The organism is Dehalococcoidia bacterium, from assembly GCA_035310145.1.
Classification (GTDB): Bacteria; Chloroflexota; Dehalococcoidia; order CAUJGQ01; family CAUJGQ01; genus CALFMN01.
Map to the genome: position 1 here is coordinate 1 of DATGEL010000031.1, position 53,062 is coordinate 53,062.

Below are 53,062 nucleotides of genomic sequence, written 5' to 3' on the forward strand. Positions count from 1 at the left end.
ATTGCCTGGCAGGAGCGGCGCAAGCACCGCCCACGCTGCGTCCGTCAGTTCTCCCCGCCCGACCATGCCCAGCTCCTGTGGTGTGCACACCCTCCTGCACAGGATACCGGGCAACGGGTCCATTCATCAGACAGACCCTAACCGGGGTGAGATGACTCGTCTGCGGCGCCGATGGCCGCCTCATTGTCTGATTCCTCGTTCGCCCACGCGAATCGGCACCTCCTGAATCTGGTTGGTCGCATAGCCGAGTCGATTCCACTCGGGTTGCTCGGGCTGGACGCGACCGGCCAGATCTGTTGCCCGAGCGCGGATTCCGATCAACCCGCACTGCTCGACGCGGGTAAGCAACTCCCACCATTGCCAGCCGTGGCGCTGCCGCTCGCCGATCAAGCGAGCCGCTTGCCACACGCCGCCGCCAACGCTGAGCTCGACGTGCGCGATCGGCGCCGCTCCGGACCAGGCGACGCCGCGGATGGTCAACGTGCCGCGTGCGACCCGTGCGCCCGGCTCGGGCTCCGTAATCAAGGCGCGGACCCGCTGGAGCGTTACTGGCTCGCTCACCGCCCGGCCGCACTGCTCGCGCTCAACGATGTACCGCTCCGTTTGGAAATGGCCTCGGAACGCCCGGTCGATGACCTCGATCTCGGTCAGCCACTTGACCGACGCTACCGCATACCAGCCGGGAACGATCAGTCGCAGGGGATAGCCGTGCTGCACCGGCAAGGGTTCACCGTTCATGGCATAGGCCAGCAGCGCCCCCGAATCCCGCGCATCGGCGAGCGTCAGGCTGCGTTCGAAGTGGATCGCGCCGGTTTCCGTCTCCAGCGATCCCGCGTCGGCGCCCCGAAACAGCACCTCCCGCGCACTCGCCTTGATGCCGGCGCGTTCCAGGACTTCCACCAGCGGCACGCCTGCCCACTCGGCCGTGCTTACCGCTCCCAACTGCCACTGTTCACCCTCAACCGCCGGGTGCAGCAGCGAGCGACCGTTGCCCGCGCACTCCAATGTGGCGACGAGCGTTTGCGAGCGCAGGCTGCGCATGCCGCGCAGGCCGAGACTCAACGGCCTCTCGACGACTCCGCCCACGCTGAGCCGCCAGGTCTCTGGATCGAGCCGGGGAATCTGAAAATGATTGCGTACGTAGAAGTGCGCGTTCGGCGTCACAACCCCACCGATAAGCGCGTGAATCGGCGTCTCACAGTTGAGCGGATGCGCGCAACGGACGATGAGGCCGGCAGCGATGGCACGCTGGCAGGACTCCTGAGGATCAAGTACGGGCGCCGGGTTGCCTCCCATCGGAAGCCCCCTCTCTGCAGCCTGTTGCAAACGGCCGGGAGCGGTTTCGCGCGATCGTCATGGAGCCGCCCGGCCGTGAGGCGCCAGTCGCTCACGGGCAAGAGACGCGGCAAGACTCCAAACGGCTCAGCCCGCTGCCACCCGGCAAAGGACAGCGCTGACCAGGAACGCCGCCCAGCCGGGATGCTTCCCTCTGGTCCCGGCGAACCACACGACGGCGCACACCGAGAGAGCGACGGCGGTCGTCCTGACGACGAACCGCTCACCGGCCCCGAGTTCTGTGCGGGACGCGTAGCGACCGAGCAGCAGCGCGAATGCCCAGCCAAGCAGCGTCGGGGTGTGCCAGGCGGTGCGGAGCGTCCGCGTCGCCGCCGCCGGCGTGTCGGCGCAAAACACCCTGGCGAGGGTGTCGCTGCCCGGAAGTGCGGGAAATCCTTGCACGCTCTCCAGTTCCATGAGGCGGAGCAGGAGCAGCTCGCCAAAGCCGGAGTGAGCCAGGCCAGCCGCGAACAGCATCAGGCTGGCAGCGCGGAGACGACGGGACACGACCAGACCCTCCCTTCGCCCAGCCGGCCGACGAGTATATCTCCGACCCATGCCGCCAGCGCGGACGCCGTGCGGACTGTGCCCCGGCGCACCGCGTCAGAAGCTCAGCGTCGCGGCGCCGGCGGCCATGTATTCGACCACGTTCGCGGCGGTGACGATGCGTGCGCCATCGATCAGGTCTGCCGCGCCGATGCCGCGCGGTTTCGTGCAGGCGCCGCAGGCCCAGATCTGCCCGCCGTTGGCGACGAACGACTGCACCACCTCTTGCAGCGGCGGAAAGCCATCCTTCTGGACAGCGCCGGCGCAGCGGTTGGTCGCCAGCCAGACGCCCTCGATCGTCAGCAGCACCACCGCCTCCTGGTCGGCCGTCGCCGCGACGTTGCCGACGACGAACGGCAGGATCGCCCGCTCCGCGTCCTCTGGCCCATGGGTTGCGTTCACCAGCAGCTTGCTCACGGCGGTCTCCCTCAACCGATGACTGATGATGACTGCGTGGCCCGGCAGTTTGGTGGTTGCGGTGTGGACGATCACAGGCACGGCCAATTCCAGCCCTGGCGGCTGTCAAGTTCGCTTGCGCAGGTAGAAGCGCGTTCGCCCCGTTTCCTCCTCAACCGTTGCCAGCAACGCGTTGCCGGTCAACCGGCTCCAGGCGGCAATGCCCTCACACGCCTCGGGCTCGTCGGCGCAGACTTCCAGTACCTGGCCGCTCGCCAGCGTTCGCATCGTGCGCTGAATCAGCGGCGTGAGCGTGGCGCAGGTCGCTCCGATCGCATCCAGCACCGCGGCCGGGACTGCCGCCTGGCCCGGAGCGAGGAACGGCCGGAACCCTGAGCACAGGAGGTCCAATCGCACGAGCTTGCCGTCCTGCAGGTCGCCATAGGCCTGCTGCTCCACGGTCTGTCTGCCGTCGGCATCCACGACGAGGAAGCGGTAGCGCACATGCAGCCGGTCGGCCAGCGTGCCGGCGTCACTCTCAAGCAGCTCCAACTGATCGGCGTCGCCGAACCAGCGCTGGAAATACGCCACCGCATCCTGCGCGCCCGTCGCTTCGCGCACACCGGGCGGAACCAGCGCCCGAAACCGGATCTCGGGATGAAAGCACGCTTCCAGTGCCGCGAAGTCGCGCTTCACTACGGCGGCGATCAACGCTTCGCCCATTCGCCGGTGCTCGTCGCCGGTGTCGTTGACGTCCTCGTGCATCGGGCCCGCCTCTGTCTGGCTCGTGAGACCTGCGTCCGTTACTTGCGATCCTGGCTGTCCGCCGCGGCGCCGGCATCGGACGAGTGTCCCATTTTGACCAGCGATCGCTGGCTCGTCGCAGCGGGGCGCCATTCGCTCAGGTAGATACGGCCCACACGCGGGGGTAGGTTCGTCAGGACACTATCCACCGCCCCGCTCCGCTGTACACGCAGCGCCCGTGCGCCAGCAGATCCGCCGCGCGCAACGGGCACATGGGCGAGCGCTGTGCTCAAATTGAGCAGAAACCGGAGCAGGCCGAGACATAGCGATCCGGCTGGAGCGCCCACCGCCGGCTCACGCCTGTGATCGAGAGGCACGCACAGGTTCAGAGAACGGGAGACGAAGGCCGCCCCTTTTACGGCAGCAGGCCGTGCTCAACGGCGAACAGCGTTGCGGCGACGCGCGTGCTGACGCCAACCTTGTTGTAGATATGCTCCAGGTGGTGCCGCACGGTGTGCTCGCTCAACACGAGCTGCTGCGCGACCTGGCGGCGGCTCGCGCCGCGGGCGAGCAGGCGCAGGATCTCGACCTCGCGATCGGTGAGCCCCGCCGGCCACTGCCGCGGCGGCTGCCTGCGCTGAGCCGCCGCGGCCGGCCCGCCCAGCGCCAACGTGTCATCAAGGGCCCCGAGCGCCTGCGGACAGAGGTTGCTCCCCGCCTCCACGCGCAGTTGCTGCAGCGCCGTGCGCGGGTCGAACGCGGGGTGGCCGGGGGCAGCGTGCGTGAGTTCGTCGAAGCGATCGGCGACGGCGATGATACGGGCGCCGAGCGGAATCTGCGAACCGGAGAGACCACGGTAGTAGCCTTGCCCGTCGATCCGCTCGTGGTGCGCGGCGATCAGCGGCACGGCCGGCGCCAGCGCGGGGACGCTCGCGAGAATGCGCTCGGCGTGATAGGGATGCAGGCGCAGGCGCTCCCGCTCGATCGCGGTGCGCTTCGCCTCGGGTTTCTCAAGGGTGAAGGACGGCACGGCCACCAAACCGAGGTCGTGCAGCAGCGCGGCCCGGCGCACGTGTGCCGTCTCCGCAGCGGGCAGCGCCAGCCGCCGGGCCATGCGCTCGGACACGTCAGCGGTGCGCCGCGAGTGGCCGGCGGAGAAAGCCGACTTCAGGTCCGCGAAGTCGGCGAAGGCGAGCGCGACGTCCTCCAACTGCGCGGGGGCAACGTAGCGCCAGGACGACACCGGCTCCAGCGCGAGCACCGTGGACCACACCGACTCCTGCTCCAGTCCTTCCCAGAACGCGGCGCCGCGGGACACGGCGAGGAAGGCATCGACCACCGCGGGGTCGAAGGCGGAGCCTCGCCGGCGCCGCGCCAGCCGCAGGGCCGCCGCGCGGCCGCCGATACGATGGAACGCCTCGATGAAGCTTGTCGCATAGACGATGCGCGAGACGAGGGGAATCTGCTCTCCGCGGGCGCCGTGCGGGCCGTGACCATCCCACTGTTCGAAGATTGAGAGCAGGGCGCGTTGCACCTCGGCCGGCATCCCGAGCCGCCCCGCAAAGCGTTGCGCCACCTCGCAGGTGTTGCGAAACGCCTCGCGCGCGTTCGCCCGGCCGTGCAGCGCAAAGGCGAGCACCCGTGCCGCCCGCAGCGGGGGCGGAGCCTCTACGCCCACATAGTCCTTCAGCCAGCTGAGCACGTCGAACGGGTTGCGGTCGTCGCCGCGGTAGACGAACGCGCGCCGGGCCACGATCTCATCGCCGACGATGGCCACGGCCAGCTGGCTCGTCCAGGCGGTGCAGCCGGCGTCCATCAGCAGTTCGGCGTAATAGAGCGCCGCGCGCTGATCGGCTGAAAGCCCAAGCCGCTCGGCGATGTGCATACCGATATAGCAGGCGCGAACCGCGTGCTCTTCGGGCAGCCCAACGGCGAGATCGGCGGCCAGCGAAAGGGCGCCGAGCAGGTCGGCCGTCCGCAGCTGGCTCAACAGCGTCTCCGGCTCAACCGGAACCTGCGCCACGGCCACGTCTCCTGGTCCGCGTCATGCCACGCAATCGGGGTTCGCAGCACCGCGCGAGCCCCCTCCGCACGTGCAGCATAACGCGCTTAGGGCGGCGCTGACGCGCCGGACATTTGGCTGCCCAACGTGAGGCGAGGGCTTGCCCCCGCTGGCTCCGCGGAGTTCGCCGCCCGCCCCGGCAACGTGGGGTGGGCGGCGGGGGCAGATGTGCGGGTAGTCGGCCCCTACGACTGCGGCACGCCGACCAGGGTGAAGTTGACCCAGTCGCTCCAGACGGCGTTCGGCTGCAGGCTGAGCCGCGCCCGTACCCGCCAGGTGCCAACAGCCTGCGGCGTGGTGTACGGCGCGAATGCGGCGAACGGGATCTGGATCGCGTGGGTGGAGACGCGGGCGTCGAAGCTGGCGACGATCGGCGGCGCGATCGTGTAGGTGCCCGAGGCATCGGCGTACTCCCACTCGACGTCGAAGACCGGATCGACGCCGTCGAGCGCGGCCGTGCAGCCGTCCGCGGCACCGCGCTTCACGTTGAGCGGCACGGAGCTGGGAGAAGTGATCTGCTGGCCCTCGCTGGGCAGGAGCACCAGGCTCGTGTACTCGGCATCGCCGAAACAGGGGTTCGGGAAGAGCGCTGCCTTGTCCTTGTAGTCGGCGATCAGCCGCAGTAGGACGTTCTGCCGGGCATCGCCGGTCAGATAGCCCGCGCTCACGGGCGCAGCCTGACTCGCGTCGATGATCCTCTTGGCGACCGGGGGATAGACGCCCTCGAAGGACTGGCGAGTGCAGTGGGCGTCGGGCGCCACCCACGGGTCGAGGTCGCAGCTCCACTCCGAGCGCACATTGAGGCCCGTGCCACGGATCTCCTCGCGCGCCTCGTGCTCCCCCGGATGGTATTCGTCGTACACGTAGAGGTTTGTGACGGTCCAAACCTCTCCCGTCAATATGTCGCCGTCACTCGTCCGTACGTCGCAGCTGCCCGAGAGGTTGTAGGCGCGGTTGACGCCGGAGATGTCGGGCGGACCGAAGTACCCCGTCGGACTCGACACCGTGGCGCTGCCGCTCTGGATGTTGCAGATAATGTCGGGTCCTCTCCCTTGAAAACCGCAGGCGCTGGAGAGCAGGGCGCTCAGCCCGAGCGCGGTGAGGGAAACGGTCGGAACAAGGCGATGCATGGCTTGCCTCCTTGCATGAACGCAGGCTCAACGGAATGCGTGGGCGCCGGTGAGGGAGGGTTGCCCCATCGGCGGACCGTGCGCCGCACCCGCGCGGTCCTGGGTCCACTGGCCCGTACGGCAACTCACCCGGCTGCCGGCGCGGCGACGCCGCTGCATGGGCTGGAGGAATGACTCGCATCAAGACTGGCGATCGCAGTTCGAGGGACGCCTGGCGGCGGAACTGCAAGCTGGTCTTGAACCCCTGCACAAGTGTAGTTTGCACACGGAATGATCGCAGTGAGGCCGCGAACACGGTCTGCGTGAGGTAGACCACCGACGCGCTGCGGTGATACGCGGCAAGAGCCGTGCGCGCCGGCGGCCGCATGCGGCACAGCAATCGGCACTGCAACGGCAGCGCGCTGCTGGCCGGGCCGAGGCCATGGAGGCAGCCGACCGCTCCAGCGCAGAGTCCGCCCGGGAACGCCGCGCAGGGCCGGATGCGAAAGGGCGAAACAGGCTCTAGAAGAACGGCATGCCGGCCGGCAGATCGAGCTCGACTCGCCCGGCTGCTTCGTAGGTAAGCGGGCCAACCATCACGTGCGCGGCCGCCGTGCGCATGTCGCGGAACTGCCGTTCGAGCGGGCTGCCGGCGAAGACGGAACTCGTGCCCAGCGCCCCGTGCAGCAGGTCGACCGCCCGCCAGCTCGCCGTGGCGGCGTGGCTGGTGGCCAGGCGCACCCGCGAGTTGAGCCGGCCCAGATCCTCGCCCCGCTGGGCGGCTCCCCACAGGCGGCCGGCGGCGCCGTGCAGATGCTCGCGCGCCGACTCCACCAAAACGAACGCCTCGGCAACTTGCAGTTGCAGCCGCCCCTGCTCCGCCAGCGGCCGGTCCGTGCCCCAGCCGATCTTGCGCCGCGCCGCCTCGACCGCCGCCTCCACCGCCGCTCGCCCCAGGCCGAGCGCGTGCGCTCCGTGCGTGGTGAACATCAGCGCCAGCGTGCGGTAGAACGGCCACGGGTGCCAGGGCACGGGCATCATGCGCAGCAGGAAGGCATCGGGCACGAAGACCCCGTCCACGCTGAAGTCGTTGCTCGCCGTGCCGCGCAGGCCGGTGGTAAACCACGTGTCGTGCACCGTCACCTGCTCGCGGGGCAGGAAGGCCATGTAGCTCACGGCGTTGCCGGCCTCGTCGCGCTGCGGCTGGTCGCCGCCGCCCTCGTAGCGCAGGCATTCACCGGCAAACCAGTCGGCGTGGCTGCTGCCGCTGGCGAAGGGCCAGCGCCCGCTCACGACGCAGCCGCCGTCTGCGGGCACGGCGCGGCCGATCGGCCGCGCCGTGCCGGCGATGATGCCGCCGGCGCCGACCATGGCCATGGCCGCCTCCCGCTGCGCGAAGCCGGCGAGTGCCGCGTTCTGCGCGGCGATCATCACGCACCAGCCGGCGGAGCCGTCGGCCGCGGCGACCTCTTCGATCGCCTGCATCAGCGGCAAGGGTTCGGCCTCGAGGCCGTGCAAATCGCGGGGAACAGTCAGGTGAAAGAGGCCCGCCTGGCGCATCGCATCGACGGCCTCGGGCGGCAATCGCCGTTCGCGCTCGGTCTGGTCCGCCAGCGTGCGCAGCAGCGGCGCCAGGGCGCGCGCGGCGTCAAGCGGCGACGCTTGGACGCTATCGGACGGTTGGGTGGTGGTGGTCATCAGCGGCTCCCAGCCAAAGATCGGGAGGCGCAGGCAAGAGGGGGGCTGAAGCGGCCCCCTCTTCCCTCTGCTCTCTTCCCTGTTCCCTGTCAGCCCCAGCGCGGCTCCTGGCCGAGCGTGCTGAGCAAGGACTTGCCGACCACCTCGTGCGCCAGCGCCGAGTTCGCCGGGTGGATCGTGGCCAGCGTCACGTCGCGCAACAGCCGTTCGATCTCCTGCCCCCGGAAGATGGCGCCGCCGCCCACCACGTCGAGCGCCAGCTTCGCCACCTGGCGGGCGCCTTCCGTGACGCGGCACTTCATCGCCACCAGCTTCAGCGGCCACAGGCCGCCGTGATCCACGCCGTTCGACCAGTCATCGGCGACGCGCTCCAGGTGCGCCGCCATCGCCTCGATCTCCATTCCGATCTCGCCGACGATGTACTCGATCATCGGGTTGTAGGCCATGGACTTTCCGCCCAGCGCGATCGAGGTCTTCCTGGTGGCGCTGGCCACGGCCAGGTCGCGCAGCCGCTCGGCAATGCCGAGGTAGACGCTGGAGATCGTCGGCTCGGCGGCGCCAAACAGACACAACACGAACAGATTGGCGCCGGCAAAGCCGACCGGCGTGACGCTGCCGATATAGCGGTCGGGCACGAAGGCGCCCTCGAGAACGGTATCGTCGGAGCGCGAGGCGCGCATGCCGAGCGTGTCCCAGGTCTCGACGACGCGGAAGCCCGACGTGGCTCGCGGCAAGAAGGCGTGCACGATCTTCGGGCCAGTCGGGTCGTCGTTGTCCTGCGCATGCAGGCCGAGGCGCGTCCAGACCGGTGACAGCGAGCCGAAGTTCTTGTGGCCGTAGAAGCGATAGCCGCCGTCGACGCGCTCGGCGCGGGTGGTGGAGGCCATGCCGACCAGGTCGTTTCCGGACTCGGAGTGGCCGGCGGCGAAGACCTCACCCTGGCCTGCTTCCTCGAGCATCCAGCTCGTCGAGGGATCGCCCATCGCCCGCATCGAGGCGGCGAGCACCGTCCAGTAGAGGTGCATGTTCACGGCGAGCGCGGTGGCGGGGGCGTAGTAGGCGAGGCGGCGCTGCTCGCGGCAGACCTCAGCGAGGCTCATGCCGAGGCCGCCGAACTCTTTGGGCACCGCCATCTTGAGATAGCCGGCCTCTTTCAGCGCCTCGAAGTCCTCCGTGAAGAAGCGGTTCTCCTTGTCGTAGCCGGCGGCGCGGCTCGCGCAGCCGTCGAGCAACTCCTGGCTCAGCGGGGAGGCCGGGGCTTCAGCCGTGGTCACGGTCGTCTCCTTCTTGTGCGGCGTCGTCCGCGTGGCGCCTTTACACTACGCCAGACAACGTTATACGCTCTTATTAGATGAGCGAACCGTTGCTGTCAAGAAGATCAACGCGCCGCAGACCGCTTTTGCATGTGAGCTTGCAAACACTGAGAATGAAGGCATGTCGGATCGTGATGCAGCCCTGGAGTCCGGCACCCTCGTCGATCAGATCAACCGCGAGGTGCATGCGATCGCGGCGCGGCTGGGCTGCGAGAACACGACCGACCTCTTCTTTCTCAGTTTCCTGCGGCGAATGGCTCGCTTCGGCTACTTCACGCTCGGCCCCATCACCATCGACGTGCGCCTGATCGAGGATCTGGTGGAGCGCAACGCCGTTCCCGGACCGGTTGCCGCCGCCTCGGAGGATTTCGTCCGCTTCTCGCGCCTGCTGATGCAGGAGGTGCGGCGCAGCGAGCGCACGCAGATCGACGAGTTGCACCTGCTGCTCGCGCTGATGCGCTGGGGCGAAGGGCTGCCGGGGCGGGTGTTCGGCGAGCTGGGTGTGACGCCGGAACAGATCGAGCGCTACCTGCAGCAACCCCACGGCGCCGCCGGCTCGCTGGAACAGCTCATGACCCCGGAAGAGGTCGCTGACTACTTGCAGGTCCACGTGCAGACGGTGCGCGCCTGGATCCGCGCCGGCACGCTGCCGGCCCGCCGCGTCGCCGGTCTGCGGGCGCTGCGCGTGCGCGCGGGCGATGTCGAACGGATGCTCAAACCGCTCGGCCCCCCCGGCTGAGGCGCCGCTTCGCTGTCTCCCAGCACCCCTCGTGCGGACCGCTGTGCCGCGCGAGATGTATCCACTCGTGCTATCATTTTGTTTGCATCGAGTCGGATCGGTTGCCGCGGCGGGAGGCAGTGTGATGGCGCTGTATCGCATCGAGCGAGATCTGGGCGACGTCAGCGCGGAGGAGATCGACGCCGCCGCCTTCCGCGCGGTCGCCTGTGCGCCGCTCTTTACCGGTCTCACCTGGCGGCGCTCGTACTACGATGCGGCCGCCAGGCACATGACCTGCTACTACGAAGCTGCCAGCACCGGGGATTTGCGCAAGCACGCCGAGATGGCGCGCATCCCCTGCGACTCGGTGAACGAGGTCACCGAATACCTGCCGGAGCGCTACCGGTAGCGCTTGTCCTGCATTTTGACTCGCCGTACCGGTGAGTCTCAGGCGCACAGAACGACGCCGGCGCCACGCTGCCTTCCGTGTCCCCATGCCCGGACGCGATCCCACAGACGGCAGAGGACGCATCGACGACGGGGCAACGCGCCCCGCAGGGTGGTGCGCGCCGCCGGTGGCTATCTTCCACCGGCCGGAGGCGGTAGCCTGACCATGCCGCCGCGGCGGCGGACGCGATCGAACGAGCTGGAGACGCGGCGCATGGCGGCAGTGACGGGTGTGTACGAGATCGAGGTGGTGCGGCGCGAGTGGATCGGGCGCTCGACGCCGGTGACCGCCGGCCGCTACCCGGTCGAGCACGACCCGATCCGCCGCCACTGCCAGATGGTCGAGGACCGCAATCCGCTCTTCCTCGATCCGGAGTTCGCCGCGACGACGCGCTTCGGCGGCGTCATCTCTCCGCCCACGCTGACGGATTACTTCGCCGGCCGCGGCGCCTGGCCGCCCTCCACGGAAGGAGCGGCGTTCATCCGCCAGGTGCCGACCCGCGGCGACCGGCTGATCAACATGAACCAAACGCTGGAGTTCCTGCGCCCGGCAAGGGTGGGCGAGCGGCTCGCAAGCCAAATGGTGATCGTGGACGTCTATGAGAAGCCGATCCGGCTTGACCCGCAGGCCGTCTGGATCGTGTTCGAGACCCGCGTCACCAACGCGGCCGGCGAGCTCGTCTCCGTGACGCGCAACACGCTGCTCACCCACCGCAGCCCCGATGCCGTCGCCGCCGACGCCTGACTCAGGACGAGGAAGACGCCATGACCACCGCCGCCGCGCCCGCCCAGCGCTACTGGGAGGATGTCTCCGCAGGGGACGATCTGCCCGGCTTCGACCTTGATCTGAGCGAGACGAAGATCGTGGAGCAGGTCTCGGGCTCGCAGGATTTCTACGCCGTGCATCACGACCGGCCCTTCGCCCGCGCCGGCGGCCACGAGGATATCTTCGTCAACACCGGCTTCACGCGCGCGGCGCTGGCCCGCCTGCTCACCGACTTCGCCGGCATCGACGGCTGGGTGTGCTGCCTCAGCTACCAGATGCGGCGCATGAACCGCCCCGGCGACACGATGCGGCTGCGCGGCCGTGTCACGCGCAAGTACACGGCCGAAGACGGCTCGCGCCGCGTCGATCTCGACCTCTGGGCGGAGAACGACCGCGAAGGCGTGACGACGCCCGCCACCGCCACCGTGATGCTGCCAGCGCGCGGCTGACCCGCCGCCGGCCTCACGCCATCCGGCAGCACAGCGGCGCGGCGGGCGTGGGGGGCGATGCAGCGGCCAATCCCTCGGCAAGATTCTCCATCCGCCATCCTCCCAGGTCGAAGGCAGAACCGCTGCGCCCCATGACCGTTGCGGACGCGCGCCCTGTACCGCAATGCGTTACACTTTGCCTGTATGTTGACGGTTCGCAGACTGGTGTGGGATGGCTGGAATGTCGCGCACATCGCTCGGCAGGCGGTCACTCCCGACGAAGTTGAAGAAGTCTGCCACGGTGACCCCGAGATGTTGAGCGGGCACTCGGGACGTATCCTCTCCGTCGGGCCAACGGCCGGCGGCCGCGTGCTCACGGTCGTCCTGGCTCCGCAGGGCCGCGGCGTCTACTACCCAGTTACCGCTCGGCCCGCGAGCCGTAAGGAGCGCGTCTATCACGCCGTGCAGAAAGGCGATGGCACACCATGACCAAGCGTGACCGATCAACTCCCGAGCGCATCCCCGCCTTCGCTTCGCGCGAAGAAGAGGCGGCCTTCTGGGATACGCATGACGTGACCGACTACCTGGACGAGCTCAGGCCAGTCAAGGTTCATTTTGCCCGGAACCTTTCCGAAGGCATCACCATCCGTCTCGACGCCGAGACGCTCGCGACTCTGCGCGAGCAGGCGCACAAGAAAGGGATCGGTCCCACGACGCTCGTCCGCATGTGGATTCTCGAGCGGCTGGAGTCCAGCCGGCAGGGCACGTGATCTCGCCACCATCTCAGGTCCGCAGCCACCAGCACCGTTCACCGCCGGACGCTGGTTGGTTGCCCGGCGGCGCGGCCGGCGTGCCGGGCGTGAAGCATCTGGTGTGGCCGAATCGCCGCGCCGCGCTGGCTGCCGAGAGTGGGAGCGCGCCGCCTTACTCCGGGCGGGCCAGCGCGTAGATCGCGATCGTGCCGATCAGCGACATCTGGCGCTCGGCCGGCGCGACTCTGCGCCAGCCGTTCGTCGCGAGCAGCGCTTCCAGCGTGATCTCGCCCTGTGGGTCGCCGTCCGGCGCTGCTGCATCCGGCGCCGCCGGGTGCTCGGCCGGCAGCGCGCCGTGTGCGTGCAGAGAGCTGCCGTGGCGCTGCAACCCCAACGTCAGCCGCCGAACCAGGCGCATCAGGCGGTTGTGCGGCCGTGCCAGGTCCCCGATCACCAGCCGGCCGCCCGGGCGCAGCACGCGCCGCACCTCCGCCAGCGTGCGCTGCCGCTGGTCCGGCGTCAGGTGGTGGAACATGAGCGTGGAAACCACGGAGTCAAACGAGCCGTCCGCGTAGGGCAGCGCGTAGGCCATGCCCTCGTCGAACTGCACCGCAATGCCGGCCCGCCGCGCCTTGCGCCGGGCGATGCCCAGGATCGTCGGGTCGCCGTCCACGCCGATCACCGTCGCGTCCGGCTGGCGGCGATGCGCCATCAGCACCAGCGTGCCCGTGCCGCAGCCCAGGTCCAGCAGCCTCTGCCCGGGCGCAAGCTGAGCCAGGTCGATCACGCGGTTCTTGAGCCGGCGCTCGCGCATGCCCAGCCGGGCCATCAGGTCGTAGTACCGTGTTAGGCGGTCCGAGCCGGCCGCCTTGAGGTAGGGCTCGTGTGTACTCGTCATCGTCTTCCTCATGCAAGAGCGAGATGCAAGAGCGAGCTTCGCCCGCTGGCCGGGCGGCCCCGCGACGGGCGATACTGAACAGGTCGTTCGGTATTTACGCTACGCGGCGAGCGCCACGCCGGCAAGACACAGGCCGCTGCCGCCGTTCCGTAGCGAACGGTGCACGGCGAGCGTTCGGAAACGGGGAGGCCCGGCGGTGGCTGGCGAACGTCGCGACCGGCGCGTGTTGCGCAGCCGCCGGCTGCTGCAGGATGCGCTGGTGGCGCTGGTTCAGGAGCGGGGCTATGCGGCGGTGACCGTGCAGGCGGTGCTGGACCGTGCCGATGTGGGCCGCGCGACCTTCTACGCCCACTTCGCCGGCAAGGAGGCGCTGCTGCTCAGCATCTTCGAGGAGCTGCGGCAGCCGCTTGAGCGCGAGCTGGCCGGCATCACGCCGGAGACGGTGGCGCGCTTCGGCACAGGGGTCGGCTTGCTGCAGCCGCTGTTCGCGCACGCCGCCCAGCACCGGCGGCTGTACCGGGTGTTGCTGGGCTCGCGGGACGGAGCCGCGCTGCTGCGGCTGCTGCGCGAGATGCTCGCCACGCCGCTGCGGGCACACCTGGAGAGCGCGATCGCCCGGCACCGCGGCCGGCCGGCGGTTGAGGTCGAGCTCGTGGTGACGGCGTTTGTCAGTGCTGTGCTGGGCGTGCTGGTTTGGTGGCTGGAGGCGGACCTGCCGGGCACGCCGGCGGAGCTGGACCGGGCGATCGAGCGGCTGCTCGCGCCCGGCATCCAGCGCGCCCTCGACCTGTCCGCCGATGGAGCGCCGCGGCGCCACGCCGACGCCCCCGGCTGAGCGCCGCGAGCCGCCGCGAGCCGCCGCGCTCAGCGCACCCGCACGCGGACGCGCTGCGCCATGTTGTTGCCCATGCCCCGCGCGGTCCACGCCTGCTCCACCGGCTGCACGGCGCCGGTGGCGTCCGTGGCCCGGCAGAGCAGCTCGTAGACGCCGGGCGTGGCGGCGTCCCAGGTAAAGTGCCACGCCTGCCAGGCGTGCGGGTGCTCCGCGGAGCGCAGCCCCGCCGGCGCCCAGGAAGCGCCGCCGTCGGTGCTCACCTCCACCCGCGTAATCGGCGAACGTCCCGACCACGCCTGGCCGCTGAGCTGGACCGGCCCGCGCTCCACGATGCGCATGCGGGTCAGGAAGTCCGGGATGCCGGGCGGCGCCAGCAGCGAGCGCACGCGCATCAGGGCGACCGCCTCACCAACTTCCGCGCGCGATTGGCTGTAGCGGTAGGCCACGGCGTTCTGGTAGCCGGCAAACGGTTCGTTCAGCGCCGTGATCGCCCGCAGCCACTTGACGTGGGCCATCCCATACCAGCCGGGGATGATCAGGCGCACGGGCGCGCCGTGCTGCGGCTCCAGCGGTTGGCCGTTCATCGCCCAGGCCAGCAGCGCGTCGTCGTGCTGTGCTTCCGCCAGCGGCAGGCTGCGCTGGTAGTCCTGCTCGACACCGCCCTCGATGCCGCGGTCCAGCCCGGTGAACAGCACATCCACCACGTCCGGGCCGAGTCCGGCTTCGTCCAGCAGCGGCCGCAGCGGCGTGCCGGTCCATTCCGCCGTGCCGATGGCGCCGTAGAACCAGGGCTGGCTGAGCGGCCGGGGCGAGAGCAGGGCGCGGCCGTCGCCGGCGCATTCCAGCGTCACGCGCAGCGTGCGTGCGGGGCGGCGCTGCAGCGCCGCCAGCGAGAGACTGAGCGGCCTCTGCACGGCGCCGTCCAGTGTCAGTTGCCAGGCGTCCGGATCGACCAGGGGGATGTCGTAGTGCACGAGCGTGTAGTGGAGGCCGGTAGGGGTCACCGGGTAGCGCAACCCCTCCAGGGGCATGGCGTGGTTGCGCAGGGCCAGCTCAAGCTCCTCCGCATAGATCCGCGGGTCTGGCTCCAGCCCGCTGCCGTCTCCCACGGCCGGCAGGCCCAGGTCGGTGGTCGTCAAGGCGCATACTCCTGAACAGCAGTACTCCGCTCAGATTATACGCTGCGCGCTCCGGGCCACCGCGGGGGAGATGAGTCGCGGCTGGACCGCGGCGGTCGCCAACCGCCGCCCTCTATTCCCTACTCCCTATTCCCTGTTCCCTAGTACGCTATGCCCCGAACAGGGGAGGGAACGCGATGGCGGCGAGCAGGCAGACCAGGCTTTCCACGGGCACGGCGCTGGCCGAGCAGACGGCCGAGACGGCCGAGGCGTTCGTCGAGGCGCTGATCGCGCACGGCGTCGAGTGCCTCTTTCTCAACCCCGGCACCGACACCTTTCCCGTGCAGGAGGCGCTGGCGAAGTGCGCCGCGCTGGGCAAGCCCGCGCCGCGCACCGTGCTCTGCCTGTTCGAAGTCGTGGCGCTGGCGGCGGCGCACGGCTACTACGCCGCCACGGGACGGCCGCAGGCGGTGATGGTCCACGTCGATGTCGGCACGCAGAACCTGGGCGGCACGCTGCACGACGCGCAGCGCGGCCACGCGGCCGTGCTGATCTGCGCCGGCCGCGCCCCCTACACGACGGATCCGGCGCTGCGCGGCCACCGCGATGGCTACATCCACTGGCTTCAAGAACAGATGGACCAGCACGGCATCGTGCGCAACTACGTGAAGTGGGACTACGAGCTGCGCCGCTCCGAGCAGATCGGTGAAGTCGTCTCCCGCGCCCTACAGATCGCCGCCAGCGACCCGCCCGGCCCGGTTTATCTGACGCTGCCGCGCGAGAACCTGATGCAGACGATGCCCGAGGGCGGCGCCCCGGCGGCCGGCGGCGGCAGACCGGAAACCGCGCCGCCCGTGCGCCTGGGCGCCGGCGACCCCGACGCCCTGCGCGACGTGGCCCGGCGGCTGGTGCAGAGTGAACGGCCGCTGGTGATCGCCGGGCAGAGCGGCCGCACGGAGGCGGGCTTCCGCGGCCTCGTGCGGCTGGCGGAGCTGCTGGCGCTGCCGGTGGTCGAGAACAGGGCCCGCGTCAACTTCCCCTCCGACCATCCGCTGCACCAGGGCTACGACGTCTCGCGGCGGCTGGAGCAGGCCGACCTGGTGCTGGTGCTCGACCAGGACGTGCCCTACATTCCCACGCGCACCGCGCCGGCGCCCGACGCCGCCGTGATCCAGATCGATATCGACCCAATAAAAGAGCGCATCCCGCTCTGGAGCTTCCCGCTCACCAAGGCGATCCGCGCCGACAGCGCCCGCGCCCTCGAGCTACTGGCCGAGTACGCCGAGCCGCTCGTTGACGAAGCGGCCAGGCGCCGCATCGCCGCCCGCCGCGCCGACTGCGAGGCGCACCACCGCGAGCAGCACGCGGAATGGCAGGCGGCGGCGCGGCGGGCCGAGCACGCGGCGCCGATCGCGCCCGCCTGGCTGGCGCACTGCCTGGGCGAGCTTTCACGCGAGACGCCCGACGCCCTCTTCGTCGACGAGACGGTGACCAACAGCGGCGTGCTCTGGCAGCAAACGGCGGCGAACGAACCGGGGCGCTGGTTCGGCAGCGGCGGCTCTGGCCTCGGCTGGGGGCTGGGCGCGGCGCTGGGCGTGCGCCTGGCCAACCCCGAGAAGCCGGTGATCGCGATGGTGGGCGACGGTTCGTTCGTCTTCGGCGAGCCGCTGGCGGCCTTCTGGGCGGCGCAGCAGCAGCGGGCGCCGTTCCTGGCCGTGATCTTCAACAACGCCTGCTACAACGCCACGAAGCGGCCGCTGGTCGCCGCCTATCCCGAGGGTTACTCCGTGGCGCGGGACGAGTTCATCGGCATCGACCTGGCGCCGGCGCCGCGCTACGACCTGCTGGCGCCGGCGGTCGGCGCCCACGGCGAGCGCGTGGAAGAGCCGGCCGAAGTCCTGCCGGCGCTGCGCCGCGGCCTGGAGCGCGTGCGCGCCGGGCAGGCGGCGATCGTGGACGTCCAGCTCGCGCGGCCGTAAGCGCGGGCGCGGCGCGCCGGCATTCCGACGCCATGGAGGGCGCAAGCCATGCTGCGCAGCGAGACGCGCATTCTCACCACGCACGCCGGCAGCCTGCCGCGCCCGCCGGAGCTGGTCGAGCTGTTCGTGCGCCAGAGCCACGGCGAGACGGTCGATCCGGCCGCGCTGGAAGCGGCGGTGCGCTCGGCGACGCGGCGCGTGGTGGCAAGGCAGCTTGAGGCGGGCATCGACATCGGCAACGACGGCGAGCAGGCGCGCGAGAGCTTCTTCACCTACGTGCGCCGGCGCATGAGCGGCTTCGGCGGCGAGGCCGAGCGCCCGCCGTTCAAGGACATGCAGGCCTACCCGAGCTACCGCGAGCGCTTCCTCGCCGGCGCCGCCTCGCGCCAGCGGGTCAGCCTGGTCCGTCCGCCGAAGGCGATCGGCGCCGTGGCCTACAGCGATCGCGGGCCGCTGGAGCGCGAGTGCGCCGGCTTTGCCGAGGCGCTGGCGGAACAGCCGGCGCCGTTTGCCGAGGCGTTCATGACGGTGCCCTCGCCCGGCATCATCGCGGCGGCGATGGTGAACGAGCACTATCCCTCGCTGGAGGCCTATCTCGACGCCGTGGCCGAGGCGCTGGCGGTCGAGTACGGCCGCATCGTGGCGCAGGGTTGGCTCTTGCAGATCGACGCGCCGGACCTGGCGATGGAGCGCCACGTCTACTTCGCCGAGCGGCCGCTGGCCGACTTCCTCGCCTTTGTCGAGCGTGTGATCGCCGCGATCAACCGCGCGACGGCCGGCCTGCCGCGCGATCGCATGCGGCTGCACGTCTGCTGGGGCAACTACGGCGGCCCGCACACCTTCGACGTGCCGCTGGCCGAGATCCTGTCGCTGCTCTACCGCGCCAACGCCGGCGCCCTCTTGCTCTCGATGGCGAACCCGCGCCATGCGCACGAGTACCGCTGCTTCGCGCGGCAGCCGCTGCCCGACGGCATGCTGCTGATCGCCGGCGCGATCGACACCACCACCAACTACGTCGAGCATCCCGAGGTCGTGGCCGAGCGCATCGAGCGCGCGGCGCAGGCGGTGGGCGATCCGCGCCGCGTGCTGGCCGGCACGGACTGCGGCTTTGACACGGCCGCCGGCGCGCAGATGGTGGCCGACGACCTGGTCTGGGAGAAGCTGCGCGCGCTGCGCGCCGGCGCCGACCTGGCCTCGCGGCGCCTGTTCGGCTGAGCGTGAAGCGGGCTGGGCTGCGTATCATACGGCCAGAAGCAACGGTGGTGATTCGGGGAGCGACGGTCATGGCGGACATACGGGTTTACAGCACGGACGCGATCGAGGTGCACTGGGATGCGAGCCGCTGTATCCACTCGGCCCGCTGCATCGCCGGGGCGCCGCGGGTGTTCGATCCGCGCCGCCGGCCCTGGATCGTGCTGGAGGGCGCGGAGGCCGATCACGTGGCCGACGTGATCCAGCGCTGCCCCAGCGGCGCCCTGCACTTCCGCCGGCTGGACGGCGGCGCCCAGGAGCAGCCGAACGAGCCGCCCGTCGCCCTGCCCGTGCCGAACGGCCCGCTCTACCTGCGCGGCGACATCCGCCTGGAAACGATCGACGGCACGCTGATCGCCGAGGACACGCGCATGGCGCTCTGCCGCTGCGGCGGCTCCGCCAACAAGCCCTTCTGCGACAACACGCACTTGCGCATAGGGTTCAAGGGGTAGGGCGCAGGGCGTAGGGAACAGGGAACAGGGAATAGGGAATAGAGGGTCGCGACGCTCACCCTATTTCCTGTTTCCTCTGTTCTCTTTCCTCGCACAGGGCATTGCGGTTGCTCGCGCTGGCGCCCGACGCCGACGCTATGCGCCCGGCGTCGCTCCTGCAACGAAGCGGCTGAGGAAGTCGTGCATCGCCTCCGCGCCGAAGATGCGCGGGTCATCGGCCGTCCACGCGCTCGGGAAGAGCAGGAACGGCCGCGTTTGCAGGCCGCCGGCGCCGCCGTGGCAGCCGATCAACTCCTCGAAGGCGGCTACCTGGCCGCTCTCCGCGTCAAGGCTGCTGTTGATGACGATGTCGCCGGCGTTCGTGAAGGTTGAGAGGCGGCGCAGACTGTCCGCCGTGCTTGGCTCGAAGCCGGCGAGCGGGTCCGTGCCCGTGATCGTGCCGTCGTCGAGCCGCCGCACGCCGTGCTTGCCGAGCACCAGGGCGCCGCGCGTCTGCGAGAGCACGAGCAGGAAGCCGATGTCCTCGTGCTGGATCAGGCCCTCGATCAGGCCGGGGTAGGCGGCCTCGATCGCCTCCAGGCTGAGCCGCCCGGGCTTGTCGCTGAAGTAGAGCAGCGCCAGGTTGCCGGAGGCGCAGACGATCGTTTTGCCGTGCGCCTCGGCCTCGCGCATTTCGGCGTCCGGGCCGAGGTCCACCATCCCGTCCTCGCCGCCCAGCATGCGGCGGGTGCCCCTGCCCGCCAGCCCCGGCGCCGAGGCGGCCTGGTTGAGCAGGGCGCTCAGCATCGCGTAGCCTTCGCCGGTGCCGCCGGCCATCAGCGCCGAATCTTCGCCTGCAATCAGGCGGTCCACCAGTTCGGCCAGCGTGTAGCCGTGCCGCTGGCGGAAGGTGGCGCCCGTGCTCTGACCATGGTCGGAGAGCAGGACGAACTGGTAGCGCCGAGGCGCCCGCCGGGCCGCGACCGCGAGTGAGCGGAAGACGCGGTCCAGCTTGCGCAGTTCGCCCAGCGCGTCCTCGCTGCTCGGGCCGGAGTGATGCGCGACCTCGTCGTAGCCGAGGAAGTCGCTGTAGCTCACCAGCCGGCCGCTGAACATGTCGTCGACGATCAGATACTCGGCGATGTTGCGCAGCAAGATCGCGCTGGAGGCGCGCAGCAGCGGATAGATGCCGCCGCGGTGCATGTGTGGCTCGACGTGCTTGCGCCGCTGCCGCCACGCCTGCCAGTACTCCAGCACGACCTCCCCGATCATGCCCGCGAACGTGCGGTAGAGGTTGTAGGGATTGATCAGGTAGCCGAGGAAGTCCCGCGGGCTGATTTTCAGGTTGCCCTCGGCGTCGACCAGGCCGGCCTGCGTCATCACCAGGCGCTCGGCCTCGCCGGAGAAGATGTTGCTGTTGCTGGCGCCGTTCTGCCGCAGCAGGCCGTGGCCGGTGGCCTGGCGCTTGTCGATCCAGACGGCGTCCTTCGGATGGTTTGCCACGACGAGCCGCTTCAGATCTTTCTCGTACCAGCGGAAGGCGGGGATGTTGGCGTTGTTGCCGTGCAGAATGCCCGCCTGGCTGCCGGGCGTCATCGAGGGCACGCCGCAGTCCCAGCGCACGAGGCGATGACTGCCCGCCTCCAGCCAACCCTTGAGCGTGGGCAGACGGCCCGCCGCCAGCTCCTGCCGCAGGATCGGCTCGGCCAGGCCGTCGATCTGGATGATGACCGTGCCGGTCTGGCGCAGATCCCCCCGCGGCGCCCGCAGGCGATCGATGCGGCGGATCACGTTGCGGTAGTACGAGTCGTCGTCGTTGATGCTGAGCATCGCCGTGAACAGCGAGTTGAGCAGTGTCAGGCCGAAGGAGAAGAGCAGCGCCGTGACGACGTTGTCGATATGAAACCCGGGCACGAACGCCGCCGCGAGGTAGACGATCAGCACGTTCAGCGCCAGCGTGATCAGCGCGAAGAGCAGCAGGCCGAGGTTGGCGGCGAGGAGCAGGATCAGCGGCCGCACCGAGGCGTTCAGCAAACCGACCGCCAACACCAGCGCCACGCCGCTCTGCCAGCGGTCCACGCGAATGCCCGGCAGCAGCCAGCGCAGGACCAGGAAGGCGACCGCCTCGATCGCCCAGGTCGCCAGGGCACGGAGCAGCAGCTTGATCACGGCGACGGGTCCGCGGGCATGAACAGCGTCTCGCCCGGCTGCAGGACGCGCACGTCTACGTCGGGGGCGCGGCGCCGCGCGTAGGCGGCGAAGCGCAGCGGCGGCCGCGTCAGGAAGTGGTGGCGCCAGCGGCCAAGACCGAGGGGAAACAGGGCGCCCCAGTGGATCGGCACGGCGATCCGCGGCCGGATCAGGGCGAGCGCCTCGGCCGCGCTGCGCGGGTCGAGATGGCCAGCGCCCAGCGTCGGACCCCAGCCCCAGACCGGCAGCAGCGCCACGTCGATCGGGCCGAGGTCAAGCATCTCGGGAAAGAGATCGGTGTCGCCGGCGAAGTAGACGCGACGGCTGCCTGCGACGACGAAGCCGTTGCACTGCGCCGTCGGCCCGAACGGCGGGCGCCAGCCGTGATGCCGGGCCGGCGTGGCGGTCACCTCGACCTCACCGACGCGTGTGACTTCCCCTGCCTCCAGCTCCTGCGTGTGCGGGAATCCACGCCGCCGCAGCAGCCGCCCGGCGCCCGGCGGCACGATCACGGGCACGTCTCTGCCGATCCGCTTGAGGCTGGGGAAGTCGAGGTGATCCTGGTGGATGTGCGAGATCAGCACGGCGTCCGGCGTGTGCCGCAGCGTTGGCGCCTCGAGGGCGTGATGCCGCAGGTGCACCACCCGCCGGCGCAGCAGGGGATCGGTCAGCAGGGTCACGCCGTCGAGGCTCACCGCCAGCGTGGCGTGGCCGAGAAACCGCACCCGCAGCCCGCTGCCTCCCGGTGTGGCGTGGGCCTCCAATCCTCAGTCCCTCTACGAGGAAATAGAAGGGAGGGGTGCGGGCTGCCCGTTCCTCTATTCCCTGTCCCCCATTCCCTGCGTCAAAGGTACTGGATCAGCTCGATGCGCACGTCGACGGGCGCCTTGATGAAGGCGATGCGCATCTTCGGCCCGGCCTGCACCGGGCCGTCCAGCAGCTCGGCGCCGAGTCCCTTCAGCCGCTCGATGTCCGCTTCCAGGTTCGTGGAATCGAAGCCGAAGTGCTCCAGGCCGTGGTGCGGCGTCGCATCGCCGGGGCCGAGCGCCTGGCTGGTGAGCGGACCGGAGATGTTGACGGCCATGCCGCCGTCCTCGCTCTGGCAGCGGATGAAGCGATCGCCGAAGGGAGCGGGGCGCACGGAATCGTCCGCGATCGTGAAGTTAAAGGCACGCACGTACCATTCGGCCGTGGTGCGCGGGTCAGACGACTTCAGATGGATATGATTGATGCGGTACGGCATACGTCCTCCTGCCGGCGGCTGCGCCAGCCCAGCATAGGCCGCGTGGCCGCAAGCCGCTATCCTGAGCGTCGCGCGAACCGGAGTGCGGCCGGCGTCGTGGGGGAAGTCCGGCTGCGCCTGCCAGGCTTTGCCGCACAGCCGATGGGGAAGGAGCAGCAGCCGTGGCGGAGCAGTTGCGTATCGACCCGGCCGACGCGGCGGCGCGCGTCCAGGCGGGCGAGGCGATGATCCTCGACGTGGTGGCGCCGCTGGCCTGGGAGCAGCTCGATCGGGCCGTTCGCGGAGCCGTCCGCATCTCGCCGGACGAACTCGGGGAGCGCTGGCGCGAGCTGCCACGCGACCGCGCGATCATCGCCTACTGCACCTGACCAAGCGAGCACACCAGCGCCAGTGTGGCGCAATTCTTGCGCGAGCAGGGCTACCGGGCGTACGCGTTGCGCGGCGGCTTCGACGCCTGGATCCAGGCCGGTCTGCCCACCGAGCCGAAGGCGGTGGAGTCGGGCCGCCCGCTGCCCGATCTCTGCCCGGATTGTGGCGCCCCGATGAGCAGCCACGTCGGACGGCAGCGCGGCGCCGGCGGGCGGTAAGCGCCTCTGCAGCGGCGCGTGTCGCGGTGAGCGAGCGCCGCTGCCTGCAATCGCCTTCGCCGCGGCGCGCTGCTGCGCATGCCTGACAAGACCGAGCGGCGCGAGCCGGCTCGCGCCGCTGGAACTCATCGCTGGCCGCGGTGTTTCAGCGCCAGAGCCGCTTCGTCGCCAGCGCGGCGCCCTCGGCCAGCGTCTGCAGCTTGGCCCAGGCGAGCTGCGGGTGGATACGGCCGCCCAGGCCGCAGTCGGTGCCGGCGATCACGTTCTCGCGCCCGGCCAGCTTCGCAAACCGCTCGATCCGATCGGCCACGAGCTCGGGGTGCTCGATCACGTTGGTCGCGTGGCTGACCACGCCCGGCATCAGGATCTTGCCCGCCGGCGGTGTGATCTCCTCCCACACCTTCCACTCGTGCTCGTGGCGCACGTTGCCCGCCTCGAACGAGTAGGCGCCCACGTCGATCGCCAGCATCACAGTGACGATGTCGCGCATGGGAATATCGGTCGTGTGCGGGCCGTGCCAGCTGCCCCAGCAAAGATGAAAGCGCAGCCGGTCCTGCGGCAGCCCTTTGAGCGCGTGGTTCAGCGCCTCCACGCGCACCATGCTGAACTTCTGGTAGTCCTCCACGCTCGGCGCCGGCGTGATCATGTCCCAGTTCTCGGCGATGCCCGGGTCGTCCAGTTGCAGGACCAGGCCGGCATCGACGATCGCCCGGTACTCCTCGCGCATGGCGTCGGCGCAGGCGTAGACAAACTCCTCTTCGCTGGCGTAGTAGGTGTTGCCGATGCGCGAGGCGCTGCCCGGCGCGATCGAGGCCATGAAACCCTCTTGCACGCCGGCCGCCGCCAGCGCGGCCTTGAAGTTGGCGATGTCGGTCTTGATCGCTTCTTGACCGGTGTAGGTCAGCGGCCCCGTGCAGACGGGCAGCATCATGCGGCGGCCGCTGCGGGCGCGGGCCGAGACGCCGGAGTCGGGGTCGGCGTAGGCCTCGGCGAAGGCCGTCCAGTCGCGCCGCCTGGCAAACGTGGTGAGGCGCACGTTGCCTGCCTTCGGCGGGTTCTGCGGCACCTCGGTCGAGTCCACCGTCAGGCTGAGGCCGCCGAGCCGCTGGAACGAGTAGCTCCACCAGGCGCCGTAGTCGATCTTCTGGCTCATCGCCTTGCCGTATTCGCCGTCGCCCGGCACGTCGATGCCGATCTGGGCCTGTCGGCGAACGACCTCCGCGGTCGCCTGCTTCACCTCGGCGGCGTAGGCCGCGGGATCGACCGCCTCGCCCTCCTGGCGCCGGCGGTTGAGCTCGACCAGCTCGTTGGGGCGCGGCAGGCTGCCGGCCTGGCTGGTGAGAATGTGCGTGTCGCTGTGCCTCATCGCGCTGTCCCTGCTGCTCGTGATCTGCGCTAGCCCCCGGCCCGGCGTCTCAGCCCGGCTGCTGCTTGCGCCAGGCCTCGTACTCGGCCTGCCGCGACGGCTGCAGCGGGAAGACCTCTTCGACGGAGACGCCCTCCAGCACCTTCATGCGCGAGAAGGCGTCGCGCATGTCCGTCTCGAAGCCCTTCTCCGCCACGTCGGCCGCCAGCGCCTGCGGCACCACGATCACACCCGACGGGTCGCCGACGAGCACGTCGCCGGGCATCACCAGCACGCCGGCGCACTGCACCGGCACGTTCAGGTCCATCGCCACGTGGCGCTCGGGAAAGGAGCCGGCGTTCATGCCGCGGGCGAAGACGGGCAGCTCGACCTCCTGCATCGCCGCCAGGTCGCGGATGGCGCCGTCGGTGACCAGCGCCACGCCGCCGTTGCTGATGATCGTCGCGGCGTAGATGTCGCCCAGCACGCCGGCTCCGAGGTCGCCGCGGGCATCGATCACCACCACTTCGTTCTTGCCCACGCGCTTGAACGTCTCGCGGTGCAGCGAGCCGCGCCCCTGCATCGCCTTGGCGACATCGGCGCGGGTGGGCAGCGTGCGCAGGGTGAAGGCCGTGCCGGCGAAGTTCTGGTGCGCGTTGCGCGGCATCACCTCGCGCATGTAGGTGTTGCGCACGCCGTGCTGGGCCAGCATGCCGGCGATCGTGGTGACCGCGACCTGCTTCAGCTTCGCCAGCACGGCCTCCGGCACGGCGACGGGTTCCAGCGCCATGTCGGCATGTACGGGTGCGTTTCTCGTGCTCGTGGTCATGGTCCGCCCTCCTTATAGTCACGATATAGTCACGATACTCACGATAGCCACGCCCGCGCTCTGCGTCGTACGCGTTTCGGATTCCCGGATGTTCAAAGATAGCTTCCGAGGAAGGAATCAGCGGGCGTGCCTCACGATACTCGCCGGCGCCCGCCTCGGCAACCTGCCGAAGGCGGCGCAGCAGGGCAGTCCGCCGCGCGGCTGCGCCTGCAGCGAGGCAGTTGCGGGCGGCCTCGCAGCGGGCTACAACACTGACGACCGGCGCGGCCGCATCGGGAAGCCCGCGGCCGCCGGCAGACGGAGACGAACGCCCATGGCCGAGATCGAGCTCTTCGAGGCGATCAACAGCCTGCGCCAGATCACCCGTTACACCGCCGAGCCGGTGCCGCGGGAGGCGATCGAGCGGATCATCGAGGCGGCGACCAGGGCGCCCAGCGGCGGCAACCGTCAGCCGTGGGAGTTCATTGCGATCCTGGACCGCGGGCTGATCGAGAAGGTCGGCCGGCTCTACCGCGAGGCGTGGATGGAGGCGCTGGGTGCAACGCCTGCCCCGGATGAATCGCCCGTCTACCGGGCGGCGCGCTACCTGGCCGAGCACATGGCCGAGGTACCGGCGTTGATCCTCGTCTGCGCCGACCACACGCAGGGTTCGGCGCCGTACACGCCCGGAGAGCCGCTGGTGCGCGGGCGCTACGCCTCGTCGATCTGGCTGGCGGTGCAGAATCTCTTCCTCGCCGCGCGAGCGCTGGGGCTGGGGACGCGCCTGACGACGGCGCACCTGCGGCGCGAGGCCGAGATCAAGGCGCTGCTCGCGATTCCCGAGCACGTCGAGACGATGGCGCTCATCCCCGTGGGCTATCCGCGCGGCCGCTTCGGGCCGCCGCTGCGCCGCCCGGCGCGCGAGGTGACCTCGTACAACCGCTACGGCAACCGGGCGTGAGGGCGGCCTTCGCCGCCGCGGCCCTGCCGCTCGCAGCGGCCGGAGGATGAACCTGCGCAGGAGTTCGCAATGAGCATCGAAGAGCAGGTGCAACTGCTGGCCGACCGCGCGGCGATCAGCGACGTGCTGCACCGCTACGCCACCGGCCTGGACATGCGCGACTTCGCCCTCTTGCGCTCGATCTTCACCGACGAGATCGAGATGGACTATTCGTCCATCGGCATGAAGCCGGGGCGTATGATGGCCGACGACTGGGTGGAGAGCGCCCGCGTGCTCTTCGCCGGCTTCGACGCGACGCAGCACCTCAGCGCCAATCACGTGCACGTGATCCGCGGCGACGAGGCGACCTGCACCTCCTACATGCGCGCCGAGCATTTCGTGCTCAACTCCGAGGGCGAGAACTACTACACGATGGGCGGCTGCTACACGAACCGGCTGATCCGCACGCCCGACGGCTGGAAGCTGTGTGGCGTCACGCTGACCGTGACCTGGAACCGCGGCAATCGGCACGTGCTGCGCCTGGCCGCCCGGCGCGGCCGCGAGCGGCTGGGGCTGGCGTAGCGCTGCACTCAGAGCGCGGCGGCCGGCTCGACCACGCTGCGCGCCAGCTCGGCCAGCGAGGCGAGGAGGTCGTCGCCCGTGCGGCCGCGCGCGGCGAGGATCAGCTGGTTCACGCCGGCGCGGCCATACGCCTCGATCGTGGCGGCATCGACGCCGCGCGTGTTCGGCGCAATGCTGACGACGATCTCGCCGAGGCGGCGCCCGCGCTGCTCCAGCAACCCGCCGAGCACCTGCAGCCGCTCGGCCGTCTGCGCGGGATTGAGGCCGTAACCGAACCAGCCATGGCCGATCTCGGCCACGCGGCGCAGCGCGGCATCGCTCTCGCCGCCGAAGTGGATCGGCGGGTGCGGCTGTTGCACGGGCTTCGGGTACTGGCGGCTCGGCGGCAGCCGGTAGTACTCGCCCTCGTAGGACGAGACGGGGTCACACCACAGCCGCCGCATCACTTCAAGATAGGCGCGGGTGCGCTGCGCCCGCTTCGGCCAGGGCACGCCCAGCGCGGCGAACTCCTCTTGCTGCCAGCCGATGCCCACGCCGAAGTCGACGCGGCCGCCGGAGAGATAGTCGAGCGTGGCGACCTCTTTCGCCGTATAGACCGGGTTGCGCTGCGGCACGAGGCAGATGCCCGTGCCCAGGCGGATGCGCGTGGTGGCGCCGGCGATGAAGGAGAGCAGGTTGAACGGCTCGGGCACGGCGGCATCGCTGGCGTTGCGCATGCGTCCGTTCTCGGTGTAGGGATAGTGCGCGGCGTACTCGTCGAAGAGCAGCACATGCTCCGGCGCCCAGATGGAGTGAAAGCCGAGCCGCTCGGCCGTGCGCGCGGCCTCGCTGATGAACGCGGGCGTGGCGTAAGGCCCGAGCGGCACGAAGACGCCGATCTGCATGGCGAAGCCTCCGACTCTGCAGGAGCTGATTGGAGAGAGTGAGACGGCCGGCTCACGCGATCATCACGTTCTCCTGCACGATCACGCTGAAGCGGGTACTGAGGTCGAACAGGTTCTTTTCGTCCTCCAGCACCACCTGGAACTGCGGCGAGCGGCCGGAGGCGCGCATCGCCTCCTCGGATGCGAACCAGACCTCGGCGAAGCCGTCATAGGGCAGCTCGCGGCCGCCGCCCGAGAGGTCGGGCGCAAGGTTGATCACGTAGCGCTTGATCCCCGGCACCTGCGTCGCCATCGCGGCGTGCGGGCCGAGCCAGTAGCGGCCGAACTCCTCGCGCGACATGCCGGGCCGGCGCTTGGCGCCGAAGATCATCTTGTACATCGCTGCTGTCCTCCGCGATCGATCCGCCGCATTGTACATGGAGCGGTTCGCCCTGCGGGTGAGTGACGAACGGCGTCAGCCTGAGAGGGCGCCGGCGAAGGCGGTGATCGCCGCGGCAACGTCGGGCGAGAACGGCAGCGCCACGGCGAGCGAGGGCCGCCCGCCGGGCGGCGCCTCGCGCAGCTCATGGTCCACGTCCGGGAACTCGTCGTCCAGCACGCCGGCGTTGCCCGCCGCCTGGAAGCCGGCGAGCAGATGCTGGATGTCGCCGTCGTCCACGTTCAGATCGAGGGCGCCGTGCAGCAGCAGCACCGGCAGGGCCGGCGGCAGCGCCGCCGCGATCAGCGCCGGATCGTAGCCGTCCTCGGTCTGGAGGAAGGGGCCGGCGCCCGGCGGAAACAGCGAGGCGCGCAGTTGCGCCTCGTCGGCGAAGGCGTCCGGCGGCACGGTGCCGTCCTGGCGGATGCTGGCGATGGTGCGGTCCAGGTCGGCGATCAGGGCGTCGTGCCTCGCCTGGGAGATCGCGCCGGAGGCCAGCGCCGCATCCGCCTGCGCGACGATCTGCCGCCGCAGCACGTCCAGGATGCGCCGGCCAAGCGGCGCCGCCAGCAGCAGGGCGGCCGGCGGCGTCTGCGCCTGCCGCTGCTGCGCGACGAGCAGGGCGAAGAGCGCCCCTTCGCTGTGGCCGGCGGGCAGCAGGCGCGAAGCGTCGATCTCGGGCCGCGCCGCGAGCGTGTCCCAGGCCGCCAGCGCCTCCGCCACGAAGCCGTCGAAGCCGAAGTCCGTGGGCGCGTGCCCGGCGGTGCCGGTCTTGCCCGCGCCGAACTTGTCGTAGCGCAGCGAAGCGACGCCGGCGCCGGCGAGCGCCCTGGCGATGCCGGCGAGTGTGTTGACCTGTACGGAGAGCAGCGGGCTGTTGCCGTTGCGGTCGGTGGGGCCGCTGCCGGCGATCAGCAGCGCCGCCGGCGCGTTGGTCACGCCGGCCGGCAGCAGCAGCGTGCCGTACAGCGTGTCGCCGTTGCTCTGGAACTGCACTTCCTGCTCGTCCGGCGCCAGCGCGTAGTCGAGCTGCAGGAGCCGCAGGCTGGCGATGCGCCCCTGATCGTCGAGCGCGACGCGCACCCGCACCGTGCCGCCGGCGAACTGCACGAGAAAGCTGCCGTCGTCCTGCGCCTGCACGGCCCGAAATGCGCCGAACAGCCCGTGCAGCCCGCCGAACTGCTGCTGGATCTGCGCCGGGCTTGCCGATTGCAGCACCGCGGGGCTGAACCAGCTCGGGTCGATCGGCGCGGCGCCGAACAGCCGCTCCAGCGCCTGCTGCGGCGTGAGCGCCTGCGCCTCAGCGGCTGTCACCGCCTGCATGCCTCCCAGCGCCGCGGCCGCCGCCAGCGTCGCCGCCGTTGCCAGAAGCCGCCGCCGTGAAACGCCCGCCGCCATCGTCCATCCTCGCCAGCGTCTCCTGCCACGATAGTACCGCGGCAGCGGCGGAGAAGCGCACACATGCGCACGGGGCGCCCGTGCGGACGCCCCGTGCTTTGCCGGCAGACGGCGGGGCGGCGCTCAGGTTCCGCGCCACGCCTTCATCAAATGCGTGTAGGGGAACCAGGCCGTGGGCCGGTAGTTCTGGACGTCGGGCGCCCAGAAGTAGGTGCGCGTGTCCGTGCTCCAGAAGATCTGGTACTGCTGCGCGGCCATGATGTCCTCGATCTGCGCCAGCGTCTTCTTGCGCTCGTTCAGGTCGAACTGGCCGCGCTGCTTATCGATCAGCGCGTTGAGCTGCTGGTCGTTGATGTAGCTCAGGTTGATGCGGGCGCGCCCGCCGCTGCCCCAGTAGTAGGCGTCGGTCACGAAGTCCAGCCAGTACGGGATCGCGCGGGGGCTGTGGCCCACGCCCTCGAAGTTGCCCTGGTACGTCGTGCTGATGTACTGCGAGTAGGGCTGCTGGATGTCCTGCACCGAGACGCCGAGGTCCTTTTTCCACTGCGCCTGTGTCAGCGACGAAGTATCGACGTACGCCTGCGTGTACACCGAGGCGTCGGCGTGGCTCCACTGGAAGGAGAGGTTGGAGACGCCGGCCGCGGTCATGAGTTGCTTCGCCGCCTGCGGGTCGTGATTCCAGTATTTGGCCGAGTCGCCCAGCTCCTTCACCGGCCGGGTGATACCGCTGAGGGCGACGTACATCGCCTGGTCCTCGACGCCCTCGCCCTTGGTGATCGCGTCGCGGATCGCCTTGCGGTCGATCGCCATCGAGAGCGCCTGCCGCACGCGCACGTCGCTGAAGGGAGCCTTATCCGTGCGCAGGTAGACGTAGCCCGCGGGGCCGTTGGTGAAGTCGTGCTTCGCGTCGGGCCGCTGCTTCAGCAGCTGGTCGCGATCGTCCGGCAGGAACAGCCAGGTCGCGTCCACCGACTTCGAGGAGAAGTCGGCCACGCGCTTGGCGGTGTCGGTGGTGATGAAGCACTTGACGTCGTCCAGGTACGGATAGGGCTTGTCGTAGTAGTCGGGGTTCTTCTTGTAGCTGAGGCTGACGCCGGTCTGGTACTCGCTGTGGATGAAGGGACCGCTGCCCACCATCTTGGTCGCGGCGGCGTCGGTCTCGGCGTGCTCCTTGGGCGAGATGTAGCTGGCGAGATTACCGCCGGCGATCGCCACGAAGTCGGCGTAGGGGAACTTGAGCTTGAAGGTGATCGTCTGCTTGTCCGGCGTTTGCATCGAGTCCAGGAACAGCCAGAGCGACTTGTGCACGGACTTATCGAAGTTCTTGTAACGGTCGATCGCGTACTGCACGTCCTCGGAGGTGAGATCGCGGCCGTTGGTTGGCGCCACGTTTTGCCACTTGATCCCCGGCTTCAGCTTCACCGTGATCGTGGTCGGATCGGTGACTTCGGGCAGCGCCTGCGCCAGGTCCGGCTCCATCGAAGGGTCGGCGGGTTCGACGTCGGGCGTGCCGGCGCGGAAACGGAACAGCTTGCTGTAGGTCATGCTGTTCATGCCGGAGCAGAGGTAGCTGGTTTGCGTGTACGGATCCAGCGATGGCGGCGGACTGGGGATATGGAAGGAGAGCGAGCCGCCCGGCTTCGGCTGCTTCGCGCTTGCCGCGGTTGCGCTCTGGGCGCCCGTCGCCGCCGCGGCGCTGGCGGCCGGCTGGGATGCGGCGGCGGCCGCCTTCGTCGCCGCGCTGTTGGTGGTTGCTTTGCTGGAGCTGTTGTTCCCTCCTCCGCAGGCGACGAGGAACGCCGTCCCGCCGCCGAAGACGAGCACACGCCGGCGCGAGACGCGCCGTGCCGCAGCGTGCCTGGACCAGTAGTTGCGCTCCTCCATCAGGTAATGCCTCCCTCTCCATGCCTGGCCGACGCCGCGCGGGCCGCACTTGCCGTGAGCGCGCCGGCCAGGAATGCCGGTCCACCTGCTGAGCAGGATTGCCCGCGACTGTAGCACCGACGGACAAAAAGTCAACGCCTGCTGATTCGTATCCACAGGATTGCCGCGATGGTTGCGATCTGAAACGCGCTCGCACCGGGTAAAGCGTCGCGGAATCGGCGCGGCGGGAGCAGGCACGGCCCTCGCGGGACCGGCTATGCTGACCGGGCCGGTCATTCGGCGATCTTGCGACGGAGCAGGCAGCCATGTTCGACGGCTTTCAGCGGCGCCGCATCGAGGCCAACGGCGTCACGATCAACCTGGTCACGGCCGGCAGCGGGCCGCCGTTGCTGCTGCTGCACGGCTATCCGCAGACGCACGCCATGTGGCACCGCGTCGCTCCGGGGCTGGCAGAAGACTTCACCGTCGTCGTGCCCGACCTGCGCGGCTACGGCGCCAGCGAGAAGCCGCCGGGCGGCGGTGACCATGCCGTCTACACCAAACGCACGATGGCGCTCGACCAGGTGGAGGTGATGCGGGCGCTGGGCTTTCCCCGGTTCCGCGTGGCCGGGCACGACCGCGGCGCCCGCGTGGCCTACCGCATGGCGCTCGACCACCCGGCGGTGGTGGAGAAGCTCGCCGTGCTCGACATCGTTCCGACCTACACGATGTTCGCCGGCGTAACCAAGGCGTTCGCCATGGGCACCTATCACTGGTTTTTCCTGGCGCAGCCGTTCGATCTTCCCGAGCACCTGATCGGCGGCGACCCGGAGTATTTCATCCGCAACACGCTCTCGCGCTGGAGCGGCAACCTCGACGCCTTCGCACCGGAGGCGCTGCACGAATACATCGACGCCTTCCGCGGCCCGGCCTGCATCCACGCCACCTGCGAGGATTACCGCGCCGGCGCCACGCTCGACACGGAGTACGACGCGGCCGACCTGGGCAAGCGTAAGATCGTCTGCCCGCTGCTGGCGCTGTGGGGCAACAAGGGTGGGCGCTGGAGCGATCGGGACGTGCTCGCGGTCTGGCGCGACTGGGCCGACGACGTGCAGGGCCGGCCGATCGCCAGCGGCCACTTCCTGGCGGAAGAGGCGCCCGACGAGACGTACTCTGCCCTGCGCGAGTTCCTGCGGGCCTGACACCACGCCGGCATGCGGCCGGACCAACTCGCTGTGCCAGCGCTTCGAGCCGAATCAGTCCGGCGCCGTCTGCGCCCGCGACGAGCGTTGTCCCTCGCTCTCCCGGTTGGCGCGGCCGCCGAAGGGCGCCCAGCGTCCGCCCTCTCCGGGCGCAAACAGCGGCCGGTCCTGCTCGTATTCGAGCCCCCAGCGCAAGGCCTCGGCGGCTTTTGCCACCTCGCGGCCGATGTAGGCCGCGTGCGAGATCTCCGAGATCAGCCCTTCACGCACCAGCGTGTGACAGATCGCCTCCGCGTCGCTGCCCACCACGGCCGATTGGTAGCGCCGGTCGGCGCGGTAGTGATCGACAACGATCTCTCCCGTCTCGCGCCGGATGCCGACGAGGAACAGCCCCGCGGGATCGAGCGTAAGCTCGCCCATGCGGTTCGGTGTGGCGGCCAGCGCCTCCGGGAACGGGTGGCGCAGGCCGGCTCCCCAGGGGCCGGGACCGCGGGCCTGCAGTTGGCGCGCCGTGGCCAGGATCCTCTCCACGCTCGTCTCGCCGATCAGCGGCACCAGCTCGACCTGCTGCTGGAAGGCCAGGAGCTCTTCAGCGGTGAGGTTGTGAAGATACGGCTGATAGCCGCTGACGTCCGCGATGCGGTGGTCGGCGTCAAACCCCTTGTCGTGGAGCGCCGCGATGCCGCGCGAGATCTGCGTCGAGGTGTCGTCGCCGCAGAGCAGCAGGAAGCGGATGGCCGGGTTGGCGATGATGTTCCAGACCAGCTTTTCCAGGCCCAGGTTCAGCGTATACAGGCGGCCGACGATCGCGATCTCGTCCCGCGCTCCGATCGCGTCCACCAGGTCCGAGGAGGCGAGCGTGCAGACGGCGACACTGCGGCCGGGGTTGCCGACGATGTACCGCCCGCCGATCACCGGCCAGCGAAGCGGCGTGCTCACGGATGCAGGCTCGTGCGCTGCCATTTCACATCCCTTTTTCGATTCGCCGCCCGCGTCACCCGTGGCAGAGCAACGGGCGATCGAGCGGGCCGCCCGCCGTGCACCGGCCATGACGAGCGCACCATAACTAATCAACATCAACCAGTCAATATCGACTAGAATGACACGAGAATTGAGGAGTGTGCGGGCGCGGTGACCGATGACGACGAGCTGTTGCTGCTGGGGGCGCTCTCCGATGCGGCGATGCACGGGTACGAGCTGAACGCGCGCCTGCAGCGCTGGCAGGCGTATCTGCCCGGCGCGCCCCGGCCTTCGACGGCCTACGCGCGGCTGGAGCAACTGGCGCGCCAGGGGCTGGTACAGACGCACGCGGAGCGGCCCGGGCGCTACGGGGAGCGGCGGGTGTACGGGCTGACCGAGGCCGGCCGCGCGCTCCTGCGGGGGCTGCTGCGCGCGGCGCTGCCGGACCCTGCCCGCCCCGTCGAACGGCCGGCGCTCTTCCTGCGGGCGCTGCCACCGGACGAATGGCGGGCGCTTCTGCGTGAACGGCTCAGCAAGCTGGATGGTCCGCGCACGGAGCTGCAGGCCCTCGTCGACTCGCACAGTCCCCTGATCCCGGTGCACTGGCTTTCGCGCCTGCGCCTCGGCCAGATCGAGACGGAGCGGCGCTGGATTGAAACGCTGCTCACCGAGGCCACGATCGCGCCGGGCGACGGCGCGTAATCGCGCTGAGCCGCCCGCGGGCTGCCAGAATGCCACGCCCGGCGTCTCATGGACCCGCGCCGGATTTACTGCGGATCGCGGCGCGTGATGCCGGGAATGCGGTCGAAGTCGCGGTCGAAGCTGACCACCGCCGCGGTGCCGGTGCGCTCCATGTGCGCGGCGATCAGCGCATCTTCAAAATCAACGTTGTGCGCTTCGTAGAGTTCGAGGGCGCGGAGATATGTGCCCTTATGCGCGATGCTCACTCCGGGAAACGCCAATACCCCGGCGAGAAAGGTGCGAATTGCGGGCCGAGGAAGATGATAGCGCCGCGGAGAACTGAGGACGTACACGACCTCCGCGATCGTGGCTTCGGTAAGCTCGGCGACCTCCTCGCCGAGCTCCAGCCGGCGCAAATACCGTTGACAGCGGGTGGCTCGAGCCAGATCGTCTTGCGTGATCGTGCGGACCAGGATGTTCGCGTCAAGGTACGGATCCGTCACTCTTCGTCATCCAGCGAGGCGAGTTGGCGCGCGAACCGCTCGGCTCGCTCATCGCGAACCTCGGCCTCGATCTCTTTCCAGGTTCGCGGCGGATTCAACGCCGGCGCGTACATGAAGTACTTGTCGAGCACGGACTCGTACTTCTCGATATGGACGCCGTGCTCATCGCGCGTGAAGCGAACCCGATCCTTCGGGCCGAGGCCGAGCGCCTTGCGGATCTCGATCGGGATCGTCACCTGGCCCTTGGGGCTGACCCGGCTGGTCATCGTGCGCATGGTGCCGCCCGCCTTCCCTTCCCCAACCAAGAGGGTACAACCACGATCCTCCTGGTTGTACTGAGAGTAGCAGGTTTTACCCGAAGACGCTCTTCGGCAGCAGGGCGCTGACCACCCAGTTCGGCGCGTCCACCACCTCGCTCACGCGCAGATCCACGGCCACGGAGCAGAGCATGTACGCCTGCTCGCGCGTGAAGCCGTGCCGCTCCACCAGGTAGGCGATCATGTGGCGCGTGGCCTGCCGCGCCGCCTCCAGCAGGTCGGGCGAGTGGCCCGTCGTCGCGTAGTAGCCGGCGGTGATGGCGCGCGGCGAAAGCGGGCCGGCCGTCTCGTACTGCAGCTCGGCCGGCGCGGCGCCTTTGCGCAGGCTGAAGCGCAGCGTGGCCGTCATTTCGCACTCGATCGCCGTCACGCAGACCTCGCCATCGCCCTGCGCCGCGTGGCCGTCGCCGCAGGAAAAAAGCGCGCCGGGCACGAGCACCGGCAGCCAGAGTTTCGTACCGGAGGTGAGCTGCTTGACGTCGACGTTGCCGGCGTTGCGCCGCGGCGGCATCGTGCTGAAGCTGCCCGGCTCGGCCAGCGCCACGCCCATCACGCCCAGGAACGGCTCCTTGGGGATGTGGACGCCCCGCACGAACGGGGCCGGGTCCTGCGTCAGATCCCAGTGAAAGAGCGCCGGCTCCAGAAAATCCTCCGGCAGCAGGCCGACGCCGGGCGCGATGATCGTGTAGCCCCAGGGGCCGGTCTCCAGCGCCAGCACCTCGATCTCCAGCGCGTCGCCGGGCTCGGCGCCGCGCACGAAGACCGGACCGCTGAGCGGATGCCCGGGCGCCCGCGGCCGCGACAGCGCCTCGGCCAGCGTCACCGGCGGCTTGTTGCGGCCGTCGGAGGAGTCGCGCGTCTGGAAGACGACCGTGTCGCCGGGGTCGATCGCCAGCAGCGGCGGTAGGCTGTTATCCCAGGCGTGGTGAACGCGCTCGGCGGAGAGGTGGTGCGTGCGGCTCATCGCCAACTTCCTGCCGGCACGGCAGGCGTGCCGCGCCACGGTCTCGCTGCAGCCGGAAAAACCAGGGAATGGGGAGCGCGTCCGCAGCGTAGCACGCCGCGCACGCGAGCAGCGCGCCGAGATGGATACGACACGCGGGCGATTATGGATGGATCGTGTTGCTAGCCGTCGAGCAGCCGTTCGACCTCACCGAGCGCCGAGAGCCACGCTCCGCCGTAGCTAACCGGCGGACCGTCGCGGGCGATCAGCACCGCGCCGAGACCGGCGGCGCGGGCGCCATCCACGTACTCCGGCTCGTCATCCACGAACAGCAGTTGCCGCGGCGGCAACCCGATCTCTCGCGCGGCAAGCTCGAAGATCGCGGCGTCGGGCTTGAGGCAGCCGGCGCAGGCCGAGATCACGAACGAATCGAAGCAGTCACGCAGGCCGAGCCGGCGGTACTTGCCCTCAAGCGAGGGCCAGGCGTTCGAGATCAGCCCCAGCCGCAGGCCGCGGGCGCGCACGGCCTCGATCGCGGTGCGGGCATCGGGAAAGGGCTCGAACTCGCACTCGGCGATGTGCGCCCCGGCCAGCGCGGCAAGCAGCGCCGGCGCTGGCTTCGCCAGGCTCAGCCCGCGGATCACGATGCGGTAGTACTCGCGGAACTGCGCCCGCTCCTCGTCTTCGCTGCTGAGGCGGTGGTTGGCGTCCAGGTAGGCCATGCCGGACCGGTGCGCCTCGGCGTAGCGCTCCCATGGCAGATCGCCAAGGCCGTGCGCCTCGACGATGCGGCGCACGTGCGGGTACGGCCACCAGCCCGCGGTCAGCGGCCGCATCAGCGTGCCGCCGGAGTCAAAGATCACGCCCGCAATCGCCTGCTGCACTGCTTCCGCCCTACGCATCGGAGCCAGGGTGCAACCCGCCGGACAGGATGGCAAGGAACCGCGCGGGCCGCACGATCGCCACGTCAGCGTAGCGCCCCAACGCCAACACCGCCGTGTCGCCCGTCACGATGTAGTCGGCCCGGCCGGTAATGGCCGCTTCGAGCAGGGCATGATCGGCCGGATCGGGCAGCACTCCACTGATGTGCGTCGTTGGCACGACCTCGATCGCCACGGCGCGGTAGCCGCCGATGAAGGCGGCAAGCGCCTGTGGTGTCCAACCGAGGCGGCGGATGATGCGCGGGCGCGCCAGCACGCTGGCGAGTTCCCCGTGAGATCTGGAGAGGTGATCGGGGCAAAGGCGCCGTGGCGTGCCGCGCGCAGCACGTCTCCGGGCGGACTCTCCCGCTTCAGAACGCCGCTGACAACGCTGTTCGTATCGAGCACCGCTCTCACGTGCCGGCCGCGCCCCCGGCAGCGTGCCGGTTTCCGCGAACCTCGGCGATCGCTGCCTGGACGTCGGCTTCGATTTCAGCGAGCGACGCGGCATACTGGCGCTCCTGCGCCTCCTCGACCAGCTTCCAAAAGCGCTCGCGCTCATGCCTCAGCGCGTCGTACCGCTCCGCGGGGATCAGGACGGCCATCGGTTTGCCGGCGCGCTCGATCACAATCTCATCATCGCGATAGAACACCCCTTCCAGCAGCTCGCCCAGCCGCTGGCGCGCCTCGACCGCCGATACCCTGCGCTGCATCGCCAACCTCCGCATGGCCTCTCGACCATATCGATCAGTATGATCATAGCAGGCGCCGCGTGGCGGCGTGCAGCCGTAACGGGCACAGCCGCGCGATCGCCGGCCCCGCCTCGGCTTGACAGGCGCGGACGGCGCATTCTAGACTTCGAGAAACTGGATTAGATCAGTCAAGAAAGTCAACAATGACGGGCGGGGCGCGGGCGGTGAGCCAGATCTCCCTCGAAGCGGCGACGGCGGACGAGCTGCGCGTGCTGCGCGAGGTGCTGGCCGCGATCCGCGCCGTGCAGCACGGCACCGTTTCGCTGATCCTCCAGGACCGCCGCGTGGTGCAGATCGACCGCACGGAGAAACGCCGCCTCGTGAGCTGACGGGTACGGCAAACTGACGACCGGCTGACCGGACAACCGGAGGCCCGCCTCAAGCGAGGCGGGCCTTTCGCTGCGCCGCCGGCCGGCGCCGCCAGAGCAGGATGCATGGAACTCGGCCTGATCTTCGTCGGCTTTCTCGTGGGCGGCCTGATCGGCGCCTCGGGCATGGGCGGCGGCTCGCTGCTGGCGCCGTTGCTGATCGGCGTCGTCGGCGTCGGGCCGCTGCAGGCCGTCAGCACCGACTTCGTCTTCTCCGCCGCGACCAAGGCGCTGGGCGGCTGGCGCCACTGGCGGCTGGGCGGCGTCGAGTGGCCGCTGGTGCTGCGCTTGCTCTGCGCCAGCGGACCGGGCGTGGTGGCCGGCGTGGCGCTGCTGCACTGGCTCGGACGCGGCAACCGGGCGCTGACGGACGGCTTCGTGATGCACACACTCGGCGTGGCGCTGATCTGCGCCGCCGCGGCCACGGTCTGGCAGGCGCTGCGGCCCGCGCAGCGTCCCGTACTGGCTGCCGGCGGCGAGCCGCGCTGGGCGCTGCTGCTGCCCGCCGGCTTCGTGCTGGGGTTGCTGGTCGGCGTGACTTCGGTCGGCAGCGGCAGCCTCTTCCTGGTGCTGCTCACGGCCTCCTCGCCGCTGCCGCTGCGCCGCGCCGTGGGCACGGACGTGGCGCACGCGGCCCTGCTCACCGGCATCGGCGCCGTCGCGCATCTTTCGGCCGGCGCCGTCGATCTGCGCCTCTCGCTCAACCTGATCGCCGGTTCGCTGCCGGGCGTGTGGCTGGGCAGCAGCCTGCCGGCGCGGCTGCCGCGGCGGGCGCTCTCCGGCGTCGTCGCCTCGGTGCTTGCCGTCAGCGGCCTGCGCTTTCTGTAGCCACCCCTGGAGAAACTGCCATGACCATCACCGCAACCGCCCGTCCCGACGAAGCGCAGCTTGCCGCCCTCAATGCCCGCTTCGCCGGCGCCGAGCCGCAGGAGCTGATCGCCTGGGCGGCCGCGCAGTATCCCGGCAAGCTGGCGATCTCCTGCTCCTTCGGCGGGCCGAGCGGCATGGCGTTGCTCGACCTCGCCCTGCAGGTCGACCGTGCCATGCCCGTGATCTACGTGGACACCGACTACCTCTTCCCCGAGACCTACGCCACGGTGCGGGCCGTCGAATCCCGCTATGGCATCACGCCGCTCGCGTTTCGTTCGACGCTGACGCCGCGGACGCAGGAGCTGCTGCACGGCCCGGCGCTCTGGGAACGCGATCCCGATGCCTGCTGCGCCATGCGCAAAGTGGCGCCGATGCGCGAGGCGCTCGCGCATTTCTCGGCCTACCTCACCGGGCTGCGCCGCGACCAGGCCAGCACCCGCCGCGAGACGCCGCTTGTGCAGTGGGATGCGCAGTTCGGCGTGTTGAAGCTCAACCCGCTCGCCGCTTGGAGCGAGGCCGCGGTCTGGGCCCACATCGCCATGCACAACCTGCCCTACAACTCGCTGCACGACCGCGGCTACCCCAGCATCGGCTGCACCAACTGCACCCGCGCCGTGCAGCCGGGCGAGGACGCCCGCGCCGGCCGCTGGAGCGGCAGCGACAAGATCGAATGCGGCCTGCACGTAGGGAATAGTGGTTAGGGAAGAGGGAACAGGGAATAGACGGGTGGCTCTCCGCTCCTTCAAAACAACCCATACCTCACTTCCCCCCTCTCCAGACACTGGAGAGGGGGCCAGGGGGTGAGGCGACAAGGAGGCAACAAGGAGGCGACATGGCGACGGCAATCCCCGGTTTCACCCTCTGGCTCACCGGGCTTTCGGGCGCGGGCAAATCGACGCTGGCCGAGTACCTGGCGCCGCGGCTGCGCGAGCGCGGTGTGCCCGTCGAGGTGCTCGACGGCGACGAAGTCCGCACCAACCTGAGCAAGGGCCTCGGTTTCTCCCGCGAGGACCGCGACACCAACATCCGTCGCATCGGCTACGTGGCGAAGCTGCTCTCGCGTAACGGCGTCGGCGTGATCAGCGCCGCGATCTCGCCCTACCGCGAGGTGCGCGACGAGGTGCGCGGCACGATCCCCAACTTTGTCGAGGTCTTCGTGCGCTGCCCGCTGGACGAGCTGGTGCGGCGCGATGTGAAGGGCCTGTACGCGAGGGCGCTGCGCGGTGAGATCGCCAACTTCACCGGCGTCACCGACCCCTACGAGGAGCCGCTCGCCGCCGAGGTCGTCGTGGACTCCTCGCTCGAAACCGTCGAGCAGAGCGCGGCGCGGATCCTGGAGACGCTCGAAGCGCTGGGCTATGTCGAGCGCGCGGAGGTGGCGGCATGACGGCGCTCGTAGAACTCCCGGCGTCCGCGAGCCCCTTGCAGGTGCGGCGGGCGACGCCGGCGCAGGCCGCGGCCCTGCGCGAGCGGCTGCCCGGCCTGCCGCGGCTGGCGATCGACGCGCGGCGGCTGAACGACATCGAGCTTTTGGCGATCGGCGGCTTCAGCCCGCTGCGCGGCTTCATGGGCGAGGCCGACTACCGCGCCGTGGTGCGCACCCTGCACCTGGCGGACGGCGCCCCGTTCCCGATGCCGGTGGTGTTGCCGGTGAGTGAGGACGAGGTCACGCGGCTGCCGGCGCGGGGCGAGGTTGCCCTGACCTTCGGCGGCGAGATCGTGGCCGTGCTCGACCTGACCGAGCGCTTCCGCTACGACGCGCGGGAGGAGGCGCGGCTGGTCTACCGCACGGAAGAAGCGGCGCATCCCGGCGTCGCCGCCGTCTACGCGCAGGGGCCGTGGCTGCTGGGCGGAGAGCTGACGGTGCTGGAGCTGCCCGCGCAGCCGTTCGCCGAGTTCCGCCTCACGCCGGAGCAGAGCCGCGCCGAGTTCGCGGCGCGCGGCTGGCAAACGGTCGTCGGCTTCCAGACGCGCAACCCCGTGCACCGCGCCCACGAATACATCCAGAAGTGCGCCCTGGAGATCGTGGACGGCCTCTTCCTGCATCCGCTGGTGGGTGAGACGAAGGGCGACGATGTGCCCGCCGCCGTGCGCATGCAGTGCTACCAGGCGCTGCTGCAGCACTACTATCCGCGTGAGCGCGTGCTGCTGGCGGTGAACCCGGCGGCGATGCGCTACGCCGGCCCGCGCGAGGCGGTGCTGCACGCCGTGGTGCGGCGCAACTACGGCTGCACGCACTTCATCGTCGGGCGCGACCACGCCGGCGTGGGCAATTACTACGGCACGTACGACGCGCAGCGCATCTTCCGCGAGGAGTTTCGGCCGGGCGAGCTGGGTATCGCGACCCTGAACTTCGAGCACACCTTCTACTGCCACGCCTGCGCCGGCATGGCCAGCGCCAAGACCTGCCCGCACGCTGCCGAGGCGCACGTCACCCTCTCCGGCACACGCGTGCGGCAACTGCTCGCCGCGGGCGAGGCGCCGCCGCCGGAGTTCAGCCGGCCCGAAGTCGCACGGATCCTGATCGCGGCCTACCGCGCGCCGGCGGCGGCGGAGGCCGCCTCGTGAGCACCAGGCCCGCGATCCGCTGCGCCCCGGCCCGGCCGCACGGCAGAGCGCGCCGTTCAACGCCGCTGCGTGACCGCCTGCACCGCCTCTGGCAGTTCATCCGCAGCAACGAGCTGCGCGGCCTGGACGACGTGCCGTTCTGAGCGAACCGGCCGCTTTGCGCCGTCGAAGACGAGGCTGCCAACGCCGGAGATTGCGGCCGCGCGCTCAGCCGTCGACCGCGCGCAGGCAGGTGTCGAGCAGGGCGTTGAAGGCGGCGGGCCGCTCGAAGTAGGTCGAATGGCCGGCCTTCGGCACTTTTTCCAGCCTCGCGTTCGGCAGCAGCGCGGCGAACGCCGCGACGGCCGCCGTTGGCATCACGGCGTCTTCCTCGCCGCTGATGCAGAGCACCGGTAAGCGCAATGTGGCCAGTTGAGCCGGCGTCGTGGTGCGCGCCGCGATTAGCCGCGCCCGCAACGCCATTTTGTCGAGGCCCACGGTTTCGGCGTCGATCGCGCGGTAGAGGAAGTGCAGCGCCGGCTGCTCCCCTGCCATACGCTCGCCCGCCGCGGGGTGAATGCCGCGCTCGAACAGGGCGCGCTCCGGCTCGGCGGTCGCATGCGCGGCGAAGATGCGCTGCAGCTCCGGACTGGTGGCCGTGCCGGTGCTGCCGGCCATCACCAGCGCCTTGACGCGGCCAGGCTCGCGCAACACGTAGTCGAGGCAGCTCCAGCCGCCCATGGACTGTGCCACCAGCCGCACGTCGGCGAGCCGCAGGTGCTCGATCAAGGCGGCGAGGTCGCTCACGAACGCTTCGGGGCCGGGTTCGCCGCCGGGCCGTGTGCGCGAGAGAGCGAAGCCGCGGTGCGCGAAGGTGATGCAGGTGTAGCGATCCTGGAACGCGGGAACCTGCTGCCACCAGGAGAGCTGGCTGCCGCCCAGGCCATGCGCGAAGAGCAGCGCCGGGCCGGCTCCGTGCGTCTCGTAGTAACGGTCGCAGCCCTCAAGCGGCAGGAAGGGCATGGCGGCTACCCTCCGACGATGTTCTCGCTGTTGTCCGCGTGGTACGCAGCGCGGGCAGGGGCGCTACACCAACACGGGAAAGCCGTGGCCGCTGGCGCGCACCAGATCTTCGATCTCCCGCGGCAGGCCGCGTAGGTTGATGCCTCGGCTTGCGTTGACGAACTCGACGCTGACGATGGCGCCGTTCACATCGAGATCGACGTTGCGCCATACATCACCGCCGTCCACGGTCTTTTCTATGGCGGCATCTCCAAGTTCGATGAACAGGATGTCGATGTCTTTGAGATACTCGACGCGCGGAAACTGGCTCATCGCTCGTCTCTCCAGGCGACCGTTCGCACTAAAGGCGGGTTGCTCTCATTCTGCACGTATACTTTCAACTCACGCCCGGCGATGGTTCCAACGAACACGGTTGCGCCAAAAGGGTCGTTTGGCAGCGGCTCGGCTGGATAGCTGGTATGGAAGCTGGCCAGCACCTCTTCAACATCGGCTTCGTTCACACGCCGCGACCGCATGCGGCGACGTGCATGGGGAAGGTACGTGACATTCACAGTGTAACACGCTCCGGTGCGGCGGAGTTCGGAACGCCCGCTCAGCATGAGGCGCTGCGTCCATCTGGACAACGGCGCACGGCCGGCGCGTTTCTGCTACTGTGCAAACAGGCGCTTGCCTCGCGGATCCGGCCGCGCGGCGGGTGCCCGGATGGTCGAATCCGCAGGACCACGCAGGAGGGTTCGCCGTGAAGTTCGGTATCTTCTACGAGATCTCGGTGCCGCGGCCGTGGGAGAATGGCGCCGAGAAGACCGTCTACGACCGCTGCCTGGAGCAGGTGCGCCTGGCCGACGAGCTGGGCTTCGACCAGGTCTGGGCGGTCGAGCACCACTTTCTCGAAGAGTACAGCCACTGCTCCGCGCCGGAGATCTTCCTCACCGCCTGCGCCATGTCCACGAAGAAGATCCGCGTGGGCCACGGCATCGCCGTCTGCGTGCCGCAGTTCAACCATCCCGTGCGCCTGGCCGAGCGCGCCGCTGTGCTCGATATCGTCTCGAACGGCCGGCTGGAGTTCGGCACCGGCCGCTCGGCGACGTGGACCGAGCTTGGCGGCTTTCAGGCCAGCCCCGATGAGACCAAGAAGACCTGGGACGAGTTCACGCGCACGATTCCGAAGATGTGGACGCAGGAGCGGTTCGGTTATCAAGGCCGCGCCTTCTCCATGCCCGAGCGCGCCGTGCTGCCCAAGCCCGTGCAGAAGCCGCACCCGCCGATGTGGGTGGCCGTCACCAGTCCCGGCACCGAGCTGGACGCCGCCGACCGCGGCATGGGCAGCCTGGGTCTCACCTTCGGCGGCTTCGCGGAGCAGGAGCACAAGGTCAACGAGTACCGCCGCCGCATCGCCGTCTGCGAGCCGGTCGGCGAGTTCGTCAACAACCAGGTGAACACGGTCAACTTCCTCTTCTGTCACGAAGACCTGGAAGAGGGCGTGAAAACCGGTCGGCGCCTCTCCGGCACCTTCCAGTACATGGCGGCACAGCTTCTGGCCGCGCGCGAGGCGTATCCGGCGGCGTCCTATCCCTCGCTCGGCCTGTTGCCCTCGCTGCGCCAGGAAGCGTCCGGCCCCGGCGACCCCAGCGGCGCGCCGGAGGGCCTGGCGATCGGCAACCCCGACCGCATCGCCGACCAGATCAGGAAATGGGAGTCGGTCGGCGTGGACCGCATCAACTTCCTGCTCAACTGCCTGGAGACGGTGCCTCAAGACCAGGTGCTGGCCAGCATGCGCCTCTTCGCCAGCGAAGTGATGCCGCAGTTCGACCCGGACTGCCCGGCGGCGCAGGCGAAGCGCGGCCAGGGCGCCGCGGCGGGGGTGCGCTGATGCCGCTCTCCGGCGTGCGCGACGTTTCCCCGTTGCTCGCCCAGGCGCCCGAGCTGGCGGACCTGAAAACGCAGCCCGCCGAGCTGCGCGGCGCCGAGATCCTGCACGTCATGTACGAGATCGCCAGCGGCGAGATGCTCGCGATCCTGCCGCAGGCGCTGCACCCGACGATCCCGCCGACGATGACCTTCTGGGTGTGGCACTGCCCGGAGAGCGAGGCGGGGCCGTTCACGCTGGCGCAGGTGCGCATCGGCAGCCGCGCGGGCGTGCGCCCGCGCGGCTGGCCAACGGCGGCTTACTGCGACTCGGCGCGGGCCGGCGAGTGGCTGAGCAGGCGCTGGGGCTTTCCCTGCCGGCAGGGCGACGTCAGGCTGCGGCATCTGCACGACCGTGTGCTGGCGACTGTGCAGGCCGGCGGCAGCGAGATCCTGCGCGTGGAGCTGGTGGACCCGCAGCCGATCTCCGGCGCCGACGTGCAGTACACGGCGAGCATGCACCTGGCGCGCGTGCCGCTGGCGGACGGCGTCAAGCCGCGCCTCGTGCAGGTGGACCCGGAGTTCACCTTTCACAAGGCGGAGCGCGGCCGCCCGCACCTGCACGGCTTCGACCGCGCAGCCTGGCGCGCCGAGGGCGTGGACCCGGTTTACGCCGTCTCCGCGACGTACGCCGTGGCCGACGTGACACTGCCGCGCATCCGCTACATCATGAACCCCGATCTGCCCGCGATGCAGGGCACGGAGACCGTGGGCTAAACGGCTCGCTCAGGGCAGGCGCAGCGTTTCGCGCATCAGCGCGGCAAAGCCCGGCGCCTGCCCTGCCAGGTTCTCGATCACGCGGTCTGGCGTGGTCGGAGGCCGGACCAGTGCAGCGGCTTGCCGACGAATGATCGCGGCCAACGCTATGCGTTGTGTTTCACACAAGGCCAGCAGGAACTCGTCCGGCGATTGCGCCTGGATCTCGTGAGGTGCGAGCGCCTGCGTGGGGAAGTCTCGCAGGTTGCTGGTGACGATGCTGCCAGCGGCTGACGCAACGGCCGCGGCCAGCACATGCCGATCCTTCGGCTGGTTCGTCATCGTGGGCAGCAGGCGGCGAATGCGCTGGGCTGGCACGATCGCATCGGGAAACTCGGCGCGAATGCGTTCGATGAGCGAACGTGCCCGCGGCGCCGACGTGAAGCTGCCGGCGAGCGTGCGCTCGACCTCATTCAGGATCTGGTCGCTCCAATGCGCCCGGTACAGTTCGGCCTGAAACGCACGCAGCAGCGTGTCTCGCAGGGCGGCGGGAACAAGGACGCAGGCATCGAGGACGGCGACCAGCGGCGGGAACGTCACGAATGCGCTGGAGCCACGCTGGCGTCATATAACCCGTATTCGTCGCTAAGCGCCGTGAGTTCGTCAAGGGCGCGCTCGCGACGGGCAGCCCACGCCCGCTTGTAGGTCAGCAGGTCGTCGAGGCGGATGCGCCGATGGCTGCCGACGCGGTGAGAAGGCAGATCGCCTCGATCGAGCAGTCGAACCAGGTAGGGTCTGGAGACACCGAGTAACGCGGCGGTCTGACTTGTGGTCAACGACTTGCCGCTGGCGACGACCGCTACCGCGTTGCCCTGGGCGAGCTGGTGTGCCGTTTCGCGGAGCAGGCGCAGCAGTGCAGGCGGCACCGGCACTGGATCGCCGTCGGGGCCTGTTAGCGACAGAGAGTGCACGGCTGCACCCGCCATTAGCCGATCAAGTCGCTCCATCGCAAAACGTTCATCTTCGTCGGCGGCGATCAGTGCCGTGTCTAGGATGGTTGCATGCATGCTCGCACCTCCGCTGCCGCAGACACACCGATCCGCTCAGCGTAACTGTTCTAAGTGTAACTCATGGCATGGTCGACGTGGCGCTGCTGCGCGTCCGCTACCTGATGCACGCCGACCTGCCGGCGATGCAGGGCACGGAGACGGTGGGATAGACGGCTCCCAATCCGGAAAACCGCGCGCTGCACAATGCGCAGATCGCTTCTTGCCTGTCGCTCTCGGCAGTGGGGTTCGCATTCACGAAGAGCGTTCGTCAGTCAGGAACACCAGACGCTCGAAGGCCGGACCGGTGGTCCGCCGCTGGTGATGGTAGTCCGTCCCCGCTGAGCCGCGGCGGAGGCTGCTGTCGGCGTCGTTCGCCGGCCGGGAGCATCCCCCGGTGCTGACCGTGGCCGAGTACACTGTCGGTGGCAAAGGGTGCCGCATGGACGGGGAGCGCTCGACCGAGGCGCGGTTGCGATGCGCCGACCTGCTGGCGGCGCTCTCGCTGGTCACCGACCTCGGGATGGGCAACCCACCCGAGGCGGCGATGCGCGGCTGCCTGCTCGCTACGGCCCTGGCTCGTCGCGTCGGACTCGACGAGCGCACAGCCGCCGACGTCTACTACACGACCCTGCTCAGGTACGTCGGCTGCACCGCACCCGCCCACGAGCAGGCGTTCCTGGCCGGCGGGGACGACATCAGCCTGCGGTCTGGCGGCGCCCGGCTGGATTGGGGCGAGCCACGCGAGGCGCTCAGCTTCGTCTTCTCCCATGCTGGCCGCGGCCAGCCGCCGCTCAGGCGCGCCCGGCAGCTCGCCATCGCCCTGGCCCACCCGGCAGCTCAACGGCAGGTCAAGACTGCCGACTGCGAGGTGGCGAGCACGATGGCTCGCCGATTGGGCCTCTCCGCCGCTGTCCAGCGCGGCCTGCACGAGGTGTTCGAGCGCTGGGACGGCCGGGGCGCGCCGCAGGGTCTGCGCGGGGAGGCGATCGCGCTGCCGGCCCGCTTCGCGCAGGTCGCCACGCACGCGGTGTTGCTCGAACGTCTGGGAGGCCGAGATGCGACCCTCGCCGCGCTCCGCCGACGAGCGGGCGGCCAGCTCGACCCTGCGCTGACGGCCGCCTTCGTCCGCCACGGCCCCGAACTGCTGGAGGAGATCGCGGCCGGCGACGTCTGGCAAGCGGTATTGGCGGCCGAGCCCTCACCCCAGGACACGATCCCCCACGACGGCTTGGACGAGGTGGCCAGGGCGTTCGGCGATGTCGTCGACCTGAAGACCCCCTATACGCCCGGACACGCGGCCGGCGTGGCTGAACTTGCAGAAGGCGCGGCGCGCGGACTCAAGCTGGGCGCGGCCGAGGCCGTGGTGCTCCGGCGCGCCGCCCTGCTCCACGACCTCGGCCGCGCCGGCGTCCCAAACAGCGCCTGGGAGCGCCGCGGACCGTTAACCACCGCCGATTGGGAGCGGGTGCGGCTGCATGCGTACCACAGCGAGCGCATCCTGGCCCGCTCGCCATTGCTCGCACCGCTGGCCTCCATCGCCGGCATGCACCACGAACGGCAAGATGGTTCGGGTTATCACCGCCAGGCTCGCTCGGCCGCGATCCCCCTGGCCGCCCGCATCCTCGCCGCGGCCGACGTTTTTCAGGCGCTTACTCAGGACCGGCCCCACCGTCCGGCCCTGCCGGCCGAAACCGCCGCCGCTCGCTTGATCGCCGAAGCGCGGGCAGGCCGCCTGGACGGAGACGCGGTCGACGTGGTCCTCTCCGCGGCCGGGCACCGTTCGCTGAGACCGCGCCGCGCCCGGCCCCACGGTCTGACCGACCGCGAGGTCGAGGTGCTGCGGCTGGTGGCGCGCGGCTGCTCAACCCGCGCGATCGCCCAGCAGCTCGTGATCTCGCCGAAGACGGCCGACCACCACGTGCAGAACGTGTACGCCAAGATCGGCGTCTCAACGCGCGCCTCGGCCACGATGTTCGCGCTCGAGCATGACCTGCTCCGCGCCTGATCTCAGCCCGGACTCTGCCTCGCTCAGCCAACAAATGGGGTGAACTCCCGATGCCCCAGCGGCGATCGGGCACGATGCTGCCCTCGTCCTCCTTGTGCGCACGGCGGGCAGGCGGGGACGTGGATCCGAGTGCACCCGCGACGATCGGGACGAGCTTGCGCACAGACCCCGCACGCCTGGCGGCTGGAAAGGAAACCTTCATGATGAATCCACGGTTCGCGCTCGCCCTGAGGAGCGGGCGCCCGCTGGGTCTCACCGTGCGCTCTGTGGTGCTCGGCGCGGCGCTGGCTCTGCTGCTGCCGGCCTGCGGGGGCGCGACTCCCGCTGCCCGCACCGCGCCCTCTCCCAGCCCCAACGTGCGGCGAGCACTCGTGCTCGGCGGCGGCGGACCGACCGGTCGTGCCTTCGAGCTTGGTCTGCTGAAGGGGCTGCGTGATGCGGGCATCGATCTGACCCAGGCGGATCTCGTCGTCGGGACATCGGCCGGCGCCGTGCTCGGCTCGCAGATCCGCGCCGGCGAGTCGGTAGACACATTGTATGCTGCGCTGCTGGCGGACCCGAACAGCCCAAGCGTGGCACACGGTGACCCAGGCTATGACCCGGCGTATTTTCAACAGACGGTCCAACTAATCAATGGAGCGCCCGAGGTGACGCCGGCCCTGCGCATCGAGGTCGGCAAACGAGCGCTGGCAGCCGCGAAGGCGCTGTCAGAAGATACGCAGCTCCGCTTCATCGAGACTGACCTTGGGGGGCTCGTCCACGAATGGCCGGGCCAGCCCCTCAAGGTTGCAGCAGGCGATGTCGCGGACGGCACGATGCGGTTCTTCGACAGCACCCAGGGCGTGCCGATTGAGCAGGCCCTAGCCGCGAGCACGGCGGCCCCGGGGCGAGTGGCGCCGATCGCGATCGGCGACCGGCGCTACATGGACGGATTCGTCGGCGGGCCTTGCCCCGGAGGATGTTGGCCCAACCTGGATGGTGCCGCCGGCTACGGGCTGATCGTGGCAGTGACGCTGGGCAGCGGGCCGCAGCTGACACAGCAGATCGAGCTGCTGCGTTCCAGGGGGAGCCGGGTAGTTATCATCTCACCGGATGCCGAATCGGCAGCGGCAAGGGGCACCGACCCATTCGACCTCAGCCGCCTGGCACCAACGGCGGCCGCCGGCCTGCGGCAGGCGGGCACCGTGGCCACGGAGGTTCGCAGCATCTGGAACGAGCGCTTGCCGGCCCGTCGCTGACGACGGACGGTGCGCCATCAGGAGGCGCAGGGGTGGCCAGGTGGAAGATTCCGGAGCCGCTTCCCTTCGACTGGACGATGCGCGACACCGCGAGCGCGCGGATCGGCGTGCGCGAGCTGGACGACGGCAGGCTGGAGCAGACGATTGAGCATGCGCCGCTTCCGGGCGTGAAGCCGGAGATGTTGCTCTGGATGCTCGAACATATGGGACGCGAGATCGAGTGGCACGGGCAACGCTGCATCGTCTACCGCTGCTGGCATCCCCTGGACCATATCCGCTTCGAGGTGCTGGGGCCGTTTGGGCCGGGTTGCCGGTTTCACATCGTGGAGGCCTTCCAGGCGAGGCCGGAGTATCTGCAAGATCTCGTCTTCGACGTGCCGAAGCTCGATCGGAGCGGCTTTCGCCTGGAGCTTCGCCGGCTCGGCGCGCTCGTCGTGAGCATGGATGAGGATTGGGAGGAGCGGCCCGAAGGGATGGGCTACCGCGTCCGCCAGATCGTGGGCGCGTCTGCGCCCGTTCTGCGGCCGCTCAGCCGCTGGGTGCGCCGCCGGCGCGCGGCGATGCTGGCGGCGTGGCGGCTGCACAACATCCAGGAGGTCGGCAACCTCCCGCATGTGCTTCCCGAACTGTATGCCAGGTACGCGTCGTGACCAGCCCCGGCAGCGACGTCGCCATGCCGGAATAGCGGTATAAATGGAGCTGCTCATTGAACCGGCGCGGGCCGCGGCGGTCGATGTCGCGAGAGTCCGTGACCTGCCAGGTGGGTCGTGGCCGGCTGACGCCGCGCGGCGGGGCCATGCCACACCGGTTGCGCGAACAGCATGCGCGTGCCGATGGCGCCGGCTCGCCGGTCTTGAAACCATACCTTGGACATGGTTTCAAAACCGGCCTGCGGACCCGTTCCTGAGCGTTCCACGGCATCTGGCCGCCGGTTTAGAGACCATCTGTTAGCCGTGGATCGCGTAGAGCGTGCCGCTGGCCGAGCCGACCAGCAGCGTGCCGTCGGCCGTGAGCGCCGGATAGCTGTCCACCGTACCGCCGGTGTCGACGTCGAACAGCTTCGTGCCGGCGAAGCTGTAGCCGAGCACGTGGCCGCCCTTCGTCCCGAAATAGGCGTTGCGGTCGCGATCCACGGCCGCGGCCGTCCAAACTTCATCGCCGCCCTGGTAGCGCGCCACCAGGCTGCCGTCTGCCGCGTGCACCACGTTCATGAAGCCGTTGTGGTCGCCGAAGTAGGCGAGGCCGTCGGCCGTCACGACCGGCGAGGAGTAGGAGAGGCTGTTGCGTGGGTAGCGCCAGCGCACGCGGCCGTCGCGTCCCAGACCGTACTCGAACGCGTCGTTCGTGCCGAAGACGGCGACGCCCTCGCGGCTGACCGCGGGCGACACCTCCGTGCCGCTGTGGATGTCGAAGTGCCAGAGGATCGTGGCGTGGCGGCCGTCGTCACGCAGCGCCACGATGCGGTTGCCGATCGTCGTGTAGATCGTGCCGTCGTCGCCCAGCGCCGGGCTGCCGAAGCTCGTGTCGTGCGTGCCCAGGCTGCTGACCCAGCGCTCGCGCAGGCCATCGGCCAAGAGATCGAAGGCATGCAGGCGGCCGTTCATCTCCATGATGTAGAGGCGGCCGCCCGCGCCGACGAGCGGCGAGAGCACGAAGCTCTCGAAGCGTCGCTGCCAGCGCAGCCTGCCGGCGGCGTCGAGCGCGAAGAGCGTGTCGTGCGGCCCCGGCCAGAGTACCGAGCCGTCGCTCAGCACGGCCGGCGCGGTGGAGAGGTCGCTGCCGTAGCTGCCGCCGCCGTCAAAGCTCCAGCGGTCGGCGCCGCTCCGCGGGTCGAGCGCGTGCAGCACGCCGCCGTTGCTCGCCGCGTAGATCGTGCCGTCCGGGCCGACGACGGCGCCCGGTGTCACCGCACCCTCCAGCTTGCGCGTCCAGCGCACGTCGCCGTGGCGCGGGCCGGCCACGCTCGCCGCGGCGCCGTGGCGCGCATCGCCTTCGAACGCCGGCCAAACAGAGCCGGCGAGTGCGGCCCCGCCCGCGCTGGGAGCCGCGCCGCCTCCCGCTTGCGCCGCGGACTTTCCGTGAGCTCCGGAACTGCACGCCGCGGCCAGCAGGCCGAGCGCTGCCAGGACTGTGCCGGCCGTATGGACGCTCGGCCCGCCGCCCCGGCCCGATCTCACTGCCGCTGCCGATGCACGCGTGTCCATCACCCCTCCACCACCACGCCGCGCCACCCACTGGCATGCCGAGTGCGGCGATCGTAGCGTGGCAGGCAGGCGGATCGGGTTTCGGCGCTCACGGGCGGCTGGCCCGATCTGTACGGCCGCTCACACGTGCGCAGGCCGATCCGCCGCACACCGCCCATGCGGTGTAGACTCGGTGACAACACCGCGGCAATGAGCACCTAATACCCCGGCGCCGGAGGGCCGCATGTCCTGGATTCGTGAGGTCGAGCTGCCGCCGGACGATCCCTGGGCGCAGGCCAACATCATGCGCTGCATGAGCATCGACCCGCCGATGCTGCGCGCCGTGGCCCAGCTCAGCCGCACCGTGACCTTCGGCGGCAGTACGCTGACGCGCGTGCAGGAAGAGCTGATCGCCACCACCGTTTCGACCTGCAACCGCTGCCGCTACTGAACGATCTCGCACGGGGCGTTGCTCCGTCATGAAGCCGGCGACGACGCGCTCGCCAACCACGCCATCCACAACGAGGACGACCCGGCGCTCGGCCCACGCGAGCGCGCCATGGCCGCCTACGCCCGCAAGCTCACGCGCGAGCCCTGGAGCATGACCGCGGCCGATCTGGACGGCCTGCGCGGGACCGGCCTCTCCGAGGAGCAGGTGCTGGACGTGGTCGCGGTCGCCTGTCTGTTCAACTTCATGACGCGCCTGGCCGACGGCCTCGGCGTGGACATCGAAGAGCGCAAGGCGGCCGCCGTGCGCCCCTGGCTGGAGCAGCGAACCGGCGCGGGCTGGGATTTTCTGCGCCTGCCGCCGGCGACGGCCCGGCGCTCCGCCGCGGACTGAGGCGATGGAGGAGCCGTCCGAAGCGATCCAGACGGTCGCCTTGCCCCGCTGCGGGCAGTGCGGGCGCGTGCTGCGGCCGGGATTCCGCCTGCGCGGCGGCGACCTGCGCTGCGGCCAGCACGTGATCCAGCATCCGGCGGTCTGGAAGCGATCGCTGGCCACGGCCGCGATCGTCGGCACCGTGCTCACGGCGATCAACCAGGGCAACTTCATCCTCGGCCACGGCTTTTCCCAGCAGATCCTGCTGAAGATGGGGCTGACCTACTGCGTGCCGTTCTGCGTTTCCACCTCCGGCGCGCTGGGCGCGGCACGCATCCGGCCCGAGACGCCCGGCGGCTGAAGCGTGTTGCGACGGGCGGCGTGGCGCATTCGCACGGGGTTGCCGGGCGGTTGCCGTTCTGCGAAGAAATTGAAGGTCGTTCGGTGCTGGCGTTACGCACAAAGCGGACTATACTCTTCGCACCGAGGGCGCGAAAACGGTTTCGCGCCCTCGGCCGGATGCGATGAGCGGGCGCCATTCCGCGGTGGCCGCTCGTCTGGATCAGCCGGTGAAGCCTTGCCGCGCCGCTGCGGCTATGCGGCGCGCCGTCCGGTCTTCGGCGGCAGGATGAGAGGAGGCGCATTCCAACCGATTCGCTGTCTAGCTTATCAAGGTGGTTGGCCGAGACGCCGCGCGGGCAGCAAGCCCTGACGGGCGCGGCGCCGTTCGGGAAGCGTGGTGGCCACGAACGAGGAGGAGGCACCATGAGCGACCTCTGGACGGATACCTATTGGCAGCGAGTAAGGGAGGGACGGGTCAGCCGCCGGCGCGCGCTGGGCGCGGGCGGCGCGGGCATGACGGCCCTCTTCCTCGCCGCCTGCGGCAGCAGCAACAACAACAAGGCGGCGAAGACGACGACCAACAGCGCCGCCCCCGCCGCCTCAGCGGCAGCGGCGGCCAGTGCGGCACCGGCCGCATCTGCTGCCGCGGCCGCC

At 70.0% G+C, this 53,062-nt stretch carries 62 protein-coding genes; 30 read left to right on the top strand and 32 right to left on the bottom strand.

The window, feature by feature from the left end:
- Nucleotides 1-180 precede the first annotated feature (180 nt).
- The 8 genes from VKV26_05645 to VKV26_05680 form a co-directional block, all read right to left on the bottom strand.
- Nucleotides 181-1,296, bottom strand: a complete 1,116-nt coding sequence (locus VKV26_05645) for a sulfite oxidase (GenBank protein HLZ69379.1) — start codon at nt 1,294-1,296, stop codon at nt 181-183.
- A gap of 126 nt (nt 1,297-1,422) precedes the next feature.
- Nucleotides 1,423-1,842, bottom strand: a complete 420-nt coding sequence (locus VKV26_05650) for a hypothetical protein (GenBank protein HLZ69380.1) — start codon at nt 1,840-1,842, stop codon at nt 1,423-1,425.
- 96 nt (nt 1,843-1,938) lie between these two features.
- Nucleotides 1,939-2,298 carry a DsrE family protein gene (locus tag VKV26_05655; protein ID HLZ69381.1) on the bottom strand — a complete coding sequence of 120 codons (360 nt, stop codon included), beginning with the start codon at nt 2,296-2,298 and terminating at the stop codon, nt 1,939-1,941.
- A 105-nt stretch (nt 2,299-2,403) separates the two neighbouring features.
- The gene (locus tag VKV26_05660; protein ID HLZ69382.1) at nt 2,404-3,042 is read right to left on the bottom strand and encodes a sulfurtransferase TusA family protein; all 639 of its coding nucleotides are present in this window, start codon (nt 3,040-3,042) and stop codon (nt 2,404-2,406) included.
- 394 nt (nt 3,043-3,436) lie between these two features.
- The gene (locus tag VKV26_05665) at nt 3,437-5,044 is read right to left on the bottom strand and encodes an HD domain-containing phosphohydrolase (protein HLZ69383.1); all 1,608 of its coding nucleotides are present in this window, start codon (nt 5,042-5,044) and stop codon (nt 3,437-3,439) included.
- 224 nt (nt 5,045-5,268) lie between these two features.
- A complete protein-coding gene (locus VKV26_05670; GenBank protein HLZ69384.1) occupies nt 5,269-6,213 on the bottom strand; it encodes a hypothetical protein in 945 nt (314 codons plus the stop codon).
- 501 nt (nt 6,214-6,714) lie between these two features.
- Complete coding sequence (locus VKV26_05675) at nt 6,715-7,890, bottom strand: acyl-CoA dehydrogenase family protein (protein ID HLZ69385.1); 1,176 nt, start codon at nt 7,888-7,890, stop codon at nt 6,715-6,717.
- An 89-nt stretch (nt 7,891-7,979) separates the two neighbouring features.
- Nucleotides 7,980-9,164, bottom strand: coding sequence for an acyl-CoA dehydrogenase family protein (locus VKV26_05680; protein HLZ69386.1), 1,185 nt, complete (start codon nt 9,162-9,164; stop codon nt 7,980-7,982).
- Here VKV26_05680 and VKV26_05685 point away from each other — a divergent pair.
- The 5 genes from VKV26_05685 to VKV26_05705 all read left to right on the top strand — a co-directional run bounded on the left by VKV26_05685 (nt 9,157) and on the right by VKV26_05705 (nt 12,332).
- Nucleotides 9,157-9,942, top strand: a complete 786-nt coding sequence (locus tag VKV26_05685; protein ID HLZ69387.1) for a helix-turn-helix domain-containing protein — start codon at nt 9,157-9,159, stop codon at nt 9,940-9,942. The two genes, VKV26_05680 and VKV26_05685, sit on opposite strands and share 8 nt — an antisense overlap.
- A 124-nt stretch (nt 9,943-10,066) precedes the next feature.
- Entirely contained in the window at nt 10,067-10,330 is a 264-nt protein-coding gene (locus VKV26_05690; GenBank protein HLZ69388.1) for a nickel-binding protein, read from the top strand.
- Nucleotides 10,331-10,582: 252 nt separating this feature from the next.
- Nucleotides 10,583-11,113: a MaoC family dehydratase N-terminal domain-containing protein gene (locus VKV26_05695; protein ID HLZ69389.1), complete on the top strand. Its 531-nt coding sequence runs from the start codon at nt 10,583-10,585 to the stop codon at nt 11,111-11,113.
- 20 nt (nt 11,114-11,133) lie between these two features.
- Complete coding sequence (locus VKV26_05700; protein ID HLZ69390.1) at nt 11,134-11,583, top strand: hypothetical protein; 450 nt, start codon at nt 11,134-11,136, stop codon at nt 11,581-11,583.
- A gap of 464 nt (nt 11,584-12,047) precedes the next feature.
- Nucleotides 12,048-12,332, top strand: coding sequence for a CopG family antitoxin (locus VKV26_05705; protein ID HLZ69391.1), 285 nt, complete (start codon nt 12,048-12,050; stop codon nt 12,330-12,332).
- A gap of 154 nt (nt 12,333-12,486) precedes the next feature.
- Here the strand turns inward: VKV26_05705 and VKV26_05710 are convergent, their stop codons facing one another.
- Nucleotides 12,487-13,212, bottom strand: coding sequence for a class I SAM-dependent methyltransferase (locus VKV26_05710; protein ID HLZ69392.1), 726 nt, complete (start codon nt 13,210-13,212; stop codon nt 12,487-12,489).
- A gap of 196 nt (nt 13,213-13,408) precedes the next feature.
- Here VKV26_05710 and VKV26_05715 point away from each other — a divergent pair, with 196 nt between their 5' ends.
- Nucleotides 13,409-14,047 carry a TetR/AcrR family transcriptional regulator gene (locus VKV26_05715; protein HLZ69393.1) on the top strand — a complete coding sequence of 213 codons (639 nt, stop codon included), beginning with the start codon at nt 13,409-13,411 and terminating at the stop codon, nt 14,045-14,047.
- A gap of 29 nt (nt 14,048-14,076) precedes the next feature.
- On the opposite strand, the gene VKV26_05720 is transcribed toward VKV26_05715, so the two are convergent.
- Nucleotides 14,077-15,165: a sulfite oxidase gene (locus VKV26_05720; GenBank protein ID HLZ69394.1), complete on the bottom strand. Its 1,089-nt coding sequence runs from the start codon at nt 15,163-15,165 to the stop codon at nt 14,077-14,079.
- Nucleotides 15,166-15,362: 197 nt separating this feature from the next.
- On the opposite strand from VKV26_05720, the gene VKV26_05725 reads away from it, so the two are divergent.
- The 3 genes from VKV26_05725 (at nt 15,363) to VKV26_05735 (ending at nt 18,847) form a co-directional block, all read left to right on the top strand.
- Nucleotides 15,363-17,144 (top strand): thiamine pyrophosphate-requiring protein, encoded by a 1,782-nt coding sequence (locus VKV26_05725; GenBank protein ID HLZ69395.1) that lies wholly within the window; start codon nt 15,363-15,365, stop codon nt 17,142-17,144.
- A 48-nt stretch (nt 17,145-17,192) separates the two neighbouring features.
- Nucleotides 17,193-18,359: a cobalamin-independent methionine synthase II family protein gene (locus tag VKV26_05730; GenBank protein ID HLZ69396.1), complete on the top strand. Its 1,167-nt coding sequence runs from the start codon at nt 17,193-17,195 to the stop codon at nt 18,357-18,359.
- A gap of 68 nt (nt 18,360-18,427) precedes the next feature.
- On the top strand, nt 18,428-18,847 hold the full coding sequence (locus VKV26_05735; GenBank protein ID HLZ69397.1) for a (4Fe-4S)-binding protein: 420 nt from the start codon (nt 18,428-18,430) through the stop codon (nt 18,845-18,847).
- 135 nt (nt 18,848-18,982) lie between these two features.
- Here the strand turns inward: VKV26_05735 and VKV26_05740 are convergent, their stop codons facing one another.
- The 3 genes from VKV26_05740 to VKV26_05750 form a co-directional block, all read right to left on the bottom strand.
- Nucleotides 18,983-20,995 (bottom strand): phage holin family protein, encoded by a 2,013-nt coding sequence (locus tag VKV26_05740; protein HLZ69398.1) that lies wholly within the window; start codon nt 20,993-20,995, stop codon nt 18,983-18,985.
- A complete protein-coding gene (locus tag VKV26_05745) occupies nt 20,992-21,780 on the bottom strand; it encodes an MBL fold metallo-hydrolase (protein HLZ69399.1) in 789 nt (262 codons plus the stop codon). The genes VKV26_05740 and VKV26_05745 overlap by 4 nt, the downstream gene beginning before the upstream one ends.
- Before the next feature lie 80 nt (nt 21,781-21,860).
- Nucleotides 21,861-22,259: a VOC family protein gene (locus VKV26_05750; protein ID HLZ69400.1), complete on the bottom strand. Its 399-nt coding sequence runs from the start codon at nt 22,257-22,259 to the stop codon at nt 21,861-21,863.
- 161 nt (nt 22,260-22,420) lie between these two features.
- Between VKV26_05750 and VKV26_05755 the strand changes: the two genes are divergently transcribed.
- Nucleotides 22,421-22,627, top strand: a complete 207-nt coding sequence (locus VKV26_05755) for a hypothetical protein (protein HLZ69401.1) — start codon at nt 22,421-22,423, stop codon at nt 22,625-22,627.
- Between the two features lie 24 nt (nt 22,628-22,651).
- Nucleotides 22,652-22,846: a rhodanese-like domain-containing protein gene (locus tag VKV26_05760; GenBank protein HLZ69402.1), complete on the top strand. Its 195-nt coding sequence runs from the start codon at nt 22,652-22,654 to the stop codon at nt 22,844-22,846.
- Between the two features lie 145 nt (nt 22,847-22,991).
- On the opposite strand, the gene VKV26_05765 is transcribed toward VKV26_05760, so the two are convergent.
- Nucleotides 22,992-24,212 (bottom strand): cobalamin-independent methionine synthase II family protein, encoded by a 1,221-nt coding sequence (locus VKV26_05765; GenBank protein HLZ69403.1) that lies wholly within the window; start codon nt 24,210-24,212, stop codon nt 22,992-22,994.
- A 49-nt stretch (nt 24,213-24,261) separates the two neighbouring features.
- Nucleotides 24,262-25,020 carry a hypothetical protein gene (locus VKV26_05770; GenBank protein HLZ69404.1) on the bottom strand — a complete coding sequence of 253 codons (759 nt, stop codon included), beginning with the start codon at nt 25,018-25,020 and terminating at the stop codon, nt 24,262-24,264.
- Nucleotides 25,021-25,333: 313 nt separating this feature from the next.
- Between VKV26_05770 and VKV26_05775 the strand changes: the two genes are divergently transcribed.
- Together VKV26_05775 and VKV26_05780 are read left to right on the top strand one after the other, a co-directional pair.
- The gene (locus VKV26_05775; protein ID HLZ69405.1) at nt 25,334-25,960 is read left to right on the top strand and encodes a nitroreductase family protein; all 627 of its coding nucleotides are present in this window, start codon (nt 25,334-25,336) and stop codon (nt 25,958-25,960) included.
- 69 nt (nt 25,961-26,029) lie between these two features.
- Nucleotides 26,030-26,521, top strand: coding sequence for a nuclear transport factor 2 family protein (locus VKV26_05780; protein ID HLZ69406.1), 492 nt, complete (start codon nt 26,030-26,032; stop codon nt 26,519-26,521).
- Between the two features lie 8 nt (nt 26,522-26,529).
- On the opposite strand, the gene VKV26_05785 is transcribed toward VKV26_05780, so the two are convergent.
- The 4 genes from VKV26_05785 to VKV26_05800 form a co-directional block, all read right to left on the bottom strand.
- A complete protein-coding gene (locus VKV26_05785) occupies nt 26,530-27,405 on the bottom strand; it encodes an LLM class F420-dependent oxidoreductase (GenBank protein HLZ69407.1) in 876 nt (291 codons plus the stop codon).
- A gap of 52 nt (nt 27,406-27,457) precedes the next feature.
- Nucleotides 27,458-27,784 carry an EthD domain-containing protein gene (locus VKV26_05790; protein ID HLZ69408.1) on the bottom strand — a complete coding sequence of 109 codons (327 nt, stop codon included), beginning with the start codon at nt 27,782-27,784 and terminating at the stop codon, nt 27,458-27,460.
- A 75-nt stretch (nt 27,785-27,859) separates the two neighbouring features.
- The gene (locus VKV26_05795) at nt 27,860-29,221 is read right to left on the bottom strand and encodes an alpha/beta hydrolase (protein HLZ69409.1); all 1,362 of its coding nucleotides are present in this window, start codon (nt 29,219-29,221) and stop codon (nt 27,860-27,862) included.
- A 123-nt stretch (nt 29,222-29,344) separates the two neighbouring features.
- Nucleotides 29,345-31,105, bottom strand: a complete 1,761-nt coding sequence (locus tag VKV26_05800; protein ID HLZ69410.1) for an ABC transporter substrate-binding protein — start codon at nt 31,103-31,105, stop codon at nt 29,345-29,347.
- Between the two features lie 305 nt (nt 31,106-31,410).
- Between VKV26_05800 and VKV26_05805 the strand changes: the two genes are divergently transcribed.
- Complete coding sequence (locus VKV26_05805) at nt 31,411-32,286, top strand: alpha/beta hydrolase (protein ID HLZ69411.1); 876 nt, start codon at nt 31,411-31,413, stop codon at nt 32,284-32,286.
- A gap of 54 nt (nt 32,287-32,340) precedes the next feature.
- Here the strand turns inward: VKV26_05805 and VKV26_05810 are convergent, their stop codons facing one another.
- The gene (locus VKV26_05810; protein HLZ69412.1) at nt 32,341-33,225 is read right to left on the bottom strand and encodes a hypothetical protein; all 885 of its coding nucleotides are present in this window, start codon (nt 33,223-33,225) and stop codon (nt 32,341-32,343) included.
- A 192-nt stretch (nt 33,226-33,417) separates the two neighbouring features.
- Between VKV26_05810 and VKV26_05815 the strand changes: the two genes are divergently transcribed.
- Nucleotides 33,418-33,948 carry a helix-turn-helix transcriptional regulator gene (locus VKV26_05815; protein HLZ69413.1) on the top strand — a complete coding sequence of 177 codons (531 nt, stop codon included), beginning with the start codon at nt 33,418-33,420 and terminating at the stop codon, nt 33,946-33,948.
- Between the two features lie 65 nt (nt 33,949-34,013).
- Here the strand turns inward: VKV26_05815 and VKV26_05820 are convergent, their stop codons facing one another.
- The 6 genes from VKV26_05820 to VKV26_05845 form a co-directional block, all read right to left on the bottom strand.
- The gene (locus tag VKV26_05820) at nt 34,014-34,430 is read right to left on the bottom strand and encodes a PIN domain-containing protein (protein HLZ69414.1); all 417 of its coding nucleotides are present in this window, start codon (nt 34,428-34,430) and stop codon (nt 34,014-34,016) included.
- The gene (locus VKV26_05825; protein HLZ69415.1) at nt 34,427-34,705 is read right to left on the bottom strand and encodes an AbrB/MazE/SpoVT family DNA-binding domain-containing protein; all 279 of its coding nucleotides are present in this window, start codon (nt 34,703-34,705) and stop codon (nt 34,427-34,429) included. The genes VKV26_05820 and VKV26_05825 overlap by 4 nt, the downstream gene beginning before the upstream one ends.
- Before the next feature lie 76 nt (nt 34,706-34,781).
- Nucleotides 34,782-35,711 (bottom strand): acetamidase/formamidase family protein, encoded by a 930-nt coding sequence (locus VKV26_05830; GenBank protein HLZ69416.1) that lies wholly within the window; start codon nt 35,709-35,711, stop codon nt 34,782-34,784.
- Nucleotides 35,712-35,872: 161 nt separating this feature from the next.
- A complete protein-coding gene (locus VKV26_05835) occupies nt 35,873-36,574 on the bottom strand; it encodes an HAD-IA family hydrolase (protein ID HLZ69417.1) in 702 nt (233 codons plus the stop codon).
- Nucleotides 36,575-36,584: 10 nt separating this feature from the next.
- Nucleotides 36,585-37,121 (bottom strand): PIN domain-containing protein, encoded by a 537-nt coding sequence (locus tag VKV26_05840; protein ID HLZ69418.1) that lies wholly within the window; start codon nt 37,119-37,121, stop codon nt 36,585-36,587.
- Nucleotides 37,024-37,323, bottom strand: a complete 300-nt coding sequence (locus VKV26_05845) for a type II toxin-antitoxin system Phd/YefM family antitoxin (GenBank protein ID HLZ69419.1) — start codon at nt 37,321-37,323, stop codon at nt 37,024-37,026. Before VKV26_05845 ends, VKV26_05840 begins: the two co-directional genes overlap by 98 nt.
- A gap of 203 nt (nt 37,324-37,526) precedes the next feature.
- Here VKV26_05845 and VKV26_05850 point away from each other — a divergent pair, with 203 nt between their 5' ends.
- The 6 genes from VKV26_05850 to VKV26_05875 all read left to right on the top strand — a co-directional run bounded on the left by VKV26_05850 (nt 37,527) and on the right by VKV26_05875 (nt 41,311).
- The gene (locus tag VKV26_05850; GenBank protein HLZ69420.1) at nt 37,527-37,691 is read left to right on the top strand and encodes a YezD family protein; all 165 of its coding nucleotides are present in this window, start codon (nt 37,527-37,529) and stop codon (nt 37,689-37,691) included.
- A 105-nt stretch (nt 37,692-37,796) separates the two neighbouring features.
- Entirely contained in the window at nt 37,797-38,558 is a 762-nt protein-coding gene (locus VKV26_05855; protein ID HLZ69421.1) for a sulfite exporter TauE/SafE family protein, read from the top strand.
- A 20-nt stretch (nt 38,559-38,578) separates the two neighbouring features.
- Nucleotides 38,579-39,301: a phosphoadenylyl-sulfate reductase gene (locus VKV26_05860; protein ID HLZ69422.1), complete on the top strand. Its 723-nt coding sequence runs from the start codon at nt 38,579-38,581 to the stop codon at nt 39,299-39,301.
- A 131-nt stretch (nt 39,302-39,432) separates the two neighbouring features.
- Nucleotides 39,433-39,987, top strand: coding sequence for an adenylyl-sulfate kinase (gene cysC / locus VKV26_05865; GenBank protein ID HLZ69423.1), 555 nt, complete (start codon nt 39,433-39,435; stop codon nt 39,985-39,987).
- Entirely contained in the window at nt 39,984-41,168 is a 1,185-nt protein-coding gene (sat, locus tag VKV26_05870; GenBank protein HLZ69424.1) for a sulfate adenylyltransferase, read from the top strand. Before cysC ends, sat begins: the two co-directional genes overlap by 4 nt.
- Nucleotides 41,165-41,311, top strand: coding sequence for a hypothetical protein (locus VKV26_05875; protein ID HLZ69425.1), 147 nt, complete (start codon nt 41,165-41,167; stop codon nt 41,309-41,311). The genes sat and VKV26_05875 overlap by 4 nt, the downstream gene beginning before the upstream one ends.
- Nucleotides 41,312-41,375: 64 nt before the next feature.
- On the opposite strand, the gene VKV26_05880 is transcribed toward VKV26_05875, so the two are convergent.
- From VKV26_05880 to VKV26_05890, 3 genes are all read right to left on the bottom strand, one after another.
- Nucleotides 41,376-42,170, bottom strand: a complete 795-nt coding sequence (locus VKV26_05880; GenBank protein ID HLZ69426.1) for an alpha/beta hydrolase — start codon at nt 42,168-42,170, stop codon at nt 41,376-41,378.
- A gap of 63 nt (nt 42,171-42,233) precedes the next feature.
- Entirely contained in the window at nt 42,234-42,482 is a 249-nt protein-coding gene (locus VKV26_05885) for a DUF2283 domain-containing protein (GenBank protein ID HLZ69427.1), read from the bottom strand.
- Nucleotides 42,479-42,769 (bottom strand): DUF4258 domain-containing protein, encoded by a 291-nt coding sequence (locus VKV26_05890; GenBank protein HLZ69428.1) that lies wholly within the window; start codon nt 42,767-42,769, stop codon nt 42,479-42,481. The genes VKV26_05885 and VKV26_05890 overlap by 4 nt, the downstream gene beginning before the upstream one ends.
- Before the next feature lie 140 nt (nt 42,770-42,909).
- Between VKV26_05890 and VKV26_05895 the strand changes: the two genes are divergently transcribed.
- The gene (locus VKV26_05895) at nt 42,910-44,040 is read left to right on the top strand and encodes an LLM class flavin-dependent oxidoreductase (protein HLZ69429.1); all 1,131 of its coding nucleotides are present in this window, start codon (nt 42,910-42,912) and stop codon (nt 44,038-44,040) included.
- Entirely contained in the window at nt 44,040-44,792 is a 753-nt protein-coding gene (locus tag VKV26_05900; GenBank protein ID HLZ69430.1) for an acetoacetate decarboxylase family protein, read from the top strand. Before VKV26_05895 ends, VKV26_05900 begins: the two co-directional genes overlap by 1 nt.
- A 9-nt stretch (nt 44,793-44,801) precedes the next feature.
- Here the strand turns inward: VKV26_05900 and VKV26_05905 are convergent, their stop codons facing one another.
- Complete coding sequence (locus tag VKV26_05905) at nt 44,802-45,371, bottom strand: PIN domain-containing protein (GenBank protein HLZ69431.1); 570 nt, start codon at nt 45,369-45,371, stop codon at nt 44,802-44,804.
- The gene (locus VKV26_05910; GenBank protein ID HLZ69432.1) at nt 45,368-45,838 is read right to left on the bottom strand and encodes a helix-turn-helix domain-containing protein; all 471 of its coding nucleotides are present in this window, start codon (nt 45,836-45,838) and stop codon (nt 45,368-45,370) included. Before VKV26_05910 ends, VKV26_05905 begins: the two co-directional genes overlap by 4 nt.
- 376 nt (nt 45,839-46,214) lie before the next feature.
- Between VKV26_05910 and VKV26_05915 the strand changes: the two genes are divergently transcribed.
- From VKV26_05915 to VKV26_05925, 3 genes are all read left to right on the top strand, one after another.
- Nucleotides 46,215-47,825 (top strand): HD domain-containing phosphohydrolase, encoded by a 1,611-nt coding sequence (locus tag VKV26_05915; GenBank protein HLZ69433.1) that lies wholly within the window; start codon nt 46,215-46,217, stop codon nt 47,823-47,825.
- A 119-nt stretch (nt 47,826-47,944) separates the two neighbouring features.
- Nucleotides 47,945-49,063 (top strand): patatin-like phospholipase family protein, encoded by a 1,119-nt coding sequence (locus tag VKV26_05920; GenBank protein ID HLZ69434.1) that lies wholly within the window; start codon nt 47,945-47,947, stop codon nt 49,061-49,063.
- A gap of 32 nt (nt 49,064-49,095) precedes the next feature.
- The gene (locus VKV26_05925; GenBank protein HLZ69435.1) at nt 49,096-49,713 is read left to right on the top strand and encodes a hypothetical protein; all 618 of its coding nucleotides are present in this window, start codon (nt 49,096-49,098) and stop codon (nt 49,711-49,713) included.
- Between the two features lie 297 nt (nt 49,714-50,010).
- On the opposite strand, the gene VKV26_05930 is transcribed toward VKV26_05925, so the two are convergent.
- Complete coding sequence (locus VKV26_05930) at nt 50,011-51,024, bottom strand: PQQ-binding-like beta-propeller repeat protein (GenBank protein HLZ69436.1); 1,014 nt, start codon at nt 51,022-51,024, stop codon at nt 50,011-50,013.
- A gap of 466 nt (nt 51,025-51,490) precedes the next feature.
- On the opposite strand from VKV26_05930, the gene VKV26_05935 reads away from it, so the two are divergent.
- The 4 genes from VKV26_05935 to VKV26_05950 all read left to right on the top strand — a co-directional run.
- On the top strand, nt 51,491-51,697 hold the full coding sequence (locus VKV26_05935; protein HLZ69437.1) for a hypothetical protein: 207 nt from the start codon (nt 51,491-51,493) through the stop codon (nt 51,695-51,697).
- A gap of 18 nt (nt 51,698-51,715) precedes the next feature.
- On the top strand, nt 51,716-52,087 hold the full coding sequence (locus tag VKV26_05940) for a hypothetical protein (protein ID HLZ69438.1): 372 nt from the start codon (nt 51,716-51,718) through the stop codon (nt 52,085-52,087).
- A gap of 4 nt (nt 52,088-52,091) precedes the next feature.
- The gene (gene nrtS, locus VKV26_05945; protein HLZ69439.1) at nt 52,092-52,427 is read left to right on the top strand and encodes a nitrate/nitrite transporter NrtS; all 336 of its coding nucleotides are present in this window, start codon (nt 52,092-52,094) and stop codon (nt 52,425-52,427) included.
- Between the two features lie 404 nt (nt 52,428-52,831).
- Nucleotides 52,832-53,062 (top strand): hypothetical protein (locus VKV26_05950; GenBank protein ID HLZ69440.1); only part of this gene is annotated, 231 nt, incomplete at its 3' end.

Bases quoted from the DNA above. Each gene is read 5' to 3' on its own strand.
- VKV26_05880 (HLZ69426.1), bottom strand. From the start codon at position 42,170: ATGCCCTTCCTGCCGCTTGAGGGCTGCGACCGTTACTACGAGACGCAC.
- VKV26_05910 (HLZ69432.1), bottom strand. From the start codon at position 45,838: ATGCATGCAACCATCCTAGACACGGCACTGATCGCCGCCGACGAAGAT.
- VKV26_05695 (HLZ69389.1), top strand. From the start codon at position 10,583: ATGGCGGCAGTGACGGGTGTGTACGAGATCGAGGTGGTGCGGCGCGAG.
- VKV26_05765 (HLZ69403.1), bottom strand. From the start codon at position 24,212: ATGAGGCACAGCGACACGCACATTCTCACCAGCCAGGCCGGCAGCCTG.
- VKV26_05735 (HLZ69397.1), top strand. From the start codon at position 18,428: ATGGCGGACATACGGGTTTACAGCACGGACGCGATCGAGGTGCACTGG.
- VKV26_05785 (HLZ69407.1), bottom strand. From the start codon at position 27,405: ATGCAGATCGGCGTCTTCGTGCCGCTCGGGCCTTACGCCACGCCCGCG.
- VKV26_05830 (HLZ69416.1), bottom strand. From the start codon at position 35,711: ATGAGCCGCACGCACCACCTCTCCGCCGAGCGCGTTCACCACGCCTGG.
- VKV26_05670 (HLZ69384.1), bottom strand. From the start codon at position 6,213: ATGCATCGCCTTGTTCCGACCGTTTCCCTCACCGCGCTCGGGCTGAGC.
- VKV26_05860 (HLZ69422.1), top strand. From the start codon at position 38,579: ATGACCATCACCGCAACCGCCCGTCCCGACGAAGCGCAGCTTGCCGCC.
- VKV26_05705 (HLZ69391.1), top strand. From the start codon at position 12,048: ATGACCAAGCGTGACCGATCAACTCCCGAGCGCATCCCCGCCTTCGCT.
- VKV26_05645 (HLZ69379.1), bottom strand. From the start codon at position 1,296: ATGGGAGGCAACCCGGCGCCCGTACTTGATCCTCAGGAGTCCTGCCAG.
- VKV26_05710 (HLZ69392.1), bottom strand. From the start codon at position 13,212: ATGACGAGTACACACGAGCCCTACCTCAAGGCGGCCGGCTCGGACCGC.
- VKV26_05690 (HLZ69388.1), top strand. From the start codon at position 10,067: ATGGCGCTGTATCGCATCGAGCGAGATCTGGGCGACGTCAGCGCGGAG.
- VKV26_05750 (HLZ69400.1), bottom strand. From the start codon at position 22,259: ATGCCGTACCGCATCAATCATATCCATCTGAAGTCGTCTGACCCGCGC.
- VKV26_05800 (HLZ69410.1), bottom strand. From the start codon at position 31,105: ATGGAGGAGCGCAACTACTGGTCCAGGCACGCTGCGGCACGGCGCGTC.
- VKV26_05770 (HLZ69404.1), bottom strand. From the start codon at position 25,020: ATGACCACGAGCACGAGAAACGCACCCGTACATGCCGACATGGCGCTG.
- VKV26_05890 (HLZ69428.1), bottom strand. From the start codon at position 42,769: ATGCTGAGCGGGCGTTCCGAACTCCGCCGCACCGGAGCGTGTTACACT.
- VKV26_05660 (HLZ69382.1), bottom strand. From the start codon at position 3,042: ATGCACGAGGACGTCAACGACACCGGCGACGAGCACCGGCGAATGGGC.
- VKV26_05780 (HLZ69406.1), top strand. From the start codon at position 26,030: ATGAGCATCGAAGAGCAGGTGCAACTGCTGGCCGACCGCGCGGCGATC.
- VKV26_05775 (HLZ69405.1), top strand. From the start codon at position 25,334: ATGGCCGAGATCGAGCTCTTCGAGGCGATCAACAGCCTGCGCCAGATC.
- VKV26_05700 (HLZ69390.1), top strand. From the start codon at position 11,134: ATGACCACCGCCGCCGCGCCCGCCCAGCGCTACTGGGAGGATGTCTCC.
- VKV26_05900 (HLZ69430.1), top strand. From the start codon at position 44,040: ATGCCGCTCTCCGGCGTGCGCGACGTTTCCCCGTTGCTCGCCCAGGCG.
- VKV26_05725 (HLZ69395.1), top strand. From the start codon at position 15,363: ATGGCGGCGAGCAGGCAGACCAGGCTTTCCACGGGCACGGCGCTGGCC.
- sat (HLZ69424.1), top strand. From the start codon at position 39,984: ATGACGGCGCTCGTAGAACTCCCGGCGTCCGCGAGCCCCTTGCAGGTG.
- VKV26_05825 (HLZ69415.1), bottom strand. From the start codon at position 34,705: ATGCGCACGATGACCAGCCGGGTCAGCCCCAAGGGCCAGGTGACGATC.
- VKV26_05845 (HLZ69419.1), bottom strand. From the start codon at position 37,323: ATGCAGCGCAGGGTATCGGCGGTCGAGGCGCGCCAGCGGCTGGGCGAG.
- VKV26_05730 (HLZ69396.1), top strand. From the start codon at position 17,193: ATGCTGCGCAGCGAGACGCGCATTCTCACCACGCACGCCGGCAGCCTG.
- VKV26_05790 (HLZ69408.1), bottom strand. From the start codon at position 27,784: ATGTACAAGATGATCTTCGGCGCCAAGCGCCGGCCCGGCATGTCGCGC.
- cysC (HLZ69423.1), top strand. From the start codon at position 39,433: ATGGCGACGGCAATCCCCGGTTTCACCCTCTGGCTCACCGGGCTTTCG.
- VKV26_05885 (HLZ69427.1), bottom strand. From the start codon at position 42,482: ATGAGCCAGTTTCCGCGCGTCGAGTATCTCAAAGACATCGACATCCTG.
- VKV26_05855 (HLZ69421.1), top strand. From the start codon at position 37,797: ATGGAACTCGGCCTGATCTTCGTCGGCTTTCTCGTGGGCGGCCTGATC.
- VKV26_05805 (HLZ69411.1), top strand. From the start codon at position 31,411: ATGTTCGACGGCTTTCAGCGGCGCCGCATCGAGGCCAACGGCGTCACG.
- nrtS (HLZ69439.1), top strand. From the start codon at position 52,092: ATGGAGGAGCCGTCCGAAGCGATCCAGACGGTCGCCTTGCCCCGCTGC.
- VKV26_05795 (HLZ69409.1), bottom strand. From the start codon at position 29,221: ATGGCGGCGGGCGTTTCACGGCGGCGGCTTCTGGCAACGGCGGCGACG.
- VKV26_05935 (HLZ69437.1), top strand. From the start codon at position 51,491: ATGTCCTGGATTCGTGAGGTCGAGCTGCCGCCGGACGATCCCTGGGCG.
- VKV26_05675 (HLZ69385.1), bottom strand. From the start codon at position 7,890: ATGACCACCACCACCCAACCGTCCGATAGCGTCCAAGCGTCGCCGCTT.
- VKV26_05840 (HLZ69418.1), bottom strand. From the start codon at position 37,121: ATGCCGCGTCGCTCGCTGAAATCGAAGCCGACGTCCAGGCAGCGATCG.